Source organism: Flavobacterium faecale (assembly GCF_003076455.1).
Lineage (GTDB): Bacteria > Bacteroidota > Bacteroidia > Flavobacteriales > Flavobacteriaceae > Flavobacterium > Flavobacterium faecale.
Genome location: NZ_CP020918.1, coordinates 3,735,759 through 3,793,429 on the forward strand (window position 1 = coordinate 3,735,759; position 57,671 = coordinate 3,793,429).

Sequence of the window (57,671 nt, forward strand, 5' to 3'; positions counted from 1 at the left end):
TTGATGATTTAACCCGAACCCATCGATGCAATCCTTTAGACCCTTCTGCTATGACGGATATTACAGATGCAGCCGAATCAGCCCGTACCATACTTATGGGACTCAACCGAGAATGGATCAAACGTCAGGGTGATTTCTTTGTGGAATCTCCTATCAATTTTCTAACCGCTATTATCTGGTATCTAAAAAAATATAAGGAGGGACAATTTTGTACGCTTCCACATGTAATTGAACTTATGCAAGCGGACTATGACAGTCTCTTTACCCTATTGCGAACGGAGAAGGAAGTCGAAGTGTTAATAAATCCTTTTGTCAATGCCTACCTCAACGATGTTATGGAACAATTAGAAGGTCAGATTGCTTCCGCCAAAGTAGCAATGGCACGTCTCTCCTCTCCCCAACTGTATTATGTTTTATCTGGAAACGATTTTACGTTAGATATCAATAATCCAGAAGAACCAAAGATTGTCTGCATGGGAAATAATCCACAGAAAATACAAATATACGGCGCTGTTTTATCACTCTATGTAAGTAGGCTGATCAAGCAAGTAAATCAAAAAGGCAAACAGAAAAGCAGTTTAATTTTTGATGAATTCCCAACGATCTATCTCAACAATATGGATAGCCTTATCGCTACTGCACGATCTAATAAAGTAGCTACTTGTTTGGGGATTCAGGACTTCAGTCAGCTCCGTAAAGAGTATGGCCGCGAACAGGCTGATGTGATTATGAATATCACTGGAAATATTGTTAGCGGTCAGGTTACTGGTGATACTGCCAAGCAACTTTCGGAACGATTTGGGAAAATTATGCAGGACAGAGAAAGCCTCTCCGTCAATAGCGGAGATACTTCTATAAGCCGGTCTAAGCAATTAGAGTCTGCTGTGCCACCCTCCAATATTTCTTCTCTAAGTTCTGGTGAGTTTGTAGGAATGGTAGCTGATGATCCTGATTGCAAAATTGAATTGAAGACTTTTCATTGCGAAATTATAAATGACCATCAAGCACTTAAAAAAGAACAGGATAACTATAAAGAAATTCCAATTATTCGAAAGTTAGACAATGCCATGGTGCAGCGTAATTATCTTCAAATTAAGCAGGATGTGCAGGACATTATTCATTCTGAGATGGAACGTTTGCTGAATGATCCTGGACTGGCTTACTTGGTGTTGAAGAAGTAGTCGATTGTATTGACTATTACGTCAAAGAAAGATTTTAGCTCAAATAAAGATCATCAATTTGCAAAAGACATCTATCTATTTAGTTTTTATTGTAGAAGAATGAATTTTATATACTTGCTAAAATTAAACGACTCAAATTTGTATGGTGCTAGACTATCCTATCTAAGAACTAAAACTGGGGTACACTTAAATTTTAAGCTGCGGGATCATTCGCTTAAGATACTAAAAGTTTACAATCAAAAATCGATGAACTCTTATCTGTTTCCTCTTTTACTGACGGAAGAGATAACCTCTAAACAGATTAAATACCGTAGTCATAAATTACTTGAGCAAATAAATCCAGCTCTGAAACAAATGATGGAAGTTTTAAAAATTAGCAAGCATATCACTTTTTACACTGCGTGACATACGTTTGCCACACTTTTAAAATTTGAAAACATTGCTATTGACGCTATTAGTGAAATGCTAGGTCATACGGACATTAGAACTACTCAGGCCTACCTTAATAAACGACCCAACAAAAAACTAGATAAAATCATTGATGATGTATTTGAGAATTCAAAATATTTCTAAAACAGTTATATTTATAGTGTAGTAAACTGTTTTATAACAAGTTTGTTTACATCAACAAAATGCGGTGGTAATTGTTGCTAATCACCGCATATATATATGATTATTATTACCGCCATATCAGTAATTTCACATCTTTCTTATTTTTCATAAGTAGAAACTATCATTTACTACTTAAATTTACTGCAATAACAGTAATATCGACTTATTTTTTATTAAAACATTTAATACAATAAATAAATACCATATTTTTACTGCCTAAACAGTATAAAATGAATGATTTCAATTTAGGAACTTTGATAAAAGACCATCGAAAAGAAGCTGGACTTACCCAACTGGAGTTGGCAAACCTTGCAGGAGTAGGAAAAACTACTGTTTTTGATATTGAAAAGAACAAAGAAACGATACGCTTTAATAATCTGCTTGCAGTACTTAAGGTATTGAATATAAAAGTAGAATTCATCAGCCCTCTAAATAAATAAACATGAGACAAGCAATAGTATTAGTTCACGGCAATAGAGCTGGAATCCTATCCGAGATTACGAATAAAGAATATCATTTTGAATATGATCTTGATTATAATGGTGAGGCAGTTTCTTTAACTATGCCTACAACACATAAAAAATACAGTTACAACTCTTTTCCTCCATTTTTTGAAGGATTACTACCCGAAGGTGTGATGCTAGAAGGATTGTTACGCATTGGCAAAATTGACAAAAAAGATTACTTCTCTCAACTCATTGCTACAGGAAATGATTTAGTAGGATCTGTAACGGTTAAAGCATTGGAAAATGAATAGATGTCCCATTACTTACGAACTGTGCGGAACAGATAAATACAGCGTAAAAGGAATGCGTCTTATTGCTCCCAAATTAACGCACTTAAATGATTTGCCCTATACTGCTGTCGAACTTCGTCAAGAAGCGGCTAATAGAGCCAAAAAACTATCCATTCAAGGGGTTCAACCAAAACTTAGTGCAGCGGTTTCTATAGTAGATCAAGAGTTTAAAATTGTAGATCAGTTTGGAACCTACATTATCAAACCACAAAATGATTTATTCTCACAATTACCCGAAAACGAGGACGTAACCATGCGAATGGCAAAAGCATTTGGTTTAGATGTTCCTTTTCATGGAATGCTCTACGGAAAAGATGGAAGTTTGTCTTATTTCATTAAACGTTTTGATCGCCACGGTAAAGGGAAAAAATGGGCAACCGAAGATTTTGCACAATTAACGGCTAATACAAGAGATACCAAATACCGCTTTACAATGGAAAAACTGATTCCGGTACTGGATGAATTTTGTTCTTTTCCTGCCATTGAGAAAGCAGACTTTTTTAAAAGAATACTTTTTTGTTTTGTAACAGGTAATGAAGACATGCACTTGAAAAACTTTTCGTTAATCACCAAAAATGGTAAAACAACCCTCGCTCCTATTTATGACTTTCTGAATTCTACCATAGCGATTAAAAATCCTGATGAAGAAATGGCACTACCCTTGAAAGGAAAAAAGAGCAACCTAAAAGCTTCTGATTTCATAGAATATTATGCTAAAGAGAGGTTGCAACTCAACGAAAAAACAATAGCTACAATTCTAGATCAAATGAAAAAAGCAACTCCTAAATGGAAGGAGTTGCTTGAGATTTCTTTCCTTTCTGATGAAATGAAAGATAAGTATTTGGAGTTGTTGGAAAGTAGAGTTATAATGTTTCAATAAACTCCACAAAAAAAATGCGGTGAATAAATTGATTATTCTCCGCATTTTATATTTTAACAAATGTCTTTTAGTATATAATGCGTACTTCTACCACCTGAATTGGCTTTGATTAAGATACCTTTATTTACTAAATCAGTGATATCCCTTAATGCGGTGTCTGGAGAAGTTTTGGTCATTTTAGCCCATTTACTTGTGTTTAAATTGCCTTCAAAATTATCCATGAGTTTGTCAAGCATAGATTTCTGGCGGTCATTACTGATTTTACCCGCAAATTTGACCCAAAAATGATGTTTTCTAACTACTTTGTCAACTATGACACTTGAATGAAGTATACTGTTTTTAAGACAGTCTAAAAACCAAATGATCCATTCCGTAATATCTAAGTCGTCCTTTTGAGTTCGTTCAAGAATGCTATAATAACTTTTCTTTTGTTTGTTTATTTCAGTAGACATACTATAGAATCTTTGGTTGACACCATCCGATTTTGAAAGTTGCATATCTGTAATTGCTCTGGCTATTCTACCGTTACCATCATCAAATGGATGTATCGTTATGAACCACAAATGAGCAATAGCTGCTTTAAGTAGCGATTCTAATTCTTGTTCGTTATTATACCAATCTACGAACTGCTTCATTTCGCTAGTTAAAAGTTCTGCTTTTGGAGCTTCATAGTGAACCACCTCTCTACCCATTCCCCCTGAAACAACTTGCATAGCACCTGAACGCCATTTTGCCACTTCGATTTTATGCATACCACTTCTACCTGTTGGAAATAACGCGGCGTGCCAACCAAACAAACGATCCTCAGTAATTACTTTATCGTCATTTTGAGTAGCATCGATCATCACTTCAACAATCCCATCTATATTGCGATCTGAGTTTTCTAGTCCAGAGTATTCTAAACCCAATCTAGTTGCAATTGAGGATCGCACTAATTCAGGATTTAAAATCTCTCCTTCTATTTCAGAAGTTTGCAAGACGTCTTGAATTAAAGTCTCCAAATTGGCTTCCCCTTTTAGCTCAAAGCCTAGTAGCTCTACTTTACCCATAAGTTTGCCCTGCAAGTTTCTCACCTCACTTAATAGCGAAATAAATTCCTGCTCTTCCCATGAAAATATGGGCCACCTTTTAAGTTGGTGTATGTAGATTGCCATAACTGTATTATTTGATGCGGTAAATATAGTACTTATTCTCCGCAAAAAATGCGGTGAATAGATTGATTATTTACCGCATTGTACAGATTATTAATTAATAAGATAATAATTATTTGTTAATCGTTTTTTTCCATTATCCTCCTGATGTCATTACATCTACACACTTCAAACCAATCTTGATCGAATTCACTTAAATCGGCTTTATATTCAAGCCCTAAATCATTAATTTGTATACTTAAATTTTCAAACGCATTTCTTCTATCATAGACTTCGCCTTCATCTGTTGCCCAATCCATAAGATCTTCAATGTCGTTAAATATATGTTCACTGAATAAATCATCAAGATGATTAGTGATATTTGTTGTGTCTAATTTTTTTAAATCAACATCAAAACTTTCAATTAACTGCGCTAATAAATCAACCGCATCATTAAGTTCTCTTGTACCTCTGAAAAGTTCTGAGACAATTTCTTCAATTCTCTTTTGCAATATAGAATTAATGTATTCATTACCTTTAACTGAAAGCATAAAATTTTTGAAATGTAAGTTTAAAGAATAATCTTCATGTAGTGCTTTCCACTCTGTAATTCTATCAATTATTTCACAAATAACTTCCTCTTTATCATCATCTTCAACATATTTATAAATTACTAACGCTAAATAAATTAAATCATAATCAACATTTTCGTTACTTATAAAAGATTGATAATCTGTAAGTAATCTCTTTTCTAAACTTTTGGGAATTTTAACTTTCCCAGTTCTTCCCAAAGAAAATAAACGTACTGTTAACTGTGAAAGATATTGAACTGATTCTGCAATTCGATTAACTTCGTCTTGGTTTTCTGCTAAAAAATTCATAAGAAAATCAATTAGTGAAGGATTTATAAAATTTACATCGTCATCATTTTTCAATAGAATGAATCCGCCTTCCAAACGTTTAAAAGACTTACTAAAAGCAAACATTTCAATGTGCTTGTTATTGTTTTTGACTTCATATCGAACCCGAGTATTATAAGCATTTTCTAATTCAGTAATATTTGCAGAATCTCCAAAACTGATAAGCGTATTTAAAAGCAACCTATCGTCTTCTGTTATTTGTTCAATGTAAGCATGTCTCCAAATTTGATCTGGATAATTAAAACTTGAAAAAATAAATTCTTTAAATTCAGTAGTATTAAAATGATTTACTAACTCTACTGAAGTAATAAATTCTACTGAACGTGGCGTATAATTTGTATGTTTTACAATGAATTCTTGAAGTTTTTCATCATATAATAGCTCTTTTAATTCTTCTTTTAATTCAGAATCTTCAATGTGATTATTGAGTAATTGTCTTTTTAAAACTTCGTCATATTCTTTTAATTCAAATAAACTTGATTTAGCTTTAACGTTAAACCTTTTCAAATTTTCACTTTCTTCAATAGCCGTATTTAATAGAAAAGATCTTGTTGTAAATACAACTAATTTATTTTCCATCCCTGGAATTCTGTTTAATATTTTTCTTAGAGTCGTTTCACTTCCTTTAGCTTTATTAATTTCAACTTTATTACTCCCTAAAAAATCATCAAAATAAATTATTTGTTTAGAATCCCCTGGAATTAAAACTTTTTCTGCTTCTTTAATATCATCTAAAATGTAAGATAAATTATAACCCTCTGCAATGTATTTATAAATTAACATTTCGGCTAAAGTTGTTTTTCCAACTCCAGGTTCACCAGTAAGTATAATAAATCTATTCTTTTCTAATGCTTTCTGTACATCTTCAAAAAGTGGTGTTTTTACATAAATTCTTAATCGTCTTTTTAATTCATGTTCTTCAAAAGCCGATGATCTAAATTCTAAATCTGATCCTAATAATTTTCTTAATATTGAAAAATCAGACAACCAAAGCTTGTAATGAGTATTTAATATTTCTTCGTGATTTTCTATTAATCGATTTAAATCTTTTTTACCATAAACATCATTTAAGTTTTTTATGTGAGGTTCAAATAATGTCATAATCTCCTCTGCATTCGCTACACTTAAATCAACTGAAGTAGCAAAGATGTACCTGTTTGGATTTAGTTTTTTAACTTTATCTACTTCTGTAGCTCTTAGGGGATATAACATTTTGTTATACCCTGTTCTATAAAAGTGTTTTACTTGACCAACCTGCTCAAACATATTATTATCAGTTGAATACAACAAATCAATTCCTTTATCTTTTCCTTCTTTAAACGTTTTATATTTAATTACTGAATCATCAGGTTGGTCTAGATTTAATAAATCACAAACTAGCTCTTCTAAATCGGAGCTGTTTAAAGTTGAGAAGTCATAGTCTGACATATTTATTTCTTTTTAGTAATAAAAGCTATAGTAATCATTGAAGCCAATGATACAATCATAACGCCAACTGCTTTTAAAGTATCATTTACACCTTTTTGGTATCCTGATTTACTTCCTCCATATTCTTTTTTATAATTTCCCTGTGCCATAATTTTCCATTTCAATATCTACCTAAAACACTCCTTTTCAATATTTTTATATAACATCATAACTCTATTGAATTAGTAAGAACAAAGGTATAATTTAATTCCTCTGAGCTACTATAAAATCTCTCATTGCTACAACAGACTCTTCAAGTTGTTCAAATGTATATCTTGTATTTGAAGTGTTTTCAGGATGATGGATCTGATGCCTAATATATTCAGTTAAAACAATTTGTTGTATTGTAGCACTTCCTCTAAATATCTTATTATAATTAATGGTAGGCCTACCGTTTTTGTAATCATTCCAAAAACCTTCAGCTTCAATAAATCCATGTAATTCATTATGATACTCTTCAGTTAAATCACGAAATGCAATAAAATTTATTTCATTTAATGATGGGTAAGGCAACTGATTTGGGATTATTTTTCCAATCGACTTTACTCCATCTTCATTTTTTGCAATTAATCTCAGATGATTAAACTTTAATCCTTTTACAACAGTTGAACTGTGGGTAGTTAATAATACCTGAGTATTGTTAGCTGCTGATAATTCAATAAATGATTTAATTAGCAATTTTTGATGATCTGAATGTTGTGAGGTTTCAGGTTCTTCTATTGCGTATATTATCGATTGAGAGTTTCCTGATTGCAATCTTCTTTCAGCCTCTGCTCTAAAAAAATTTAATAAAATCAATCTCTTAACTCCGCTACCTCTCTTGTTAATTGGAATATTTTCATCACCACAAATTGAAACACTTTTAAAAACATCACTCCACTTCAAAGTATTAGAAGCAGGAATAATAGGGTTTAAAGTATTTGCTATTTCAGGGTTCATCTCTCTTAATTTTTCTAAAGTTAAATCTGAAACTTCAGTTAATCTTACAGCAACTCTTTGGGCTATATTCTCAAACATTTCAACTATTTCTTGATCTGCCAATATTTGCTGTACAGCCTTTTTAAGCGGATCCTGAACTTCGCTATCGTTATCGCTATTTTTACGATCAGATTGAAATAGGGAATATTGGGGCAAATAAGTTTGGATTTTTTCCCAAATATTCTTTGCGTCTTCTTTAGATGTGTCAATATCTATTTCATTTAACTGTAGATCATTACTGAAATGAGTCCATATAGAATTACGCATGATTGCATTTACACTCTGATTTTCACAAGCAATATCATTATCTTTAATTATTTTTCGATAATCGGTAATTTTCTTTAATAAAAGATCTGAACATAAAGGATTAGTTGGATGGTTGGCTTTTATTAAAACTTTAGCCGTACCAGCATTAGGATACTTCTTTGTTACTTCTAAATGGTTATTTACATTAAGTAAGTATTCTGATTCGAAAGTAGTCTGGTTAGTTGCATCAATAATAATCTGCGCAGGTAAATTTGCAAAAATTGCAGTTATGTAAATATTGTTATCGCCATCAGCTATAGCTCCTTTATTTATATCATCTTTATCCAATTTAACTGCTCCTTTTCCTTCATTGAAAAAAATATCCAAGGCTTCTAAAACAGTGGATTTACCTATATCATTTTTACCTACAAAAACTGTCAAGTCATCTAAATCAATGATAGTTTCTTCTTTATAACTTCTAAAATTTTTAAGCTTGATTGCTATTAGTTTCATACTATGTCGTTTTTTATAATTTAAAAAGCTTCGTTACTAAGCCACCATCCCCTTCTCAAACAATTCCACAAACTCCTTCATTTTTGCAATAATCCTATCCCCAATGACTCTTGCTTGCAAAATACTTGGTCTGTTGTCTAGGCATTGAAAAACCTCGTCTTTGATGGGTTCTCGGCCGCTGTAGATGTAGGCATCGATTAAGCCTTTGAATTGTGCTTTGTCTAGATGTTCCTCTTCACAGAGTTTTCCTAAGGCTAGTACTTTTTGTTCTTGCCAGAATTTCTCAAATTCCTCTTCGATGTTGTCGCCGTCTTTGATTTGCGGCATGTTCTCGTCTATGAATTTCTGAATCAGCTCTCGCTTGCTTCGCAACTGAATGTCTCCACCCAATAAATCCAATATGGCTTTGCGCTGCGCTTTGGCTTCAGAAGTGTTCGTGCCTTTTAGCTGTGATATCAATTTCAATATATACGCCACATTGATTTGATCTCGGTGAATCAACTCTAACTCAAAATCGATATCGTCCAAGATTGATGTTTTCTCTTTCTTAGTGTCTCGCTTTACCTTCTCGTATAAGTCAAGGTATTTGCTTTTATAATCCTCAAATTCTTGTTCGTCTATGGCAATGTCTTCCCAATCAAAATCGGTGTAGGATTGCAGAACGTTCATGGCACGCAACAATTTCCTAAACGCTTGCACAAACAAAGCTTCGGCATCTTCGGATTCTAGGTCGTCAACGCTTTGATAAGTTGGCGTGATTTCTCGCATTATTTTTAGAGCTTCTTCAAACTTTTCAGCGATTTTATCATAGTCCGGCATGGTCACCACCTCGATGGCTTCTTTATTAGAAAACAAAGTAATGGCCTCGTCTGTGGCTTTTTTTAGATTTCGAAAAGAAAGAATATTTCCTTGCGATTTCTGTTCGCCCAAAATTCTGTTAGTCCTTGAATACGCCTGAATTAAGCCGTGCTGCTTCAAGTTTTTATCTACGTACAAGGTATTTACCTTTTTAGCGTCAAAACCCGTAAGCATCATGTTTACGACAATCACAATATCCAAACGATCTTTGGCATCATTGAAGTTTTTCTTCTCGCGATCTTTCAATCGTTTGCTGATGTCTTTGAAATACGATTCAAACAACGCTGAATCCTTGGTTGTAAAACTTCCATTGTACATTTGGTTGTAATGCCCAATGTAGGTTTCAAGTTTGTCGCGACTGTGGCTAGACGCATAAGCCGTTGGCCCTTCTGCAGCCATATCAAATCCAGACTCTTCATCATCTGGTAAATAATCCTGTGCTTGATCTGAATCTTCATTGGCTCCAAAAGTAAAAATTGTAGCAATGCGTAAATCGTGTTTGCCTGCTTCTTTCTTTTTTTGGAATAAATCATAATACTGCACGGCATTCGGAATGCTACTCACAGTCAATAAAGCCGAATACTGTTTATTGAACGTTTTTTGATCGTGGTGTGCTATAATGTAATCTACAATTTTCTCGATACGCATAGGCGAATCCAATACTTCTTGTTTGTCGATGTCTTCGACTTCTATATCAATAAACGATTTGCTTTTGTTCTTGTATTTCCCCACGTATTCTATTCCAAAACGAAGTACGTTTTCGTCATGAATGGCATCGGTGATGACGTATTTGTGCAGGCAGTCACCAAATAAATCTTTGGTGGTTCGCTTTCCCTTATCATTTTTAGAAGCGTTCTCGGCAAAAATGGGTGTTCCTGTAAAACCAATCAGCTGTGATTGATCAAAAAACTTGGTGATTCTTTCATGGGTTTCTCCAAATTGCGAACGGTGGCATTCGTCAAAAATGAAAACTATTTTTTTATGACGTAGCGGTTCTATTTGGTGTTTAAAACGATCTGAAACGGCATTGTTTAATTTTTGTATAGTGGTTAAAACCAACTTAGTATTATCGGTCAGTTGTTTTACTAAAGATTGTGTATTGTCAGTTACGTCAACGCTGTCTTTTTTGAAAGCGTTAAATTCGTTCATGGTCTGGAAATCCAAATCCTTTCTATCTACTACAAAAACCACTTTGTAGACATCAGGCAAATCCATCAAAATTTGACTGGCTTTGAACGAGGTTAACGTCTTACCCGATCCCGTAGTGTGCCATATGTAAGCGTTGTCACTCGTGTGCTTGACTTGCTTGATTATTGCCTCAGTCGCATAATATTGGTACGGACGCAACACCATCATGATTTTGTGGGTTTCGTTGATCACAATATAATGTGCGATCATTTTACCTAGTTGCGTAGGGTTTAAAAACGCTTTGGCGAAAGGCATTAATTCGGTGATATTTTTATTATTGGCATCTGCCCAAAAGAAGGTTTGCTTAACCGATTGAAGTTCGTTATTAGCCAAATATTTGGTGTTTACACCATTACTTATCACAAACAATTGCACGTACTGAAACAGCCCGCTATTGCTCCAAAAGGAATGCAATTGGTAGCGATTGATTTGGTTAAAAGCTTCTTTGATCTCTGTACCCGAACGTTTCAATTCTATTTGTACCAAAGGCAAACCATTGACCAAAAGCGTGACATCATAACGGTTTTTATAGCTTCCTTCTAATGAAATTTGATTGGTAACTTGGTATAAATTAGCTCCCGTATTTTCGCTATTAAAAAAACGAACATAAAACGAAGTACCATCTTCCTTAGTCAATTGAAAACGGTCACGCAAGGTTTTTGCCTTTTCGAAAACACTGCCTTTGGCAAGATGATTCAAAACGGCATCAAACTCCTTGGCTGTAAAAGTAGTTCGGTTGAAAAGCTCCAACTGACTTTTAAGATTAGAAACTAAAGCGTCTCCGTCTTGAATTTTTACAGACACATAGCCTAAACCCTGCAATTGCTGGATTAGATTGTTTTCTAATTGTAACTCGGATTGGTGTGCCATAGTTATTCTTCTATAAATATTTCATAATAAGTACGTTCTATATCCTTTACTTCTGCTTCTTCCAAAGCCGAAAACTCTTTACTCAGGGCACGATTTGATAATTTACCTTCTCCTTGTTCTAGAAAACGAACCAACAACCCCACCACATCATCTGGCATTTCGTATCTGTCATCAATAAACCGCTTAAACGCATCGTATTTTCGCAAATAATCAACCTCAGCAGGAATTATATTTACTACGGTGTCATGTACACAATCATATAGAAATTCGGCTTGATCTGTAGCATCAAAATATCGGTAATAGTCTATGGTATTACTATGTATTGCTACATTTTTGTCAGGCGAAGTTTTCCAATCTATTTGCTCTAAAACAGGATGCGAATAGGATTCTAATGTTTTGCTGTAATCATTGATATGTGATAAGATTGACGCCGAAACAGGAAAAATCATTCCTTGCTCAGTATAGTGCATCTTTGCCAATATGTGGTGAATAATATAGCGGTGCAAACGACCATTTCCGTCGATAAAGGGATGCATAAAAACAAATCCAAAGGCAATTTTGGTAGCAACAAGAACAGGGTCTAGTTCCGAATGGATAAGAATTTCTTTGGTGGCAAATAATCCGCTTAATAGTTCTTCTAGATCTTCTTGTTTTGCCGAAATATGGTCTGGAATAGGTTCGCCCGTTTCGCGATCACGATCACCTACAAATCCTTGTTGTGTTCGAATACCCATTATTGTAAAACGCTTACTCTCTATCACCAATTGTTGCAATCGGGTTAGTTCCTCTATCGTTAAGGTATTTACCCCCGCTTGCCCTATAGCATTTCCCCAGCGTGCAGCCCGATTGTTTCTAGGCGTTTCTCCTTCTATGGTAAAAGAGGCTTTGGAATCTTTTAGTAATAAATAAGCCGATGCTCGTTGGAGCACGTCTTTGTGCATTCGTTCTAAGTAGGCATTTTTTTGTTTTCCAATGTTCGACTGGATGTAGTGTTCTAACTTTTCTGTTTTTCGAATGATAGGACAAAATAGAACCGAACCAGGCAAATTATTGATAATTCGGTGGCGTGGCGAACTGATGCCTGCAATGGCGTATTGTAATTTTTCGTCGATTAACGGAATCGCTTTTTTAATGGTCAAATCAGGAATGTCTAATTTTTCGCCCTGCAACCATTCGTACAGAAACCATATTTTGCGACTGTAAATTCCTGTTGGCTCTATTTTTAAGAGTGCTAAGAGCTCTTCTGTTGTTATTTTTTCGAATAATTTCTTGAAGAACAACAAATTAATCCCTTCGTATTTTAAGGCAAAAACTAGATGCTTATATAAAGTATCTTCAAAGGCATTTCGAGAGGAAAAGACCTTCCAGTTTTTGGTACTATAATTTCTTCTTTTAAAACTAATAAGTGCTAGTTGTTCTGGAAAAGGGACTGCCAGATCTACACCATTAAGAATTGCCCCATAACCCACAAGCAAACCTTCTTCGGGTGTTGTTTTACCTTGAAAAACGCTTATCTTATGTGAATACTGCTGGTGTAACATGAGGTACTTTTTAGATTATATAGGAAAAATAGGTATTTATATGGAAAAACAGGTATTTATTTGCGTTTATTTGTAAAAACAGGTATTTTAAATGTTAGTTTTAAAAGCCTAAACCCTGCAATTGCTGGATTAGGTTGTTTTCTAATTGTAACTCGGATTGATGTGCCATAGTTATCTCCTTTGAAATAATGATAATTCTAATTCTGCTAGACTGTGATTAGCAAATAATTCTTTTTTACTTATTAATTCACGTGCACTATTCATTACCTTCAAATAATGATTTTCATCTGTAAATTGTGTCCAAGCTTTTAATTCCAGTCCTTTAATCCCTAAAGCTTTCAGTTCTTTATTCAACAGTTCTTGAATGATTCGATCTACTGGAAAATGCGGTGGAGATTGGATATGTCCCAATGACCACATGTACTTTAGATAGAGATTTAGCATTTTTTGCGCTATGCCAAAATTGATTTTCTCATTATTAAACAGTTCCGAAAAATTAGAACTATAATCACTTACTCTTTTAATATTTTCAATATGCTCAGTATCACTGACCATTATTGTTTTATAACTATCTAAGATCGTGTCTTCTATAAAAGATCTAATACTTTTTTTGAAAACTCCTTTTTTTTGTTCTTCCTGATCCTTCGATCTATAAATATTTGATCTTTGAAAAGCGCCGCCAAAAGTTAAGATCCAAATTTCATTTTGAATAAAATCGTATTGTAGTTTCTGTAATACTGTCATAATACTTTTTTTAAACAAACATTTGTTGCAACAACCCTTTTTTCCAAATCGTGCTTTGGTCTATTTGTTCTTGGCAATGATTGATTTTTTCATCGATGGCAGATAGAAAATTTGCGATTTTCGTTTGTTCGGGTAATGAAGGGAAAGGAATTTCAAATAATTTATATTCTTCTGCATTAATTCCAGGTTGTCCAGACCTCATTGACATTACTTTGATCCATTTATCATAATTGTACGTTTGCATATACAAATAAATAAAAGAAGGAATTGCATGTTTCACATGGAAACGAATAAGGAAACCTGCAAAATATAAAATCCCATCTTCTTCACGGTACAAATAACTTTTACCAACACTAGCTCCAGTTCGTGCGAATAATAAATCTCCTATTTTAACTCTAAATTTATCTTCTAATTTTCCATTAGGAGACGTGGCCTTATCCATATTCAACCCATTTGAGGATTCTTCGATATCAGTTATTCGTAAATATTTATTTTTACCATCATAAGTAGTAGCTGCTGCATTCATTCCATATGAAATATTTATACAAACCTCCCCCAACTTTTTCTCTTCCCAATCCGCAAAGTCATTGCCATTATCATCTTTAAACCTTAATTCTTGAGCGAAAATTTGCTGCATCACGCCTTTTTTGTATTGCTCCAAAAGGGTTTTCTTTTGGTTTAGGGCGGTCAATTTTTCGTCGACTGCGGTGAGGAAATTGGCGATTTTGGTTTGCTCGGGAAGGGATGGTAAAAGAAAAATAGTTTCCCTTAACGTTTTTAATGATAAATTTTTTATCGTTGAACCCGTTAACTCAGTAATGAAGAAATTTTGAATTTTATCTGTGTGAAAAGTATGAAAATAAAAATCTGTAGATTCTTTAAAATTAAAATAACCAACACTTTTACCAAGCATCACTTTTTCATTGTTATATTTTGAAATACTCCCAATTGTGCCATTCAAAGAAATTAATATGCTATTCTCGTTAAGACTTTTATTATTTTTAGCAAAAATTTTATAATCTACTTTTTTGGTTTTTTCTGTAACTTCAATTTTACCGTTTGTTAGATTATTACCATTTATAAAATATATATCTGAATCTTCAGAATAGACAGGTGTCCCATGTAAACCATCACCAATTTTTGCGGTTAATTCCCCTAATTTTATTTCTTCCCATTCCCCCGCAAACTCAGGAAAACGTACTTGTGGTATCAAATTTTTCATGGTTAGTTTTTGGGTTTGATGATTTTGTTCACTTTTTCTAAATTTTCAATAAAATGTTTTTCAACCTGACTCAAGCCGTCTCTGGTTTGTAATTTGTATTTTTCATATTCACCATTGGCTTTTTCAATAGCTTGTTTATGACTTATTGTACCTGAATGCAGTAGTATTTGATTGCCAGTAAGTTGTATAAACTCATCTAGTTTTTCAATCCAATTGGTCATATACATTGGTTTTTGATTTAGTGCTTGCAGTTCTGCTATATCTAAATAAGCAGTGACAATTCTATTCAAAATATTTAGTTCCTCTTCATTCAGATAGTTTTTAGCAATTTCTGTTTCTTGTTTGTTAGGTTTATTACCTTTAAAGCTAGTTAAACCCAAATTGGTTTTGGAAGCATCAATACGTTTGTAAATTATTTCGGCTGCAGTGCGTCCGTGTGCCGCCCAATGCATTTTATTTTGTATCGTTTGAAAAAACAAAATAGAACTTTCGGCTTTTGGATCATAATCTATGCTGCTTGCATAAATATCCAACACTTTGCGCCAAAACACTTTTTCTGACGAACGGATGTCTCTAATTCGAGCTAATAACTCCTCAAAATAGTTGCCACCTCCAGTTTGCTTTAGCATATCATCGTTCATAGTAAAACCCTTTACTATATACTCACGAAGTCTAGCCGTAGCCCATTGACGGAATTTAGTACCCTGTAAACTTTTTACGCGATAGCCTACAGAAATAATAACATCAAGATTGTAAAATTTTACAGGTTTGTCAGAATTTGCAATGTGCAAATTTTGCACATTGCTTTTTTCGTCCAATTCATTTTCCGAAAAAATATTGCTTATGTGCTTTGTAATTACAGTCCTGTCTTTTCCAAAAAGTTCTGCCATTTGTGCTTGTGTAAGCCAAACCGTTTCATTTTCGAGGCGAGTTTGAATTTTAGTCTCACCATCCTCCGTTTGGTATAATAGTATTTGACTTTCCATATTAAAAAGGAGTTACAATATTCAATTCGGCACAAAAATCGGCTATGGTTTTGTCGGTCGTGGCTATTTGTTGGTCTAGGGTTTTAATTTCGAGAGCGATGGCGTTGATATCGATGCGGGCTTCGGCCTCGAAGGTGTCTACGTAGCGCGGGATATTCAAATTATAATCGTTTTCGGCAATCATGGTCAAATTGGCGATATGCGAATATTTATCCTCGGGCGTACGGTTTTTATAAGTTGTGATTATTTTAGCAATATGTTCCTCTAGGAGTACATTTTGGGTTTTTACCTTGTCAAAATGTTGGCTGGCGTCTATAAATAAAACATCATCGGGGTTTTGGCGTGTTTTTTTGAGCACCAAAATACAAGTTGGAATCGAGGTTCCGTAAAAAATATTGGCGGGAAGGCCAATCACGGCATCGAGGTAATTTTTGTCTTCGATTAGGTATTTACGAATGTGACCTTCGGCACCGCCACGAAACAAAACGCCGTGGGGCAAAACGATAGCCATGGTTCCGTTGTCGTCCAATTGATGGACCATGTGTTGCACAAAGGCAAAATCGGCTTTGCTTGATGGCGCTAGTTTTCCGTAGGCCGAGAAACGTTCGTCAGTCATAAAAAGTGGGCTCGCACTCCAGTTGGCCGAGAAAGGCGGATTGGCAACAATGGCTTCAAAACGCTGATCGATGTGTTGCGGACGCTCCAAGGTATCTTCGTTCTTGATGTCGAAGCGTTTGTAGTGTACGTCGTGCATGATCATGTTCATACGACAAAGGTTGTAGGTCGTAGGATTCATTTCTTGGCCGTAAAATTCGCTTACGTCTTTGACTTCTTTGGCCACACGCAACAATAAGGAACCCGAGCCACAAGTAGGATCGTAAACGCTTTTTAGTTTGTCTTTGCCCACGGTTACCAGTTGCGCCAATACGCTAGAGACTTGTTGTGGGGTGTAGAACTCGCCTGCTTTTTTTCCTGCCCCACTGGCAAATTGCCCAATGAGGTATTCGTACGCATCACCCAAAACATCGGAGTCGGTGTTTTCTAGGTCGAAATCTATTTCGTCCAGATGTGTAAGGACTTTTACGATGAGTTCGTTTTTGTCGTTTTCAGACTTTCCAAGTTTGTGCGAGGTTAAGTCCAAATCAGAAAACAAGTTTCCGAAATCTTCTTCGCTCTCATACCCCATGGTACTTTGCTCAATGTGGGTAAGCACTTTGGCAAGGTCACCTAGGATAAAATTGTTTTTTCCGCCTGCGTTACCACGACGTGCGAGTTCAGAAAACAACTCTGACGGCTCTAGGAAGAAACCAAGTTTATCAATAGCCAATTGCTTTAGTTCTTCGAGCAAAAGAGCTTCGTCTGGATGGCCTTCAACTTGTGAAAAGGTCAATCCGTCGGGTTGTAAGATGGTGTTGGCATACAAATCCATCTTGGTGCTCAGGTATTTGTAAAAAATGAATCCTAATATATAATCACGGAAATCATCGGCGTCCATTTTGCCACGTAGGGTGTTTGCGATGTTCCAGAGTTGTTGTTCTAATTTTTGTTTTTGTTCGGCTGCCATTAATTGTAATTAATCAAATTTGTTTAAGAGTTCTAAGGTAGTATAATTGAAAAGGTAACGCTTGTAAAAAGGCTAAATTTAAAATGCTCTACCACGTCTTATTTTTATTTCTTAGTTGACTTGTAAATAAACGCATTTTTGTAGCGTTAGGCAATACCCAGTTTTAGTGATATTTTTAAAGTTTGTACCAATAACCCATCAGGTTTATTAAAGATATTTTATAAAAAATGCGGAGACTGACTACTTCTTTTCAGATTCTTGGGATTAGTGCAAACGAATCATTAACACACCTCTAAATAAACAGCTTTTAATCAGGTCGTTACAAACATTATAAGTCCATTAAACATCTTAGATTCCTTTGTCACCCTAAAATGGAATTTACAATAAAAGGCCCCTGAGTTGAAAGGTACAGTTCTAAGAGACTAACCTTCGAGAAATACTACAACAAAGTTAGGTAATAGGCTTCGGTTCGCTAGCAAAAAATTCCCCCATAAATACTCGGGTTCCCCTCCCTTTATTGCGTTGCTTTTTGCACTCGCTCGCCCATGACCTTTCGAGTTCTATTATTAATCTTTAATTTTAGAAATCATGGAAAATCATGCTAAAAATCCAAATTGGGGTACCGTTTCAGAAATCCAATTGCATTACAAATCAAGAGTAAAAGCAGCAGAACGTCCTCTAATCACATCCTCTAAATCTGCTTATCAAATTGCTTTACAGATTTGGAATCCCAATACAATTGAATTCTTTGAGGAATTTAAAATCTTACTATTAAACAATAGCAACAAAGTACTAGGTGCTTATGAAATATCATCAGGTGGTATCACTGGAACCGTAGTAGATATAAGATTGATATTTGCTGCAGCTCTAAAAGCCAATGCTACTGGGATCATTATGATTCACAACCATCCCTCAGGTAAACTAATCGCCTCAGAAGCTGACAAACAAATTACTGCCAAGGTTAAAGCAGCCAGTAAAATTCTTGATATCCAATTATTAGATCATTTAATTATTACTCCAGAGAACTATTATTCATTTACAGATGAAGGGGCTTTATAGCCCCTTTTTACACTAAAGACAAGATAGCTGCTTACAGTAGATATGGGAATAGAAATAGGTCATTTGATTATATCTTCGACTCTTAAAGATTTATGTAATTAGTACCATTTATGATCGGTAATTTAACGAGAATAAAAATGGAATAGTAAATTAACCACGGAATTCTTTTTTGTCCTAATCCAATATACATTCAACAGCAAATTACACTATTATTTTCGCGATAAAAGTTTTTTTTAGTAACTTTTAAAGAATAATTGTTTGAAATCATGGCTCTGTCGCATCTGCCATATAAATCCAAGAGTAATCAGCTACCCGAAAATTATGCAGTCAATTTCCAAAATGATTTGAACATACTTGTACCTAGCTTAAGCATCTGATTCTTTCTCAACATGTGTACCTCTTCAATTCCCCCTAAGGTTCTTTTGGAGGACTCAAAACTTTTAAAATCAAAACCGTTTTGTATCCGCCATAGTATAAAACGATGATCCTGCTCAACAATAGTATTGAGATATTTAAATTGCCTAATGTTTATATTCGAAAATGATCGTTTGTTGTAACCCCTATTACGCTGATGTTAGAGCCGCTTTTGTCTATATTTATTACCTTTGGACGGCAGTTATTATTTATTGCTTTAATTAGGTGTCACTGCGCACTCATTCTTTGTCTTCTTTGACTCAGAAGAAAATATACCTTATTACCCAACTTATCAAAAGCCCGATATAAGTAATACCAGACAAATTTTTCCTTTATATAAGTTTCATCAATTCGCCAGCTGGCGCCTACTCTATTCTTTCTCTTTTTGATTTGTGATTCAATCAAAAGTGCAAATTTAACAACCCAACGCTGAACCGTAGCATGATCAACTGCTATTCCACGCATTTTCACTATTTCTTCAACTTCCTTATAACTTGATGTAAATCTCAATTTGAAACAAACGGCCTCAAGAATAATAGCTTAGGAATAACAATGATCTTTGGTATTCATTTAATATCTTTTGAAGCTCTAAAGATAATAGTTATTAAACAGACGCGACAGAATCCTTACAAACTACTTCAGAAATGGTAATAGCTATACTACCTAAAAGCTTTTTCGCAATTATAATAGTTTTCTCATTACAAAACTCACAAAGAGCTATTCCTTTGGTTTTATTTGATCGAGTTATTCAAATATGTCGGATGAATATTCAAAATTTTAGCTAAATCTTATATTTTAAAATAAGTGTCCGTTTTAGCAGAAGTAATATCTTCTAAATGCATCTCAAGTTCATCTAAAAATATTTTCGTTATCTCGTCTGTTCTTTTATTCATATCTGGTTATATTGCCATTTAATTATTTTTATTCTAGAAGTGAGACAATCTAATCATTATAAAAAAAATTGAGTTTTAGGAAATTAATTTTATAATTTTTTTATTTTAAAATAATTATAAAAGTTCTTCGCAGTAAAAACCTATTGCTGTTATCTTTTCGATAATTAAATGAGTACTATTTTTCTTAGTATCAATTCTTAGAATATTATCGCAGTCTTCTAAATCAAAATTCCAGTTAGTTTTATGGAAAATGCTGTTCAACATAGGTTCAACAATATCTATCTTATGAATAGTGTCTATATTTGTTTTAAATACTAAAATCATTTAGATTATTTTAATTTGTTTTCTAAAGTTCTCTATAAATTCTGAAACCAAAATGGCTCCTTTATCACCTTCTCCATGTACTCGAATCGAAACTTTATTTTCTTGGCTTTCTTTTTCACCCGCGATAAGCATAAAGGGAATTTTCTGAGTTTCGGCATCTCTTATTTTTCGACCAATTTTTTCCTCCCGTTCATCGACTTCAATTTGTAAGTCGAATTCCTCGTTAATTTGAGTAGCAATTTTTTTACAGTACGATATGTATTTTGATGCAATAGGCAACAAAATTATTTTGGTTGGTGCGAGCCAAACGGGGAAATTTCCACCAGTATGTTCAATTAAAAGAGCAATAAAGCGTTCCATAGAGCCAAACAATGCACGATGAATCATTACGGGTCTGTGCTGCACATTGTCTATTCCCGTATAAGTCAAATCAAAATTTTCGGGCATCATATAATCCACCTGTATTGTGCCAATTTGCCATTTTCTTCCTATAGCATCTCGTATCATAAAATCTAATTTTGGACCATAAAATGCTGCTTCGCCTGCCTTGGTGGTGGTTTTCATTCCTCGCTCTTGGGTAGCTTCAATAATAGCATTCTCCGCTAGACTCCACATTTCGTCTGTGCCTAAATATTTTTCTTTATCAGTACTGTCTCGTAAAGAAATTTGGGTTTGAAAATCAGTAAATCCCAATTTTCCATAAACTAAATTCACCAAATCAATAACCTTCAAAAACTCTTCTTTGAGTTGATCTGGTCTACAGTAAATATGTGCATCATCTTGGGTAAAACCACGAACCCGAGTCAATCCGTGCAATTCACCACTTTTTTCATAGCGATATACCGTACCAAACTCTGCATATTTTATAGGCATTTCCTTGTAGCTTCTTTGTTTGGTAGTATATATTTTGCAATGATGTGGGCAATTCATTGGTTTCAGAAAAAACTCCTCGTTCTCAGCTGGTGTTTTTATAGGCTGAAATGCATCATGACCATATTTATCATAATGTCCAGAAGTAACATATAGCTCTTTTTTACCTATATGTGGGCTTGCCACATGCTGGTAGCCTGCCCTCATTTGTATTTTTTTAAGAAAGCCAATTAGATTTTGTCGTAAAGCTTCGCCTTTTGGAGCCCATAATGGCAACCCCATTCCTACTTGTTCGTCAAAATAGAATAGTTCTAATTCTTTACCTAATTTGCGGTGGTCTCGTTGTTTTGCTTTTTCTAAAGATTCTAGATACAAATCAAGTTCCGCTTTTTTAGGAAACGAAATCCCATAGACACGCGTTAGCATTTTATTTTTTTCGTTGGCACGCCAATACGCTCCAGAAATAGCAGTAAGCTTTACTGCTTTAATAAAGGAAGTGTTTGGTATATGAGGACCTGCACACAAATCTGTAAAGTTCCCTGTTTCGTAAAATGTAATTGACCCGGTAGATAAACCTTCAATTAATTCTAATTTATAAGGGTTGTAATGTTGCTTAAAAAAATCAATAGCCAATGTTTTTGCGACTTCTCTTCTATTGTTTAATGATTTTTTCTGGGCTAATTCCAGCATTTTGTTTTCGACTTTATTAAAATCAGCCTTGGTAAATTTGCATTCGCCAAAATCAACATCATAATAAAATCCGTTATCTATTGCTGGACCCGTCCCGAGTTGAACGCCTGGATATAATTCTTGCAAAGCTGCTCCCAACAAATGCGCAGAAGTGTGCCAAAAAGCATTTTTGCCTTCGTCATCTTTCCAAGTCAGTAAGTTAACTTTAGCTTCATTTGGAATAGCATAATTTAAGTCAATAATTTGGCCGTTTACATTTGCCACAAGTACTTCTTTGGCTAAAGAAGTACTTATAGACTCTGCTACATCTTGGATAGAAACCGACTCTTGATGAAATGTTTTTTGAATATTTGAGGCTAATTTCAATGTAATCATAGTTGTTTTTTTGGTTTAAAAATTTGAACTTTCTGGATTGCAAAGCTTAAATGGGTCTTCGACTATATCGATGCAATACGTTATGTTTCTAAAAATTGCTTTCAGACAGTGTTTTTTTGAACTGATTCTACCTTAGGAGATACGATTAAGGTGTTTTTTCGAATTCCTGCTGTTTGTATTGATATGATAGCTATGTGAACATAATCAGAAGTTTTATTTTGTGTTTTTTATTCATTACAAACTGGTTTGAACTCACATGATATTGGACAAAATATAGTTCAATTTGCTAAACTTGATTCAGTCGTTGTCCAATAGGATACAGCAGCGTAATTTACACTGTCCCACATTAATCTATTTTTCAAATAATCCCTCAATTTATTAACAGTTTCATATTCAGCAGCTATGTAGATGTAAGTTTCATTTTCTTTTTTATCTCTCAGCAGAGTTTTTGAAATACTCGCTAGATAACTTCCTTTTTCAGGATGCGGGTTATGCAACCATCTAATTTGAGTTTCTGTTTTAGAAAGTAGTGGGATTTCATCTTTTGCACCGTAGACTTCTAGGAGGACCTCCGCTTTCACACCATCGGGTAGTTGTTCTAAAATGCAGCTAATGACCGGAAGTGCTGTATAATCACCTATAAGTATGTATCGGTCATATTTTGGGACAAGTGGTTTTATACCTTGTTTCATCGCAACTTTTAATTTGTCACCTGGTTTCGCTTTTGAAGCCCAGCTTGACGCAGGTCCATAATCTTCATGCAAGACAAAATCAATCTTTAGCTCGCGGTTGAATAAATCTATCTTTCGGTTGGTATAAGTTCTTACCTGCTCAATTGATTCTTCAACGCTACTACTTTTTTCTTCATTGGGAAGATGAATGTTATGCGTCCCTTGTGATGGTATGAACAGCTTATTATTAGAACCTTCTTTTACACTTTTAAGTTGTTCAACTAAACTTTCGGGAATATGAAAAGTAATTCTAAGGTAATGTGGTGTTATTAATTCCTGTTTTTTTACTGTATAAATATCTATTATCTTATTATTAATCTCCATTACTATATATTGTTAAGTTATTGAATAAGGTTATAATTTCAGTAAAATTAAAACTGGACGATTTTTACTAAATAGTGGATATTAATGTCTCAAATATGGCAAAATAGTTCGGCTACAGTATCTTCGTGATTTCTATTTCTAGTTTATAAATTTATTCTGTTTGAGTCTTTAAATACCTTATGGCAAAGTGTTTTCGTCAATTAACGTATCTTGAAAAGAACAGACATTATCATTAAATATTTTTAATTCAATTTCCCCCCGCATTAGTCAAGTTCCTGAAGTAAATCACCAAGGTCGAGTTCTTTAACTAACATGTTAATGGATCCGTCGGAGTCGTACGACCAAAGTTCCTTTGGTCTATCCCAATAAAGTTCTACACCATTACCGTCCGGATCATTCAGGTAAAGGGCTTGAGAAACTCCGTGGTCACTCGCACCAGTCATAGGATAATTTGCTATTCGAATTCGATGATAGATTTTGTCGATTTCTTTCCTTGTAGGATAAAGAATAGCGGTGTGGTAAAGCCCGACGCCCTTCACGGGTGCGGGTGGCAATCCTGCACTATGCCAAGTATTGAGACCTATATGATGATGATAACCACCCGCTGATAGAAAAGCCGCCTGTTTCCCGTAGGTAGAAGTCAGTTCAAAACCTAATAAATCTTTATAAAAACTTAGTGAACGATCAAGGTCGGCTACCTTTAGATGCACGTGTCCTATCCTTGTATTTTTGGGAATTGTATATTTTTCTTTCATAGCGCAATGTGATTTCTTTAGTTTATTCAATCTATAAATAGCTATTTTTCTATGTGCTACTTAGCTTCGTTAAGCTTTAGGCTAAATCATTCTACTAGCACTTAAATGGAATGTAGGCTTTTAACTGTAAACCTTCGTTATAAATTGACGTACAGAAGTTGGTTTCCTATTTAAGAAATTAGACAAGGTATCGTCTTCTTTATCCATTGTTTGTTCCGCTAGAGCTGTACCCCACATAGTGAACATGCCAATATACATTTCTGGTACGCCAGCTTTTTCCATAATAGCTTTGAACTCATTAATATCTGGAGATGTGTACTTGACTTTTTTATTCAATACTTCAGAAATATCTTGAGCTATTGTATTAAAGCCAATGGATTCGGTATTGGTTAATGAATAGGTTTTATTTTTATGATCCTGTGTTGTTAAAACGTGGGCAGCAGCTTCGGCCAACTCTTCACGAAGTACCCAGCTTGCTTTTCCTTCTTCTGCAGGAAACAAAATGCTTTCGTTCTCGGCCACTTTATCGCCCACAAAAGCGAGTATCATTTCAGCATAAATACCATTTTGAAGAATGGTATAATCAATACCACTTTCTTTTAAACAGTTTTCAGTCTCGACGTGGGAATTTTGGAAATCTGCTATGGTTGAATTCTCAAAACCTGCTTTCCTAACAAAGGAAGTATATACAATGTGATTGACTTTTGCTTCCTTGGCCGCTTTTATTACATTTTTGTGATGTAATGTACGGTTTTCAATAGCTTCTCTATTGTTGCTGGATACCAACAATAATTTATCTACTCCTATAAAAGCCTCCACCATTGAACCGTGGTCGGTATAATCGCCTTCCTTAATAAGTATTCCTTTTTCTTTTAAACTAATTGCTTTGGTAGCATCTCTCACTAAAACTGAAATTCCTTTAGGATTTACTCCTTTTTTTAATAAATGTTCAACTGCTTTTACACCAAATTGACCGGTAGCTCCTGTTACTAATATCATATTTCTTTTTATTTAAATGTGTGTAAAAAATTAGTTCAAACTATAATTTTTATTTGTTCTGAAGTTTTTTGTGGCTTACATATGAAGTAATTAAAATTGCAAGAAAAACAATTCCTGCAATAACCTTATCCGCAGGGTCGCCTACTGCATAATGTGCTATAGAAGCCGATCCGAACATAATTGCGAAACCGATGTATGCAGTCTCTTTTAACAATCTAATGGGCAGCCAAAGTAAAACCGCACCGATAAGTTTTGTAATTCCCAATTCAATCCGGAAATAATCTGGAAACCCTAAATGCGCCATTGATACTTTTACTTCAGGTTTGGTTAGGGTCTCAAACGCAATATATACCATCATTGCGGAAATAATTCCTGTTGTAATGTAATAGGTGATTTTTGTTGCTTTCATTTTTTTTATTTTAAAAATTTAGTTTTACAAAATTATGTATATTTACTAACTAAACTACAGTAGTTACCAAAATGTAAGTAGTAACTTTTTGGTTAGTAGATTTAAAAACAAGAATAATGAATAAGAATAAATTAGAGTATTCACCAGTACAATGTACAAATCGTCTATCAGCAACAGAAGATGCCATATACGTTCTTGGAGGTAGGTGGACTATACGAGTTATGATTGCGATTTTAGGCGGTCATAGAAGATTCAATGATTTACAACGTGCCGTAAAAGGTATCTCCGCAAAAATGTTATCAAGTGAATTGAAGAAATTAGAAGTGAATTTATTGGTCGAAAGAACAGTATTTGCAGATCAAATCCCTGTAATTGTAGAATATATTCCTACTGAATATAGTCAATCATTAAAAGACATAATTTCAGCTTTGGCTGAATGGGGAGAAAAGCACAAAACGAAAATCACGACTGATAATTAAATTAGGCTAATATTTGGTGATGACTACCATGGTCCTTGTTTCTGATATGCTTAGAAGTACTACTACTGGTCTTACGCAATACTATTATAATAGTTAATTCCCAAAGTACAGAAGCTATGAAAAGTCAATTAATCCAGTCTATACAAAATCTGGAGAAAGTTATAAAGGAAGCAGGATATGAAAGTAAAAGTATTGTGAGTTTAAACATTTATACAACTTCATCAGCGGAATTTTTTAATTGCTTTAATATTTTCCAGAATTGGATAACTAAACATCAGATAAAACAAGCAAGTACAGTATTGGAAATAACAAGTCTTTTTGAAACATTAAAAATAGAATTAGAAACAACTGTAGTAAAATAGTATTTAAATAAGGCAAACAAGTTTTGAATTAAAAAAACGAATGTAATTTTAAATATAAATTGTTTTTATAATGAATTGAAACTCTTAACTGAAACAATGGTTGATAAAGGATTTCTAAAAGTATTAATCAAGAAATATTACTGATTAGTGATGATATAGATGAATTGATAAATATGAGGGAAAATTACAAAGCACCAACTGTTGGAAAATGGATAAATCATATGGCAATAAGTGATTAAAACAAAGTTAGTGTTGTAAATAAACTAATAGATAAATCGAGAATGAAATGTTTTTAAATGCCCAGATCCTCATACAGAAGCCGTTAGAGGTAATGCAAAAAAAACACTGATAAACTTAAAACATAAATTCGTTTTCATTTTTTTTGTATCAAACATTACAATAATAAATGAGAGGAATACCAAATACTTTTAATGACAAAGAAATAATTTTGAAAGCCCAAGAAATATTTTGGAGAAAAGGATACAATGCTACGTCCTTATCCGACCTAAGTAAAGCAACAGGAGCAGGAGCAAGTAGTTTGTATAACACATTTAAGGGAGGTAAAAAGGAACTTTTTAAAAAATCTCTTTAACAACGAAAAGAAGATCTTAATAATTTCAAGATTAAATTAGCAAACAGTGATAATCCAATTAAATTAATTAAAGATTTTTTTTTAAGTGTAGCAATTGCTTCTGAAGAATCGCACTTTAAAGGCTGTATTGTTGCAAACACAATTGTTGAGATGAGTTTTATAGATAAAGAACTAGAAAACGATGCAATTGAAATTTTAAAAGAAATGGAAAAGCTATACACATCTACTATCCTCTTAGAACAACAAAAAGGAAATATCAAATCTACAATTCCAGCAGATAATTTAGGCAAATTTCTAATTACCCTATGGTGTGGAATTAACTCGTTGCGAAGAATTTATCCAGATAAGGTGATTCTTAAACAACAAATTGAATTACAACTACAAATAATCAATTAAAAAAAATTAATTATTTTTTTAACAATCATTACAGATATAAAGAATGGATTTACAACTAAAAGGAAAAAGAGCATTCATTAGTGGCTCAACACAAGGTATTGGTTTTGCAATTGCGCAATAACTATTAAATGAAGGGGTTTCCGTAATAATTAACGGACGACACAAATTAAAAACAGAGCGGGCAAAAGAAAAACTACAACAACAATTTCCATGTTCAAATATTTCGGCAATATCGGCAGATTTTTCAAAGAAAAATGAAGTTGAAAATTTACTGTTAGAATTGACCGATATAGATATTTTAGTTAATAATGTTGGGGTTTTTGAAGTTGAAGAGTTTAAAAATATAACAGATAAGGACTGGTATAAGTATTTTGAGGTAAACGTAATGAGCAGTGTTCGATTATCTAGAAAACTATTTCCCCTAATGCAAAATAAGAATTGGGGAAGGATTATTTTTATCAGTAGCGAATCGGGTGTGAATGTACCTCAAAATATGATTCATTACGGAATGACAAAAGCTGCAATGTCTGCTATTGCCAATGGACTTTCCAAACTTACAAAAGGAACAGAAATTACGCTTAATACGATTTTGGGAGGACCGACTTATTCTGATGGGGTTGCAGAAGTCATTGAACAAATTGCAATAACTCAAAATCTTGAACTTGAACAAATGAAAAATATAATTTTACAACAATCAAATTCACACATATTATTACAACGCTTTATTAAGCCTACAGAAATAGCAAATTTAGCGACTTATTTATCTAGTCCTTTGTCAATTGCAACATATGGAGCATCAATAAGAGCTGATTCAGGTGTATTGAAAATAATATAAACACGTACGCACACTGGATCACTATTCTAAAACACGTTGTAATTCTCCTCTTTTTCTATCTAAAGGTAATTAATACAAACTAAAGAAACATATTGGTAACCATTACCAACCCAAGGTTAAATCCAAGTCAATATTCTGGCTTTTCAAACAACCAAAACACAAATAAAATGAATGAAGGTACCAAAATAAAACCTGACACAAAAAAAATGTTTTTATTTTAAAATCTATTATTAAAGGGTCTCCCACAACTTTTAATTTTCCTCATAGAACAATAAGTAATGGTTTTTACAAATGATAGAAATATACAAGACCAACGTTCTAAAAAAGAAACAAGCGAAAGAAATAGCAAAAAAAATCAAAGCATTGTTTTCAAATTACAAAGTTAATTTTGACCTTGAGGACTGTGATTGTATTTTAAGGGTAGATACTAGTGGTGGAATATTAGACAATAACACCATCATAGAAATATTCCGTGAAAATAATTTTTATATTGAAATTTTACCAGATGAAGTTCCAATTTTAAAAATCTAAAATTCAATCAAACTTCAATGTTATGGCATACACAGATAATATGTCAAGACTTTCTCGGTTAACAGCAATTCATTTTAAATGACGGTCCAATTTATAAGTTACTTTTGAAGCAAAGTGCACAACAACATATTCAACAAAAATTAATTGATTGTGTTAAAGAATTACTTTCTAATACAGAACTCAATGTTTCACAAATAGCCTATAATTTAGGTTTTTAACATCCACAATCACTTCACAAGGTATTTAAAAATAAAACGAAATTATCACCGTTAGAGTTTAAAAATAATTTTAAAAAATAATAGAAACTACCGCCTAGAACTTAGCGTCCTCTTTCGCTAATAGTTGATTAGTGCATTGCTGTTGAGAATACGCTGTTTTTTTGTTGCCATCTTTCTGGTTTTACTCATTAACTAACCTAAAAGTTACTACTAACCTTATGGTAACTACTATAAAATAATTAGCTAATATACTTAAATTTGTAAAACTAAATTTTTAAACATAAAAAAATGAAACAAATATTGCATATAATTTCAAGTCCAAAAAATGAGGCTTCTATGAGTAGAGTTCTAGGGAAAAAAGTTATCCAAAGTTTAATGGAGAAACACCCACAAGCAAATATTACGGAGTATGATCTTTCAAAAATTCATATGCCTCATTTAACAGAATCACACATTAATGCATTTTTTACACCTGCAGAAGATAGAACTCAAGCTGAAAATGCGGAAATATCTACTTCTGACAAAGCACTGTCTGACTTAATGATAGCTGATATCCTCGTTGTAGAAGTACCAATGTACAACTGGAACATTCCATCAACTTTAAAGGCATATTTTGACCAGATAGCAAGGGTTGGGTTTACTTTCAAATATGAATATAAAGGAGACAGCTTATTACCTACCGGATTATTAAAAAACAAAAAAGCATATATCGTAACTTCTTCTGGTGGTGTTTATTCCGAAGGAAAATTGAAAGAATATGATTTTACCACGAGCTATGTTAAGTTTTTTCTTGAATTAATAGGAATTGAAGTTATTAATATTTTCAGAGCAGAAGGACAAGCGATCTATGGACGTGATGAATCTTTACGAAAAGGGATAGAAAGCATTGTTATAGAATAACGTCTGTCCAACCTCGTAAAGAATATGACCTGCATGATAGAATTGGACTAGCAACTGCAAAATCATTCATCAATGCAGGTGCAATCGTTTGGATTACAATTATGATAAATTTCAGAAGACATTTAAAAGAGATAAATAATCCGAATTTGAAAACGATGGTTTCAGGCACTTCATCCATAGAAGGTATTGCAGTTTTAGAAAAAGCATTTGCAGAAAGTAGTAATAACCTTGATGTTTTATTTTTGAATGTAGGTATCGCTACATTTGTACCAAATGCACTTGCAACGGAAGCAGATTTTGATGCCCAATTCAATACCAACGTTAAAGGCGCTTATTTTATATTACAACAATTAAAACCTCATTTATCTAAAGGGACATCAGCATTATTCACTAACTAACGACAAATAAACAGACGAATACTAAACTGAAATAAATTAAAAAATAAACAATTTTAAAATAATACTTATGTTAACTCATTTTGAAAATTTAATCAAAAAGGCATATCCAGCTTTTAATTCAAGAGACATTGATACAGCCCTTTTAACATTTCACGCAAACGTTCAATGGCCAAAGGCTTTCGAAGGTGGTTATGTCACAGGACACGATGAAATAAGAACCTACTGGACAAGACAATGGACAGAAATAAATCCAACAGTTGAACCAATAGGATTTAACCAAAGATCAAACGGAACATTTGAAGTAACGGTCCACCAAATTGTAAATGACTTGGAAGGAAATCTAATCTTTGATAGTAATGTAAAACACATCTACACGTTAGAAGACGATTTGCTAAGAAGAATGGATATTGAAAATGATGAAACAAACTAACTCATAACTAAATAAGTGACAAATTAAACGCCGAAATTTTAAACGTTAAGTGTTTATTAATCCTTGACAAAAGCCCAAACCGTTAACAGACGTAGCTGTTGCGCAACTCTTTTAAATATGTCTAGTCCTAAATAAACGATACAGATTATTAGGCTAAAAATAATTAATTAAACACTTGCAAGAGCGTTTTTGCAAGTGTTTTTTGTTTTATATGTTCTCATTTTAATTTGATTCTGCAAATGCATTTGATTTGGTGTTAGCATAGTAGGTTAGTTTTAAATTCTCTAGGTGCATCCACTAAGATAGAATTGCAGTTTGAACAATATTCCCTAATTCACTATCCGTTTTAGAAATAGACGAGAAAAAAGCGCCTCGTAATCACGGATTGATTAAGTATGCTTTAAAACTTGTTACTCTTTTAATCGTTTAGCATTAATGTCCACAATGTTTAGTACTTTTATAAAATAGGCGAATTCTAAATACTATATTTTTTTAATGGAATACAGTATTATTTTAAATAATTCTTACCTGCACTAGTTTTTCCATATAATATCATAATCGCCTGTTGGAGCAATCTCGACCCATTTACCCTCTATTTTTTTTTCTCCTCCTGTTCTTTTATTTGTCAAATATAAAATATAAGAGACGGTGCGTTTACGGAATTGGATTTCGGTGTAAAACTCGGATTCCCCCGAAGAGATCTTTACTATGTCCTTTTGATCAAGTTCATAGTTAGATATGGTTGTCAGGTCTGTATAAACTTCCTCATTGTCGGTATGTATATATTTATTATCAATTGAGGACGGAACTTCAACCTTAATTGAGTTGTTTTTAAGCCAAACGAATGCATCCTTTTCATCACTTGTAAAGTAGGTTTTCCTGTTGATTTCTACCCCCGTGAAAGGTGAAAATGAAAACTCTTGAGGGGAAGAGACACTAAATTTATAACCTTCGCCATTTCTTATAAAAAGTGAGTCTCCATCATTTTGCTTTAGGATATATTCAATACTCTTAAAATTATACCCCTGTGACTTCATTTGTTTGACAGTGATCTTTTTTGATTCATTCGCTGACTGGAGGTCTACTGTAAAATTGAAGTCCTCACCGGAACTGTTTTCATTCAATTTAACATTGAGCGAAGTGGGGGTATTTCTGCTAATGACAAAACCCTTACTTCCGCCAAAAGCCTCAATTCTTCCGAGTCCTTCCAGCGATAACATATAATTTTCAATAACAAGCTTATTATCAATAGAGTAACTATTTCCACTTATTTTAACATCTCCATCTGAATTATTTACCCCAGTAATATTCCAATCTCCATTTGTAAAAGATACCTCCACGCTTCCCCCTTCCCCTTCCATTAAGATTAAACTAATAGAAGGCTGCACCTGCGTTATACTATCTTCGACATCGCTGTTACACGAGATAAAGCAAATGGGCACCAAAAACACCATAAATAAACGTTTTAATATCATTTTTTTAGTTTTAAAACAATTAACACTCTTATAATTTAACAACAATATTTATAACAAAAATAGGACGAAATGCTAATTGGATAATCAATTACAAAAATTAAAACAATAAGTCTTAAGTACAGGATAAAAAAATTAGGATGTTACTTTAATTTATTTGAGATTGCAAAACTACAAACGAAAAAAATAATCATCGTATTTCTAATTCTATAAAGTATGTTTTGAAATAACATTTCTTGTTTGCACAAACTTTCTATTTTGTACTACCAAAAATTTATACTTTAAGGAATATTATCATTGATAGGCTCCACACTTATAAAGTTTTTTCCATCTAACAAGTATTTATCTTTTTGTTCAATTTTAACTAAAATGGAATCTTTAAAAGTTAATGCAGTTGTCAATATATAGGTATAACCAGATACGCCAACAGCCTCTTTATAGTAAATTTTAGTCCAATGGAAATTATTTTCATTGTAAACATCGCTTTTAAAGGGATTCCCATATTTCTTGATCACTAAATGAATATCATCACCTAATTTTACTGAATCCAATGTGAATTTTGTCTTTCTGTAACTAGCACATGAGAAAAATAAAATCAATAATAATATAATGCTAACATTTTTTTTCATTTCATTTCAATTATTCTCTTCGAATTCAACATTTCTTGTGAAATTTCCATTTTTTGTACTGAGCCGCCATTAAGTGGTGTAAGTGTAAGATTTGCATTTGTTTCCTCAACATCAACACCATTCCAAACTCCTTTTATTTGTATTATTTTTCCGGAAGTTAGCCCTCTACAAGTGGCTACATAATCTACGTTCATATTATATTTAAAGAAAGTTAAGGTAAGATCTGCTCTATTATTCGAAGGTACTTTAACTGGATAACTACGGTTGACCGCAATAGTTGCAGATTCACTCTCACCATAGGTAAAACTTTGTCCAAACTCTGCCGAAGTTTTTATTTCTCCTTCTGAGAAAAAAGGAACACCAGCTTTAACAGTGCTTGATAGTGTTAATTTATATGATGTGGATCTATTATAATTTGAAGATTTAGTATACGATGTGTTAATGGCAAATGTATATGTTTGCTCTATCGATCCACTATTAGTATATCCCTCCTTGTAAACCTGCAATGGTGCATTTGACAATATTACCCCAGCATCAACATCAAATTCAATTTTTTCAACAACAAACGTTTCGACTGGAATAATCTCGAACTCTTGACGAGGGTTATTATTATATTTTGAAAACGAAATTTTACTATCATTGACAGTGATTGCATTGTAATAAATGTCCCAGAAAGACCCTCCACCCGATTCTGGATAATCTTGATTCTTAATCACAAAGGAGTTAGAAGTGTACACCCCTCTATCGAAATCCCATGAAGAACCAAACAATGAGCCGCTAGAATCATTTCTAGAGTAAAGCACTTTTACATTTGGATTGCTCTGATATGATCCGACGCTTACAGGAGTATTGGTATTTTTTGAATATATTAGATAACGAATCCCCGTCGATGGGGGTAAAACTTTGATAAAATATTGTTGCGATAAATTTCCATTGTATGCACTCATATTTAATTCAGCCCCTTTAGTCGAAGCGGTTATAAACTGTTTATCAGAAGAATTCCCCATTACTTTTAAGAATACTGGTATTTCATTCAACTGATCGATTTCATAACTATCAGAAGCAGATAACCGGTTTAATACTCCTGGTCTTTTTAAGGTATCCCTACTTCCTACCAAAGGAAAAATAATATCACTAATATTAACCGTGTCATTTTTAGCGATTGATTCAAGATTTGCATTTGCTTCCGAACTGTTTTTCTTATCCGAAAACGCTTCATCAGACGAGCAGGAAGAAATAATAATTAATAGAGCTGTAGCCCAAAGATAAGAGAAGAGATTTTTCATAATTTACAGTTCTGAGTTAATAATAGTGGCCATTTGGTAAGTCACTTAGCTAAGTCCATATGCAAATCTAATTAAATTTCCCAATATTGGGAAATTTAAATGTTAAATTTTATTTTCAATTGTAATGATTGTAAACAACTGTTAATTATTACTTTACATGGTTTTTATTAATTCATAATTTTTGCTATAAAAATTATCCCATATAGGGGAAATTTAATACATTTAAATTTTTAAATCCCAACCTATGGAATTAGTACGTAATCACAATATAGATTTTAGTAAAGCAAGTTTTAAAGATTTTGAAAACATTTCAGATATGAACTCTTTTCAAAGAGCGGGGCTGTTTAAGGATTTTACCGACTATATGGAAGTTGAAGGGCGTATGAATTATGGTTTTGTAACCTATGACGGTTGTGGGCCAGAAATATTTTTAAGTACACCTTTCCAACAAGTACCTAAAAAATGTATCAGCCTTGTTTCCAATGATTACTTAAACTTCACGCAACATCCTAAAGTTAAAGCTGCGGCTATTGAAGGTTTACAAAAATATGGAACAGGAGCGGGTGCATCGCCTTTGATTGGTGGTCAGCATGAATACCATATCATGTTAGAAAATAAGCTGTCCGCTTTTTTTAATAGATCTAAAGGATCTTCAATGGTTTACACAACAGGCTATACTGCAAATAGTGCCACTTTGCTGTCTATGTTGAAAAATAACGATTGTGCTATTGTGGACATGGCTGTACACGCAAGTGTTTACGAAGGATTGTTGGAAACGAACGTTAGAAGATTCCCTCATAACAACCTTGATTATTTGGAGAGGGCATTATCCAATGTTCAATCAAAATATCAGACAAAAATAGTAATTATTGATGGGGTGTATTCCCAGGATGGGGATCTTGCCAAAATGGATGAAATTTATAAGCTCACAAAACATTACGGTGCTTTTCTTATGGTTGATGATGCACACGGTATTGGTGTTTTAGGCAGAAGTGGTAGAGGCGCGATTGAAATATTTGACCTATTAAATAAAGTTGATATCATATCTGGAACTTTAAGCAAAGCTTTTGGACACATTGGTGGATTTATTATCTCTAAACCAGAAGTAATTAATTACCTTAAATTTCAATCTCGCCAATATGTTTTTTCTTCTAATTGTACGCCAGCAATTACTGGTTTATTAGTGGCAATTGATTTAATTGATGAAGAGCCCGAATGGCGAGCTAAGCTTTTAGAGAATGTAGCATACTTTAAAAAGGGACTTTTGGATTTGAAGTTGGACGTGGGAATTACTGAGTCTCCTATTATTCCAATTAAAATAGGTGATGCACATAAAACAGGTGATGCGGCAAAATTACTACTTAAGGCAGGAGTTTATACCAATGCTATAGTATATCCTGGTGTTTCACGTAAAGATGCTCGAATTCGGACCAGTTTGATGGCAACACATACAAAAGAACACCTAGACAAGGCTTTAAACGGATTCGAATATGTCAATCAAAAGTTGGGTCTTTCGAAAATTTAACAAATTCCCATTGAAAACTAGATTACTAAAAAAAGTATATCTATTAGTTAATCACATTGTTTTTACACTTAAAAAACATATTTTTAATTTTTAAATTCATAACAATTGCTATTATGCCCAGAAAGAAATACCAAGGAGAGATAAATGATAAGGAACGGTCTAAACAACAACTTTTGGATGCAGTTGGAAAAGTCCTTGAAGATAAGGGGTATATTGGCTTGACAGCTACTAACATCGCAAAAGCTGCTGGCTTAAGTCGTCGCCTTATCACTATATATTTTGATTCGGTTGATCACTTGGTAGAAACTTATGTGAGAAACAAGGACTATTGGATAGTTTCATCTGGAAATACACAGCAAGTGATTGCAGAAAACAGTCATAATACAAAAAAAATTATTGAATGTTTGTTACTAAATCAGCTGGATTATTTTTACAACAATTTAGAAATGCAAAAACTCATTTTATGGGAAATAAGTAAAAAGACGAAGATAATGTATGAGGTTTGTGAGGAAAGAGAACGTCTTGCGTCCACTATTTTTAAACTTACTGATAAAGAATTAGAAGGTAAAAATATTGATATAAGAGCAGTATCAGCATTATTAGTTGCTGGTGTATATTACATGGTATTACATGCAAAATCGACAGATACACTTTTTTCTGAAATAGATATAAATACACCAGAAGGCATGGAGAGGATTAAAAACGCCATCATTTTAATATTGAAAAATACATATAAGGAATAGTAAGACAAAAATTATCTCTTTTAATTACTACTATGTATTAATTATTACTACTTCTTCTTTGATTTAGTTTGCTGAAACTTTTAGTTACGTATTGTCACATTTTTCATTTTAGTATTACATGATTTCTTTCAAAAGTTATTTCTTAATTTATAATTGTATTACATTGTAATTTTTCTAATGTGTCATAGTCTATAATTGAATAATTCAATCTTATCATCATTCTATTTATGGCAGGCTCTTCCTCATCTTCGGTAGCTTGAGAAGATTTCTCAAGCGTATTACATTTAGACTGAGATTTTGAATCCTAGGGCTCAATAGTATTGCCTTTAATATTAGTCTCTTTTTCGCCTTCTTTTACTTTGTCATTACTGTTCATATTTTGATTTTTTTCAGTTTTTGGTGTCTCTAGACGCTGACATTTTGCTGCTTGCAGAAGTGGCGAACTTCGTGACCGACACCTTTTGGTTAAGATAAAATATCTTGCGAAAAATAAACGTGAATTTACCACATATCTCGCCATTTTTGCAAACCGCTGTTGAACTAAACCTTCGGTAGTGTATTGCATGAAAATGTTAGTCCTTTGTAAAAGTAAATAAAAACTTTTATGATGACTAAAAAAAACCACTAGAAGAAGTAAGGTACAATAAAATCATCAATCAGGCCATACGAGAGGTACCTGATTTTGAAGCATTGTTATATCGATTTGAGAGAACAATCTCAGTTTTAGGACGTAGTCAAAGCACTTTTTCTAATTACTCCCGCCATGTTGCTTCTATGGCATTACATTTTGGCAAGATTCCAACTGAATTGGATCCGGAGCAAGTACAAGAGTACATGTTTATGTTACAAAAACGATCAAAAACACCTTCGCAAACTTACTTCAAGCATTGTGTTTATGGTCTAAGATTTCTACTCAAGTCCGAAGGATTGCCTTATGAGTATTTGCATTTACCTTCGATTAAGCACGAGAAAAAACTCCCTACTGTTCTTAGTAAAGAAGAAGTTTGGCAGATGCTCAAAAGTTGTCAATTACTCAAACACAAAGTCCTTATCGGACTTTTGTACGGCTGTGGACTTCGTTGCATGGAAGTGCGATCGGTACGCCTACAAGACCTTGATTATGATCGTCAGCAACTTAAAGTTGTTCAGGGAAAAGGTAAAAAAGACCGCTATGTTCCGCTATCGGAGCATCTTATCCGGGTGCTAAAAGTGTACATCCAAGCCGAAAAGCCCAAAACCTACCTCTTCAACGGGCAACCTGTAGAGCGTGCGGGTAGAGATTTTGACTCTCGTTATTCGCAACGAGGTGTGCAATGGGCAGTAAAACAAGCCAGTAAAGCCGCCGGAATCACCAAAGATGTTTGTGTACACACGCTCCGACACACTTTTGCAACGCACTTACTCGAGGATGGACTTGATATTGTGAGCTTAAAAAACCTTTTGGGACACGAACAAATTCAGACCACCATGGAGTATTTGCACATCGCCCAACTCGACACCCAAAAAGCCTTTAGTCCACTCGATACTTTGTTTGAAAAGTGCGGCACGAAGTAGCCTGCACTGAGCGTAGTCGAAGTGAAGTAGCCCATGTACTAGAAAAACTCGGGACAAAGATTGAAAATTTAGGGCTTAATACTTGGCAATTGCGCACCTTATCGGCAGTTCGTAGGTGTCGTACGGCAGCTTTGGGCGGGCACATTGATGCGTGTGATGGTTGTGGAAATATCAGCATTAGCTATAATTCCTGCCGCAATCGGCATTGTCCTAAATGTCAAGGTAAAAATCGGGAAGATTGGATACAAGCACGGCAAAGCGAACTATTACCCGTGCCGTATTTTCATGTAGTTTTCACCTTGCCAGAAGGCATTAATCCGCTGGCGATAAAAGATCCAAGATTGGTGTATAATTTATTGTTCGAATCGGCTTGGGCGACGCTAAAAACATTTGGAGTAAGAAAAGAAATCCAGAGCGGAATGATTGCTGTTTTGCATACTTGGGGACAAAACCTGTCCTTGCATCCGCACCTGCATTGCATTGTGCCTGGTGGTGGTGATAAAGGCGGTAATTGGAAAAATATCAGAGGAGATGGAAAATATCTCTACAATGTAAAAGCATTGTCGAAGATGTATCGAGGCAAATTTTGTGATACTTTAAAGTTACGCAATCCAGATCAGTACACCCGAGTAAGGAAACAACTTTGGGAAAAACCTTGGGTGGTATTTGCTAAAAAACCTTTTGGGAATCCGAGCTCGGTGGTGGAATATCTAGGGAGATATACTCATAAAATAGCCATCAGCAACAACCGAATAAAAAGCATTGACGATACAAACGTAGTATTTAATTACAAAGATTACCGTCAAAACGGGCACCGCAAAAGCATGACCCTCACGCACGAGGAATTTATCCGACGTTTTGCGCTGCATATTTTACCCAAAGGTTTTGTAAAAATACGGCATTATGGTTTTTTGAGTAGTAATTGGAAGCGCGAGAAACTAAAGATTTTACAAGAAAAGCTAAAAGTAAAGCCCCAAATAAAAGTAGCCACAGCATCGAAAATTAGAAAGTGCCAATGCTGTAAAACGGGCACTTTACACACAATTCTACTGTTCGACCAGCGAGGTCCGCCTGCTTGGTATCTTGGCAGTAGCCAAAAATCACCTGCCTGTAAAAACTAGTTTTGTGGGTAGGGCACGTATGCAATGATGTGAAGAAAAACACAATAAAACCAGCCTATTTAAGGCTTAAAAAAAAAAGAGAGCGCTTTGTCCTCTTAAATTACCTAAACTTGTTTATCGATATCCCCATAGTGGCGGAAGTAGAGCGGTTCCGTTCAACCGCGGTTTCATTGTTGGCTTTTCAAGCCCAACGAAACCTTAGCTGTTGGCTGTTTTGACCCCTATAAAACAAGAGTATTATTCTAAATTTCGATTATTAATTATGCGGTTAATTTTTCCAATAAAATTAGATCTTTATCTTGGTTCCATTTTTCCATTGGTGTAATACGTCCTAATAGCCCATGCAGCCTATTATTGTTATAGAAAATCACATACCTTTTTAATATCTGTTCAATTTCTCCAAAAGTTCTATAATCAACCCTTTGGAACACTTCTTTTTTTAGGATTCCATGATAAGCTTCAATATGTGCATTTTCTTCAGGTGTGGCTACATGTGTAAATTCCTGCTGAACACCTATTATACCTAGGTATTCACGAACACTTTTGGCAATAAATTGACTACCATTATCACTTCTAATAACAACGTTTTCAGGGTATTGGTATTCTAAAAATAAATCAGAAAGGAATGTTATTACTTTGTTCTGTTTTATTGAAAAAGAGAAGTAATCTTTTAAAATTCTACGGGTATGAACGTCTATGATTGATAGTAAGTAGGCATTTTTACCTACACTAGGAATCCAAACCATCTTAATATCCATTTCTATACACTGAAACGGCCTAACAGTAATAACCTTTCTATATTTTACAAACTTACGCCCAGAACCACTCCTGTTTATCCTATTTTCGAGTTTTAACAAGCCTTCTTCTTTCATAATTCGGTAAAGCTTTTTGTGATTAATCTTATATCCATCTCGATGTAAGTAAGAAGTCATTAAGCGGTATCCGCAGTCTATAAACTCATGGCTTAAAATCTCTTTAACCGATGCTATAACAGTTTCTTGACTCACCATTCCCTTGAACTTATTATAAGTAAAGACACTAGGCTTATTACCTTTTTTGCCAAGACTTGGCCTTCGGTAATAGCTGCTTTGATTCATACCTAACATACAAATGACTTTGCTTTTACTGATTTTATGTTTGCTACAGATACTATCAACTAAATCTTTCTTGGATCGGACGTCCCAAACTTTTTTTTTAAAAGTTCACGTCCAATTTCTAGTTCAATTTCTTTATTAGCTAATAATTTACGTAGAATTCTGTTCTCTTCCTCAGCTTGCTTTAACTCTTTGCTACGATCGTCATAAGTAACTTTTAAGCCTGCCTCTCCTTGTTTTTCATGCTTCTTCTTCCAACTATACAAACTTCCTGTACTAACACTGTATTTACGACAGGTTTCTACAACGCCTAAATCTTCGCAAGAAGATAAAATTTCCAACTTCTCTTCTAAACTCCATTTCTTGTATTTCATATCTCAAATGTACTATTTGAAATTTAGAATATCACTCTGAACTTATAAGGGGCTAAAATATTGGCAGACGGTTTTTTATTTAGCGTACGCTCTTATTGCTTCAACTATACTTTCCGTATTCCATCTTACATCAATTTTAGAATATTTTGTAACTGTTGCTGAAATTCTTTCTTGACCTCTTGGTATTACTCCAATAACTGGAATATCATTTAAATATGCAGTTTCGACTTCCCAAGCAATCCAATCTGAATACGATGCATACATTCCTGCAATTGCTAAAACAACATCAGAATCTGTTATTTTGGCTTTAAGAACTTTTTTAATATATGATGCATTTTCTGAATTTATTGGAACATCATTACCCGCTTCTTGAAAGACAACATTAAAATAACCTCTTTCCTCTAATAAACCTCTTAATTTTATTAGATCATCAGGGTAACTCCAAGAGTGACTAATGAAAATTTTATAATTTTTTGCCATTTTTTATTTTATTATTTCGATTAATTGTTTTTTACTATTTTCAAATGTTTCTTTTTCCCAATCCAATGAGTTCTCTAAAAATTTATTTTCAAATTCCAATGCTTTATCATTCATTTCAATTGATAGATAACAATGTGATAAACTTGCATAAATCCATTTCATATCTGTTCTATTTACGAATTCATCGTCATTAACTTCATTTTCTAAATTTTGAATTATTTTCTGTCTGGTCTTTTTTGCTTCAAAATTGCAATAAATTTTCTCATCATTTTCTTCTATTACTTTTGATTTTAAATTTAAGCAAAAAGCATAATTTTCTCCTGTATAATAATTCTCATTTATGTTCCATCCTTTGCCATAATTTTCAATAGCACGATTTAGAAATTCTACATCATTATTCAATAAATACAATCTTTTATATATCGCCCCAATAATCCCAAGAGTTTCAGGGTCAATTGATGGTAATAAATCTTCAATGATATTTAATGCATCTGTCAAAGCAAGACTTTCAGATGGTTCTTTTGATTTGTATCGACAGAGTGATTTTTGTTGGACAAAATAAGTTTCACTTTCGATTATTTTACTTGCTTTATCCCAATATTTATAAGCATTTGAAAAATCATTTTCTTCCATTAAATTTTTTGCTTTTTCTACCATTGCAAAAATATGCTTTTCTTTATCTGCGAGTTCAGTAATAATACTTTTGAACTCTCCTTCTGGTAATTTTGGAGGCTCTATAGAATTAAAAAATTCATAAAGCGGACTATCCGCTTGTTGATTTTTGGTAATTGAATTAATTAAAGCGCTTAAATCTTTTACGCAACGTTCAGCTTCATCACTTCCAATATCTTCGCCTAAATGCGTATATTTAAATGTACGAGTATGGTCTAAATCAAAAGGAACTCTACCTTCTCTTTCTTTTATTACTATTGTTGAAAACGGTTTTACAGCGTGTCTAATTCCTAACTCGTAAATCGCATTTGGATTAAAAGTTGAAATATCTGCAATTACCAAATCAGATTGAATTAGAAGGGCATACATACTTCTATCAATAATGCCACTATCTTGAATTTCATCAGCTCTTACACATTCAAATTCTGAAAGTAATACAGCTGGTTGAATTATATTTTTATAAGTTTTATCTAAATCTAAAGTTTTTCCTGTTGATGGGTCAGTTTTCTTTCCGAATCCCATAATTACAAAACATATTTTTTTCTTCATATTTTCTTTCTATTTTTTCTGTTTCTGCGGTAAACTGTCTGCCAACGTGTCGCGGCTTGCAGAAGTGGCGAACTTCGTGACCGATTATTTTCGGCTAAGATAAAATTTCTTGCGACAGATGAACGTGAATTTACCACATATTTCGCCATTTTTGCAAACCGCTGTTATGCCTTCGGTTTTTTATTTATTTCAATTTTCACTTTTCGGTATAGTATACCTATTATTTCCCTATCGCTATTCATGTTGCAGCAATGTTAGTTGTCAATGAAGTATTTAATTATAAATCCAATTATAAAACTAATTAGCGCTATGTACCATCTAAATCTAATATCCCAATTACCAAGTCTTAAATTGTCGCTTGTTAAGTTGCGAATTTGGTCTTCTTTAATTCTTATTGATTTTTGGTATTCAAAAGCTTCTTTTTGGAGTTTCAGGTTATCTATTTCAAGTTTTTCTTTTGCATCGTTTTTGTGGATAAGTTCTATTTTTTCTTTTTCAGATTTTTTTATATACTTATTCCAACCTCCGTAATTTATAATTTCATAAGCTCGTGACAATAAATATATTCTATCATTTTGGTCTGTATCAATTAATGATTCAGAACGTAGTTTTTTAAATAAAGTTGAGCACATAGAATTACTTAATGTTTTTTTATCAAGCCCTTTTAATTCTAATTCCCGTACATCCTCACCGTTATTGATTCGGTTAATATTAAAGTCTATAAGTTCATTAACATTCATATTTGATTCGGTATTTATATTTTTTAAACTGAGGCATAACGTGTCGCGGCTTGCAGAAGTGGCGAACTTCGTAACCGATTATTTTCGGCTAAGATAAATTTCCTGCGAAAGATTAACGTGATTTTACCACATATTTCGCCATTTATGCAAACCGCTGTGTGTGCCCTGCATGAGCAGGAAGCAGATTGTAAATCGTTTGTTCACGATTCGAAATTAAACATTTTGAATTAGAAAACAAATCCTACAGTCTGATATTTTTCCAGAGGGTGCAAGTCCCTTATGAGCGGATTGAAAACCCGAATCATTAGTACGTCGCAAGGTGGTTTATCGTGAGGTATGCACTGAAGGCAGCGAAACGACAAAATCCGGTACTGACGTACAGGAACGTCATATGAGGCAAGTTAACGAGGATAAGCGTCCACAGCAACGTAACGTCCGAAGATTATCAAAATCGTTGATTTGTAGATGACGCAGGAATCGGAGGAAGGAAGAAGCTCTTACCGGGGGAGGTCTTGACAACTACGAGTTGGTTAGGTCAAGAAGTCAGCAGAAGTCATAGTACTTGTGGCAACGAGTTGCAAATAGAAACTGCATAGGTCTCACAATCAAGGAAGGACAGAACGCATTGAGGTTCTTAATTTTCAACGGAATGACGCAAGTTATAGCCCTGAAAAACAAGAACAGGTTAACCGATTAAAACAACAAAATGATTGCACGAGTAGTACATCCTTACAATCTTCAAAAAGCATTGGAACATGTTATTTCCAATCGAGGCAGTGCAGGCGTTGATGGCGTAAAAGTCAGCCAACTCAAAGAAGGTTTTCCGAAACGAAAACCACAACTGCTAGAAGATATTGCAAACGGAAACTACTGCTCACAACCCATTTTGGGAGTAGAAATTCCTAAGGGGAACGGCAAAGTCCGTCTTTTGGGAGTTCCTACCACTACCGACCGAGTGTTGCAACAAGCCGTATCGCAGGTTATAGCACCATTATTCGAAACCGAGTTTAGTAGCAATAGTTTTGGATTTCGCCCCAACAAGAATGCCCGACAAGCCGTTGGACAATCACGGGACTACATCCATCAAGGGTTGAACCACATTGTGGACATTGACCTCAAGAACTTCTTTGATGAAGTAGACCATTGTTTATTACTGAATTTAGTCTATCGAAAAGTGAAATGTAAAACTACGATGCGACTCATCCGAAAATGGTTGCGTGCGCCAATACAAATCAAAGGAAAACTACAGAAAAGACGCAAGGGCGTTCCGCAAGGAAGTCCACTCAGTCCGTTATTGTCGAATATTCTACTCCATGAATTGGACAAAGAAATGACAAGACGCAAATACAAATTTGTACGTTATGCCGATGATTTTAGTATTTATTGTACGAGCCACAACGGGGCAAAAGCGACAGCACAAGCACTTGTTAAATTCTTGAAAACAAAGCTCAAACTGACCATCAACGAGGAGAAAAGCGGGATAAAACGTCCTGTTCACTTCACGATTTTGGGATTCGGATTTGTGCCAACTTACAAGAAAGGAAGCAAGAACGATTATCAATTGGTAGTGGCAGAAAAAGCATGGAAGAAACTAAAAGAAAAGCTCAAAAGCATTAGCCGTAAAACCGCACCAGTCAAACTAGAAGACCGTATTGCCAAGATAAACGAAATTCAGCGAGGATGGTTAAACTATTTTCGGGGAACAAGTATCATGGGAAAATTACGTGACATAGATGGCTGGTTAAGAAACCGACTTCGGTACTGCATTTGGCACGACTGGAAAAAACCCGAACGGAAAAGGAAAAACCTCATACGACTAGGAATTGACCAAGACCACGCCTATGCATGGAGTCGGACTCGAAAAGGTGGTTGGGCGATTGCTCAGAGTCCAATTTTGGGGTCTACCATCACTTTGAAGCGCTTAAAACAAAAAGGGTATCAATCATTAACCGATGTTTATATCGAACTTAACCCATCTCTTTGCGAACCGCCGAATACGTGACCCGTACGTTCGGTGGTGTGAGAGGCGCAGTCCGTCCTATTCGGGGCGGACCCGTCTACTCGATTAGCAGATGTTTTTATTTTTCAGTGTCAGTTTCAGGAAACGCATAATATATTCTTGAATATCCATTAGCTTTTAAATCACAGTTTATATATTGAACGTATTTATTGTTTGCAATGTCTTGATATTTAAAACATAATATTAAAAGATTTTCTGAACTTTTTGTATCATGTAAAATAAAATTTAACCTTAAAGTACTATTTTTTCTTAAATGAAAATATTCAAAAGCTTTTCGATTAATAATTTCAATATTTTTAGTTTCTGACAACATAGTAATAGAACCATTTAAAGCATTATTGCTAGATTCATTACTAACTATAATGCTGTTTATAGACTTATCTGTATCTTCAGTAATTATTTGTTGTTCTTTTGTAGGCTGGGTAAACTTTAAAATAGGTTTTATACTTTCTAAAAATCGTGTTTTTTCTATTTCAAAAAGTTTAGTTTGTGTATCTTGAACTTCTTTTTGAGATTTAAGTGTTTGATATAAATAATAAGCAGTAATTGATGTTACTATTGCCACAAACCAATCTGAAACGGTTCCCCAAATTTCTGGGTCAAAATATAAAAATAGCATAGTTGAAATTTGGTTTTAAATTTTTATTTTAGATTTATAAGTTTATTGCGAATTTGATTCAATTTAAAAGTTCCATGACCAATACTTTCGTGACGCATATAAACTTCATTTTCATCATATTTAATTCCCATTGACCTTCTTTCAAAATTTTGTAATTCTTCAAATTCAGCGTTAAATTCTTCTATTTTTAGATCAATAAAAATTATGAAGTTATCTATAAACTCATTTCGGTCTTTAAATTTTAAAATTTCTTTCTCGCTTCGAAATAAAATCACATAATTTTCATTTTCCAAAACAACATTCTTTACTTGCAAAAAATTATCGAAAACAATTGGACTAAGTAATAAGAATAAAATAATGTCGTATTTTGTTGTTAATATATGAAAAATTTACTATATTTATCTCATTATGAGATATGTAACACTAAAAGAAGAAGAGGTTTTGGTACTAGAGCACCTTTACCAAAATAGCCCTAATAATACTGTTAGGAAACGTAGTCAATGCCTTGTTTTATCACATCAAAGACACAAGATTAAAGACTTGGCTTCTATTTTTAAAGTCAGTCGCAGAACGATTGAACGTTGGTTTGATAGTTGGGCTAGTATTGGGGTTGATTCTCTTGCTATATCAGAAGGAAGAGGAGCAAAAACTCTTTTAAAAGACTATACGGAAGAAGTTTCCAAGCAATTAGAACTTCACAATAGAAATTTAAAAAATGTATTAATTTACTTTGAGGAGCAACACAATATTGTCATCTGCAAAAAGACTTTGCAGAATTTTTTAAAAGTTACTGGGCTATAAGTGGAAAAGAGCTAGACTCTCTTTGAAAGGCAAACGCAACGAAGAACAATTTAGATTTAAACAAGAGCAGATAGAAACATTAAAGAGTTTGGAAGATAGCGGTTATATTGATTTATATTTTGGAGACCAAAGTCATTTTGGACTCTCTCCTAATGTGCCTTATGCTTGGCAAACAAAGGATAATCCAATTTTGTTACCCGCTGCTAAAGGTAAATATCAGAATGTAGTTGGATTAATGACCCGTAAAAATAAACTCTATTTCGAAACACTTGAAACAACCTTTAATTCAGATAGAATCATCAGTTTTATGAATCGATTTGTGGAACAAACCATTAAAAAAACCATTGTAATTCTTGACAATTCTCCCATACACAAATCAAAGAAGTTTATGGCTAAAATAGAACAATGGAAAGAAAAAGATGTTTTAATTTACTTTTTGCCACCTTATTCTCCAGAGTTAAACCTGATTGAAATTCTATGGCGGAGAATAAAATATCAATGGTTAGATTTTGATGCTTATAAATCATTCGAAAACCTCAAAGAAAAATTAAATTTTGTCCTGACTAATTTTGGAATAAAATACGACATTAAATTTTAACCATTACTTATCTTTTAATTGTACTTTAAATTTTATATTAAACATAGAAGACAATTTTTCATAAATTTCTTCGTGAGTTGGTTTGTCTTTCAACTTCATAGAATTCGTCGTTTTTTTTCAAAATATCTGCTAACGTGTCGCGGCTTGCAGAAGTGGCGAACTTCGTGACCGTTTATTTTCGGCTAAGATAAAATTTCTTGCGAAAGATAAACGTGAATTTACCACATATTTCGCCATTTTTGCAAACCGCTGTTGGCAGTAGTACTAATTACGTTCTCTTGTTTCATTTGTAATTTCGTCAACCGATATGTTATAAAAGCTAAAAATAGATTCGACACTTTTAATATTAGCTATTTCCCAAAAATTCCTGTATTCGTATTCATTATAGTTACTAATATATTTTTTGTAATCATTTATTATCAGTATTACTCTCAACGTTCCTAAATAATTGAATTTGATTCCTAGTTCAGTTATATTTTAGCCCCTTATAAGTTCAGAGTGATATTCTAAATTTCAAATAGTACATTTGAGATATGAAATACAAGAAATGGAGTTTAGAAGAGAAGTTGGAAATTTTATCTTCTTGCGAAGATTTAGGCGTTGTAGAAACCTGTCGTAAATACAGTGTTAGTACAGGAAGTTTGTATAGTTGGAAGAAGAAGCATGAAAAACAAGGAGAGGCAGGCTTAAAAGTTACTTATGACGATCGTAGCAAAGAGTTAAAGCAAGCAGAGGAAGAGAACAGAATTCTACGTAAATTATTAGCTAATAAAGAAATTGAACTAGAAATTGGACGTGAACTTTTAAAAAAAAAGTTTGGGACGTCCGATCCAAGAAAGATTTAGTTGATAGTATCTGTAGCAAACATAAAATCAGTAAAAGCAAAGTCATTTGTATGTTAGGTATGAATCAAAGCAGCTATTACCGAAGGCCAAGTCTTGGCAAAAAAGGTAATAAGCCTAGTGTCTTTACTTATAATAAGTTCAAGGGAATGGTGAGTCAAGAAACTGTTATAGCATCGGTTAAAGAGATTTTAAGCCATGAGTTTATAGACTGCGGATACCGCTTAATGACTTCTTACTTACATCGAGATGGATATAAGATTAATCACAAAAAGCTTTACCGAATTATGAAAGAAGAAGGCTTGTTAAAACTCGAAAATAGGATAAACAGGAGTGGTTCTGGGCGTAAGTTTGTAAAATATAGAAAGGTTATTACTGTTAGGCCGTTTCAGTGTATAGAAATGGATATTAAGATGGTTTGGATTCCTAGTGTAGGTAAAAATGCCTACTTACTATCAATCATAGACGTTCATACCCGTAGAATTTTAAAAGATTACTTCTCTTTTTCAATAAAACAGAACAAAGTAATAACATTCCTTTCTGATTTATTTTTAGAATACCAATACCCTGAAAACGTTGTTATTAGAAGTGATAATGGTAGTCAATTTATTGCCAAAAGTGTTCGTGAATACCTAGGTATAATAGGTGTTCAGCAGGAATTTACACATGTAGCCACACCTGAAGAAAATGCACATATTGAAGCTTATCATGGAATCCTAAAAAAAGAAGTGTTCCAAAGGGTTGATTATAGAACTTTTGGAGAAATTGAACAGATATTAAAAAGGTATGTGATTTTCTATAACAATAATAGGCTGCATGGGCTATTAGGACGTATTACACCAATGGAAAAATGGAACCAAGATAAAGATCTAATTTTATTGGAAAAATTAACCGCATAATTAATAATCGAAATTTAGAATAATACTCTTGTTTTATAGGGGTCAAAACAAGTTACAGCTTCCATATAGTTATCTGGAATAATTTTTTCTAATTCAGAAATGTTTGTAATTCCATATTTTTCTAATTCATATAAAATGTCAATTTCATTAGAATCATAATCTCCAAAACCTTCATATATAAAATCAGGAATTAATTTTGAGAATTTCAGTTTTAAAAATTCTTTCAAATCTGTTATATTTATTTCAGTATTTTTCATTATTTATTTTAAGTTGCGATAGATTCATGACTCTGCGGAAGTATTACTGCCAACTCGTATATAAGCGAACCAAACCTTCTCAAAGACACCCATAATCGGGTGGATAAGCGAAGGTTTGGTTCGCTTTATTTATAATTCAAATATATAAATTTAAACTTACAAATCATCAAATGGACTTTTTATTTGCTGTAAATTTTTAGTGCTTAAATGCGTATAAATTTCTGTGATTTTACTGCTATTGTGGTCTAACCATCCTTGAATGCAGTGCATATTTGCTACCCTCTCTAGTACATGTATAGCAAAGCTGTACCTCAGCCAATGTAAAGTGGTGCGTTTTGTAATTCTACATTTTACAAATATTGTCTTAGTATAAGTTAAAAGCTTCCAGCATTTTAAGGCTGTCCTTTTGTTTGATTTTTCAGTAAATATTTTTCTATTTGAATATAATCAAACAGTCTTGAAGCATATCTAATATTTTTGGACTCAAAGGCACAATTCTATCTTTTTTAGCCGTAGAATTTATGAGTAAAACTAAGTTTCTTTTAGAATCGATATAAACTGGTTTTAATGCTAATAATTCTCCACAGCTAAAAACAGCAACTGTAAATCATATTCAACATCATTTTATGTTTTATTTTGCTATGCGCATTCAAAATCAATTTGATGTCCTCTTTACTTAATACATTAGATAATAGTTTGGCTCTTTTTGGATGATGTATTTTATCTATTTCTATTTTTTAATTATGTATAATTTTGAAAAACAGCTCTATATCGTTCCTTATCAGGTATTGATATAAAGTCTAAAGATTAAACCTCAAAATGTATTCGTTGTCATAAATAATTACATCTTCATTATCAATTTCGGCAGCTGTTTTTTTCTAAAGAAAATTAGAAAAGATTTTAAAGCTTCGCTGTAGTTTTTGACCATGCTCTCAATATAAAGCTTGGAACGCAAATAGTTTTTAAATTTTTAAATTTTTCTACTGCTTCTACTGAAGGAATAGTGCGCCATACAGTAATAATGTTAAATCTAACTATATTTTCTTTGGTATGGGGAAGATGCTAGGCTACTAGCGTTTGGTTCCACCGTGCTCCTCCAAATTATTTGACTCGGAAAGTGAAATCAACATTTTTTTCAAAATAAACGGATACCCGTTTCTCTACTTTGTGTTTTATTGGTTAGGCTGACTATTTAATATTATGTTGATTTTCTGATTTAAAAATGCAGATGTTTTATTTCACAATAAATTGTAATAACTATATTAATATTTCATCTCAAGTTTAGGAAATGAATAGGATAATGTTGTGCCTTTGCTTCTGTGTGAAGGTGGGAAATAGAAATATTTTATATAAAACCCGTAAAGAAAAGGTGCCACTAGACATGCAAATAAAACCTGAAGTACCAGGTAAGCTAAATTTTTACAATTAGTTTGATTCTTAAGTTTTTCAATAGGTACATAATTCAGTTTAGCATTTATCCTTTTCTGTTGTATCAATTTTCAATTTTTCAAAGATTGGAGATGTCAACTTTGATAAGGGACATGCATAATTTGGTGTCCCATAACCTGAGTCCAATGTAAATGCTGCGGCAATGATTTATATATAGGTTACATGACGGGAAATAATCATCTTTATATTAAAATTTGATAGCTTATAAAGAATTCCACATAGCTAACTTCTTCAAATCATGCATAAAATGGTTTGTAAATTGTTCAGTCAAGGTCACAAAAGCTCCAAATGAAAATTTGGAGCTTTTTTTTTGGTTAAATGTGTAACTAATTATTGTTCACTACACAATCAAAATTTCGAATTTGTTACTTTTATATAATTGATTCAAGATAATACCACCTCGACATTAAATGCACAATAATTGTTATTTTCCTTTTAACTCCCACTCTACTCTTCCCTCGTCATATTGATTGATTTCCAAGTACTTGCTTGCAGTTTGGCTACCTGCGATATGATTCCGATAATTAGGTTTTATTGTGCGGTGTTATAAGACTTCAAAACAATTCTAAAACAGAAAATTGGGAAACTGAAGGCTTAATTTTAAGTATAAATACTAATTCAACTAAAAGCTAATAAGGATTACAATTTCAACTTACTAAAATATTTCATACATTTGAATCAAAGGACTACCTTATTATTAGCGTACTCTGTACAATTTAATTTTTAAACAATTGTATGACAAAGAATCCAAACATTGATCAACCGCAAAATCATGTTGTTACTTACCTCAAATTACGATTATCTATTGGGTTAATAGGAATATTGCTTCCATTTGTACTTTGGGCGGGTAATACGCTACTAAATTCGTTCAATGTTCTTAACAATACCTATTGGATTAAGTTTAACGGTGTATACGCACCGCAATCCAATCTAAAATATTCAATCAGTCACTTTTATTATTCTACGGTGGGAGAGCTATTTACAGGCGCTCTCAGCGCAGTGGCGCTATTTCTTTTTTGTTATCGAGGATATCCAAGGCCAACTTATGGCAAGTACCATTTTATACCCGGTGATAATTTCATGGCTAATCTAGCAGGAATACTCGCTATAATTGTCGTGATTTTCCCAACAAGCTCAGAAGAAATCAAAGACAATATGCGGTCGTATATCAGTAGCGAAAATGCTGGATATATTCATTATGCGGCTGCTGCCCTATTTTTTCTACTCTTGTCTCTTTTCTCGTTTGTTAATTTTCGAAGGACAAAACGTCCAGAGGATTTTGGTAAAATGAAATCGCATCCTATTTATAAATATTGTGGTTTAGTGATGTTGGGCAGCATGCTCATTTTGTTAATCCTATTTGTATTAGAAAAAACAAACATTGATGTGAGTTGGTCTCAAACGTATAACATTACCTTTTGGTTAGAAACCATTATGCTGGTTGCCTTTGGGATTTCGTGGGTTGTAAAAGGAAAAATCGACCAATCAGTGATCAATAAAAATATTTTTGGAAATGGAGTTAAGGGATAATTTATCTGTAAAATTAAAATTACTATAGAATATAAAAATACAAATTGACATTTAACATCATATACCTTAAAATCAATTAACTGCAAAAACTGAATTCTAACTAATAATAGTGCTGTTACTTTTTTTTTAACAATGCACAGAACGTTACGTTATCATTACCTAAGTTAAAGAACTAGGTTCCAGGTCTAAAGTGGTAATTCATTCAAAATTTTCTTTTGTACCCTCCATTCTGGCATAAAGCGATCCATGAGTAGCACAAAATTCTTATTGTGTTTACGCTCTAGCAAATGAACCAATTCGTGAACCACTATGTACTCAATGCATTCCAAAGGCTTTTTTGCTAATTCAATATTAAAAAGCAATCGATTTGTCGTGGTGGTACAACTTCCCCACTTCGTTTTCATTTTTTGAATTTTAAAAGCAGGATAAGGCAGTTGCATTTTAGTTGCATGAAGACTAACTAATGCTTCTATTTTTAGCCGTAGTTCTTTACGGTAGAAATCATATAAAGTTTTTTGTTTCTGCGCTACTGTGGCATCTTTTACGGCATATAGAACTATTTTATTATGCTGTAATACGATTTTAGACCTTTTTGCTTCTTCTATTTGTAGCAAGTAACGCTTTCCAAAGAACTGATGGCTTTCTTTAGTAAGGTATAATTTCTCGGCTTCACGATCTTGACTGGCAATTTTCTTTTGCTCTCTTTTTATCCACGCCAATTTGGTAGCCAAATAGATGGCTACTTTCTCTAGATCATAGAAATCAGGTGAAGAAACAGTCACTTTCCCGAAGGGTGGATGCACACTCAAATGCAAGTTTTTTATTGGTTTAAATTGAACCTCAACGCTAACTGAGCCAACATTTACTATAGTGATGCTCATTAATATTCGTCTTTATGTATCTCAATTATGTGATATACTTGATTGGCTAATTCTTCATTTTGAATTATATCATTTATGGCTTTTTTTACCTTGCGCTGCTTCATCATATTTTCCCTAAAGCCATCTTGCTTAGCATATTGTACAGCTTCATCGCAAACCATAGCCAGTTTCTCGTCTTCTAGCAAATGATATAATGCAACTTTCCCTTTAGAATTCAATGCTTCCGGAATATCTTCCTGTTGTCCTTTATTAACCATTTTCGATAGCTCAGCCATTTGAAGCAAGTACTCTTGGTAGGTAATCATTTCCCTCTTTCTAGCTTCAATCAATTCTTGTAACAAAAGTGACATTTTTTCAAAATACTTGGGGTCTAAAAGGTGTTCTTCTACAATCTTGCTACGAACATTGTTTTCCATGACCTCAGAAACAGCTTCTTTATTTCCTCGGATAGATTTAGGTAAAGCATCTATTGCTTTGTCCATATCCGTCTCCATCAAATCTAACAATGAAATATCATCAAAAGGGGTGATTTTCTCTGATTCTTCTGCTCTGATGTATGTATCGATTAAAAAGCGCATATCTGCTTCGTACTGCTTCAAATCAATCACTTCATTACTAGCAATCCTTATTATTTCTCTTAGGCTTAAATAGTGTTCTAACTTGTCTTTGAAGCGTTTGATGCTTTTAGCATCATAACCCGCATTTTCAAAATCAGCTGCCATGTTAGCGTAAGCTCGAATGTATTCCACTATGGATTTATACAACGCCATTCGTTTGTATTCATTGCCTTTTAATTCTTCGGCTATCTCAGTATTACCACAGAAAAAACGAATATAATTCAAATCGTTTTTTGGACTTTCTACATTTTCGCAAATTGCTTCGACCGTTTCCATTGCGACTTCTAATCGATCAGCGGCGACTTTGATACGATCTTTTAATTGAATCGATACTTCCTCGTTGGTAAATCCTTCACTGTCTAATTCTGAAGTATAAACATCAATGGCATCAGTAACTTTACCAAATAATTCCATATAATCGACGATGTATCCATAGTCTTTATCATCTGTATCCAAACGGTTCACGCGACAAATGGCTTGAAACAAGGTATGATCTTGCATTTTTTTATCAATGTAAATATAGGAACAAGGTGGCGAATCAAAACCAGTCAACAATTTAGAAACTACAATAAGTAATTTCATTCTTGCAGGTTCTTTTCTGAATTGTTCTTTTACATCCGATTCGTAGGTTTCCGTTTTGGATTTATTTCCTTTTGGACTAACATTTTTTAGTAAATCAGTATAAACCTTATAAATAAATTCCTTATCCGTATCGGTATCAGCACCTGTATCTTCGAGGCTCACATCACGAGCCAATGGATTATAAGATGTTACCACCGCACACCTATTCTTGAATTCGGTATTTAGAAATAATTGATAATACTTGGCTGCCTCATAAATAGAGGAAGCTACCAAAATAGCATTTCCTGTTTCGTGTTTTAACCTTGGTTTAGTACTAAAATCCAATAGAATATCTGCAACAATTTTCTCCATTCTACTCTTGGAACTCAGTACATTTTGCATCGTACCCCATTTCTTTTTGATTTCATTTTTCTGGAAATCATTTAAGGCAGCTGTTTTTGCCTCAAACCATTGATCGACCTTTATCTGAGACGTCAAATTCTGTTCAATAGATCGTCCTTCATACATTAAATCTTTAACTACTCCATCTATTACCGCTTCGTTGAATTTGTACGTATGAATGTAGCGACCAAAAACATGTTGTGATGTTTTTTTATCTTGTTTTAATAAAGGGGTACCAGTGAAACCAATAAAAACGGCATTGTGTAATGCTGCTTTCATAATTTCGTTCAGTTTCCCGCCTTGGGAACGGTGACATTCATCTACAAAGACAAAAATCTCGCCTTGTGTCTGGATAGGATTATCTTTAAGTTCTTTAAGAAATACATCATAATCCGTTTCCCCTTTATTCCCGAACTTATGAATCAACGAACAAATCAATCTTGGTCGAGACGATTGCAAATACCCCATCAAATCTTTTCCTGATTTGGCTTTGGCAATATCAGTTTCGCCAACATCGTTAAAGACCCGTTCTATTTGATCGTCCAATTCAGATCGATCTGTCATGATTACAATACGTGAATTAGGTATATTTTCTAATATCCATTTTCCTAGCATCACCATCATCAGCGATTTTCCTGATCCTTGTGTGTGCCATATAATTCCGCCTTCTCTTCGTCTGACAAAGTCTTGTGCTTCTTTCAAACAAAAATATTGGTGTGGTCGTGGTAATTTTTTAATTCCAGCATCAAAAATAACCCCATTGTATAAGATATCTAACAGTCGCTCTTTATCACATAACTTTTTCAGGTATTTGTCTAATTTGTATTCATGATTTTCGTTCTCATCTTCCTTCCAAGACAAATAATATTTTTCGGGTGTTTCAATAGTACCGTAACGTAAACCTTGTGTATTATTCCCTGCCAGAACAATTTGAGTGGTGGTGAAAAACCATTCACTAAACTTCCCTTGCTGGTTGGAAATGTTCTGTCGAATACTCTCGGCTATATCTACTGTTCCTCGTTTTAATTCTAATATCCCAACTGCGATTCCATTGATGTACAACACAATATCTGGTCGCCTGCTGTGTTCGGTGTTATTTAAGGTTACTTCTTCAGCAATAGCAAAGTTATTCTTCTCCCAATTGTGCCAATCAATAGGAAAAACAGTATCAAACTGTTCCCCCAACTCTGGACGCGCTTTTACACCATATCGCAACAAATTGTACATTTTCTTGTTACGATCGTACAAATTACCACTGTGACTGTTCGCCAATTGACTAACTTCACTTACGGCTTTGTTTATCAAGGTTTCTGTGTAGCCTTGTTTCAGTAAAAAAGCACGCAAGTACTCTTGTTCTACATTACTATTATTAGGTCGCTCTTCCCAGTTTCCATAGTAAGTGTAATCAAATTGTTCTGTAAACAATTTGATGATGCGGTTTTGGGTGATGCGTTCTATTGGGTTAAGCATGTCTTAATTAAAACTTGTTAAAATTTGTAAATACTTTAAAGTTACATTTTTATAATTTGAAGAATTAAAAGAGAAACCTTTATGAGATTCATTATCGTTCCATACTAATCCTAAATCAAGTAATAAACTTTTCAGCTCATTATCATAATCTTCAATTCTATTATAGCCCTTAAACTTATAGAGTCTAACATAGAAATCATTATTTTCCATATTGTAAAATTGCACAGAATAATTCTTCTTTTTCAACATTATACCATTGGTCGAGACGTATGGAATCTCATAATTACCTTTTACATATTCCAGATAATGGCTAAACTTTTCAAAATTGCTTAAATCCGTTTCATTCCAAAACTTAAAAACATGATAATCAACTCTCAAGTGATTCATTTGAGAAGCGTTTAATAATTGAATATCTTTAAATTTATTTTTAGTAAAGATAAAACCTTGTCTGCATGCTTCTATATAACGTGAATCTTTGATAAAATCATATCTCCATTTATCTACTTGGTTATAACTATGAATTCTGTTTTTCAAAGATTTCTTCACATCAGAGAAATCAAATTCTGAGTCATCAAATAATTGGTAGAATAATTTCCTTTTTTTCGACCAACTACTTCCAGCTAAGTTTTTGAAGTCTAAACTTAGAATTCGTTTCCAACTATAATCCCTTTCATAATTTGCTGCTTTTTTACTAGAACTAAAATTATATTGGTTGTCGCCTTTTTTAATTAAATAGTTCCCATAGGTTAGCATTCCTCTTTCGAATAGGAAATCTTCATTGCTATCTAGAAAATTAAATAAAGCAATAGCTTTTTGACTGTATGACTTTAGATTTTGGAAAAGATTTTCTAAAACACTAGGGTCTACAAGCGAATTTGTTGAGAAGTCACAATTTTCTAATACACCAGAGACCTCCAATAAATAACCTATTTGTCCGGCATGGAATGTACTTTGTTCGATGCTAAATAAATCTTGTAAGTAATCTGGATTTTCTTTTAATATATGAGCTTTAATCTTTTCTTCTGTGATCTGATTTACTTCAAAAAAAGAAATATTTGGATTTTTGATTAAGTATTCAATTATAACATCGGCATGTAAAACCAAATTATCAATACTCTTAAAAGCGGCTACAATCATATCTTGCGAATTAATTATCTTATTCTCAACAAGATTCACCACTACCCTCATCCAATCTTGCAAACCACTTTTTTCAAAATCTTTGTTCAATAAATATTGTAGATAACCATAAAATTTAACTCTATCAGGATTTTGAATTTTACGCTCGAGAATTAATTTAAATAATTTTTCTTCATCAAAATATCTATTTGAACAAAACGTCTTGATTCCATTATTGTCATATTGTAAAGCATCAAGAACTTCAATCAGATAATTTATACTTCCTTTGTTAATTAATTCAAAATCATTAAGCTGGTTAAAAGTTTCTAATTTAGATTTAAAAACTTCATCTAAAATTACAGAATCTGAATTGTTTTTAAAAAAATGGTATAATAATATTTCTTTAATGAAATTAAAAATTTCATCGTCATAATTATTGGGATCACCAACCAAGTGTCTATAATTCCAAAAAAGGTTACTCCATACTGAATCAATTTTAAATGAGAAGTACTCTTTTGTGTTTAATTCTAATTCAACATCATCATATGTGAGAGTCCTGCTTACATCATTATCTTTAAAAATAAGTCCGATCTTTTCTTCAAATCTTGCTTTAAAATTTTCAAATGAAGTCAACATCTTACCTCTAGCATTCATTTTTATATATAATTCATCTCCTTGCTTTAAATTTTC

General features: G+C 33.4%; 58 protein-coding genes (2 of these 58 cut by a window edge). 25 read left to right on the forward strand and 33 right to left on the reverse strand.

Annotated features, from left to right (window positions below):
• The 5 genes from mobC to FFWV33_RS15655 all read left to right on the forward strand — a co-directional run.
• Positions 1-1,181, forward strand: partial view of a conjugal transfer protein MobC gene (gene mobC / locus FFWV33_RS15635; protein WP_108742578.1) — the 3' portion only. 802 nt of this gene lie to the left of the window's left edge; the window shows 1,181 of its 1,983 coding nt (coding positions 803-1,983); its start codon lies beyond the left edge, outside the window; the stop codon is at positions 1,179-1,181.
• A gap of 453 nt (positions 1,182-1,634) precedes the next feature.
• Positions 1,635-1,754: a hypothetical protein gene (locus FFWV33_RS19780; protein ID WP_425433145.1), complete on the forward strand. Its 120-nt coding sequence runs from the start codon at positions 1,635-1,637 to the stop codon at positions 1,752-1,754.
• Positions 1,755-2,023: 269 nt separating this feature from the next.
• Positions 2,024-2,233: a type II toxin-antitoxin system Y4mF family antitoxin gene (locus FFWV33_RS15645; RefSeq protein WP_016989164.1), complete on the forward strand. Its 210-nt coding sequence runs from the start codon at positions 2,024-2,026 to the stop codon at positions 2,231-2,233.
• A 2-nt stretch (positions 2,234-2,235) separates the two neighbouring features.
• Positions 2,236-2,550 (forward strand): HipA N-terminal domain-containing protein, encoded by a 315-nt coding sequence (locus FFWV33_RS15650; protein ID WP_108741770.1) that lies wholly within the window; start codon positions 2,236-2,238, stop codon positions 2,548-2,550.
• Positions 2,543-3,469, forward strand: a complete 927-nt coding sequence (locus FFWV33_RS15655) for a HipA domain-containing protein (RefSeq protein ID WP_108741771.1) — start codon at positions 2,543-2,545, stop codon at positions 3,467-3,469. The genes FFWV33_RS15650 and FFWV33_RS15655 overlap by 8 nt, the downstream gene beginning before the upstream one ends.
• Before the next feature lie 53 nt (positions 3,470-3,522).
• Here FFWV33_RS15655 and FFWV33_RS15660 read toward each other — a convergent pair whose 3' ends face one another.
• The 10 genes from FFWV33_RS15660 to FFWV33_RS15700 form a co-directional block, all read right to left on the reverse strand.
• Positions 3,523-4,623, reverse strand: a complete 1,101-nt coding sequence (locus tag FFWV33_RS15660; RefSeq protein WP_108741772.1) for a Fic family protein — start codon at positions 4,621-4,623, stop codon at positions 3,523-3,525.
• A gap of 116 nt (positions 4,624-4,739) precedes the next feature.
• Positions 4,740-6,947: an nSTAND3 domain-containing NTPase gene (locus FFWV33_RS15665; RefSeq protein WP_108741773.1), complete on the reverse strand. Its 2,208-nt coding sequence runs from the start codon at positions 6,945-6,947 to the stop codon at positions 4,740-4,742.
• A gap of 2 nt (positions 6,948-6,949) precedes the next feature.
• Positions 6,950-7,096, reverse strand: coding sequence for a hypothetical protein (locus FFWV33_RS19340; protein WP_159086052.1), 147 nt, complete (start codon positions 7,094-7,096; stop codon positions 6,950-6,952).
• Positions 7,097-7,190: 94 nt separating this feature from the next.
• A complete protein-coding gene (locus FFWV33_RS15670; protein WP_108741774.1) occupies positions 7,191-8,723 on the reverse strand; it encodes an ATP-binding protein in 1,533 nt (510 codons plus the stop codon).
• 36 nt (positions 8,724-8,759) lie between these two features.
• Positions 8,760-11,639, reverse strand: a complete 2,880-nt coding sequence (locus tag FFWV33_RS15675; protein ID WP_108741775.1) for a type I restriction endonuclease subunit R — start codon at positions 11,637-11,639, stop codon at positions 8,760-8,762.
• 2 nt (positions 11,640-11,641) lie between these two features.
• A complete protein-coding gene (locus FFWV33_RS15680; RefSeq protein ID WP_108741776.1) occupies positions 11,642-13,180 on the reverse strand; it encodes a Fic family protein in 1,539 nt (512 codons plus the stop codon).
• Positions 13,181-13,351: 171 nt separating this feature from the next.
• The gene (locus tag FFWV33_RS15685) at positions 13,352-13,924 is read right to left on the reverse strand and encodes a hypothetical protein (RefSeq protein ID WP_159086053.1); all 573 of its coding nucleotides are present in this window, start codon (positions 13,922-13,924) and stop codon (positions 13,352-13,354) included.
• A gap of 10 nt (positions 13,925-13,934) precedes the next feature.
• The gene (locus FFWV33_RS15690) at positions 13,935-15,146 is read right to left on the reverse strand and encodes a restriction endonuclease subunit S (protein WP_108741778.1); all 1,212 of its coding nucleotides are present in this window, start codon (positions 15,144-15,146) and stop codon (positions 13,935-13,937) included.
• A 2-nt stretch (positions 15,147-15,148) separates the two neighbouring features.
• Positions 15,149-16,132 (reverse strand): virulence RhuM family protein, encoded by a 984-nt coding sequence (gene rhuM / locus FFWV33_RS15695; protein ID WP_108741779.1) that lies wholly within the window; start codon positions 16,130-16,132, stop codon positions 15,149-15,151.
• 1 nt (position 16,133) lies between these two features.
• Complete coding sequence (locus tag FFWV33_RS15700; RefSeq protein WP_108741780.1) at positions 16,134-17,696, reverse strand: type I restriction-modification system subunit M; 1,563 nt, start codon at positions 17,694-17,696, stop codon at positions 16,134-16,136.
• A 588-nt stretch (positions 17,697-18,284) separates the two neighbouring features.
• Between FFWV33_RS15700 and FFWV33_RS15705 the strand changes: the two genes are divergently transcribed.
• The gene (locus tag FFWV33_RS15705; protein ID WP_108741781.1) at positions 18,285-18,755 is read left to right on the forward strand and encodes a JAB domain-containing protein; all 471 of its coding nucleotides are present in this window, start codon (positions 18,285-18,287) and stop codon (positions 18,753-18,755) included.
• A gap of 319 nt (positions 18,756-19,074) precedes the next feature.
• Here FFWV33_RS15705 and FFWV33_RS19785 read toward each other — a convergent pair whose 3' ends face one another.
• The 8 genes from FFWV33_RS19785 to FFWV33_RS15740 all read right to left on the reverse strand — a co-directional run bounded on the left by FFWV33_RS19785 (position 19,075) and on the right by FFWV33_RS15740 (position 25,539).
• A complete protein-coding gene (locus FFWV33_RS19785) occupies positions 19,075-19,287 on the reverse strand; it encodes a DDE-type integrase/transposase/recombinase (protein WP_211316308.1) in 213 nt (70 codons plus the stop codon).
• Between the two features lie 110 nt (positions 19,288-19,397).
• A complete protein-coding gene (locus FFWV33_RS19695; RefSeq protein WP_211316272.1) occupies positions 19,398-19,679 on the reverse strand; it encodes a DDE-type integrase/transposase/recombinase in 282 nt (93 codons plus the stop codon).
• Positions 19,680-20,176: 497 nt separating this feature from the next.
• The gene (locus FFWV33_RS15715) at positions 20,177-20,386 is read right to left on the reverse strand and encodes a hypothetical protein (protein ID WP_108735523.1); all 210 of its coding nucleotides are present in this window, start codon (positions 20,384-20,386) and stop codon (positions 20,177-20,179) included.
• Positions 20,387-22,321, reverse strand: a complete 1,935-nt coding sequence (gene thrS / locus FFWV33_RS15720; RefSeq protein ID WP_108741782.1) for a threonine--tRNA ligase — start codon at positions 22,319-22,321, stop codon at positions 20,387-20,389.
• Between the two features lie 278 nt (positions 22,322-22,599).
• A complete protein-coding gene (locus FFWV33_RS15725) occupies positions 22,600-23,376 on the reverse strand; it encodes a siderophore-interacting protein (protein WP_108741783.1) in 777 nt (258 codons plus the stop codon).
• A gap of 263 nt (positions 23,377-23,639) precedes the next feature.
• Entirely contained in the window at positions 23,640-24,131 is a 492-nt protein-coding gene (locus tag FFWV33_RS15730; protein ID WP_108741784.1) for a VOC family protein, read from the reverse strand.
• 120 nt (positions 24,132-24,251) lie between these two features.
• Entirely contained in the window at positions 24,252-25,130 is an 879-nt protein-coding gene (locus FFWV33_RS15735; protein ID WP_108741785.1) for an SDR family oxidoreductase, read from the reverse strand.
• Between the two features lie 49 nt (positions 25,131-25,179).
• Entirely contained in the window at positions 25,180-25,539 is a 360-nt protein-coding gene (locus tag FFWV33_RS15740; protein WP_108741786.1) for a DoxX family protein, read from the reverse strand.
• 116 nt (positions 25,540-25,655) lie between these two features.
• On the opposite strand from FFWV33_RS15740, the gene FFWV33_RS15745 reads away from it, so the two are divergent.
• The 9 genes from FFWV33_RS15745 to FFWV33_RS15780 all read left to right on the forward strand — a co-directional run bounded on the left by FFWV33_RS15745 (position 25,656) and on the right by FFWV33_RS15780 (position 30,680).
• On the forward strand, positions 25,656-26,018 hold the full coding sequence (locus FFWV33_RS15745) for a winged helix-turn-helix transcriptional regulator (protein WP_108741787.1): 363 nt from the start codon (positions 25,656-25,658) through the stop codon (positions 26,016-26,018).
• Positions 26,019-26,134: 116 nt separating this feature from the next.
• Complete coding sequence (locus FFWV33_RS15750; RefSeq protein WP_108742579.1) at positions 26,135-26,380, forward strand: RidA family protein; 246 nt, start codon at positions 26,135-26,137, stop codon at positions 26,378-26,380.
• Between the two features lie 406 nt (positions 26,381-26,786).
• Positions 26,787-26,972: a TetR/AcrR family transcriptional regulator gene (locus FFWV33_RS19585; protein ID WP_245891543.1), complete on the forward strand. Its 186-nt coding sequence runs from the start codon at positions 26,787-26,789 to the stop codon at positions 26,970-26,972.
• Positions 26,973-27,122: 150 nt separating this feature from the next.
• Positions 27,123-27,368 (forward strand): hypothetical protein, encoded by a 246-nt coding sequence (locus FFWV33_RS19590; RefSeq protein WP_425433138.1) that lies wholly within the window; start codon positions 27,123-27,125, stop codon positions 27,366-27,368.
• Positions 27,369-27,516: 148 nt separating this feature from the next.
• Positions 27,517-28,203 carry an SDR family oxidoreductase gene (locus FFWV33_RS15760; protein ID WP_245891737.1) on the forward strand — a complete coding sequence of 229 codons (687 nt, stop codon included), beginning with the start codon at positions 27,517-27,519 and terminating at the stop codon, positions 28,201-28,203.
• A gap of 291 nt (positions 28,204-28,494) precedes the next feature.
• Positions 28,495-28,734, forward strand: coding sequence for a hypothetical protein (locus FFWV33_RS15765; RefSeq protein ID WP_108741788.1), 240 nt, complete (start codon positions 28,495-28,497; stop codon positions 28,732-28,734).
• Positions 28,735-29,240: 506 nt separating this feature from the next.
• Positions 29,241-29,852: an FMN-dependent NADH-azoreductase gene (locus FFWV33_RS15770; RefSeq protein ID WP_108741789.1), complete on the forward strand. Its 612-nt coding sequence runs from the start codon at positions 29,241-29,243 to the stop codon at positions 29,850-29,852.
• Positions 29,853-29,893: 41 nt separating this feature from the next.
• Positions 29,894-30,250, forward strand: coding sequence for an SDR family NAD(P)-dependent oxidoreductase (locus tag FFWV33_RS15775; protein ID WP_281261796.1), 357 nt, complete (start codon positions 29,894-29,896; stop codon positions 30,248-30,250).
• 67 nt (positions 30,251-30,317) lie between these two features.
• Positions 30,318-30,680, forward strand: coding sequence for a nuclear transport factor 2 family protein (locus FFWV33_RS15780; RefSeq protein ID WP_108741791.1), 363 nt, complete (start codon positions 30,318-30,320; stop codon positions 30,678-30,680).
• A 533-nt stretch (positions 30,681-31,213) separates the two neighbouring features.
• Here FFWV33_RS15780 and FFWV33_RS15785 read toward each other — a convergent pair.
• The 3 genes from FFWV33_RS15785 to FFWV33_RS15795 form a co-directional block, all read right to left on the reverse strand.
• Positions 31,214-32,155 carry a hypothetical protein gene (locus FFWV33_RS15785; protein ID WP_159086054.1) on the reverse strand — a complete coding sequence of 314 codons (942 nt, stop codon included), beginning with the start codon at positions 32,153-32,155 and terminating at the stop codon, positions 31,214-31,216.
• A gap of 278 nt (positions 32,156-32,433) precedes the next feature.
• Positions 32,434-32,781: a hypothetical protein gene (locus FFWV33_RS15790; protein ID WP_108741793.1), complete on the reverse strand. Its 348-nt coding sequence runs from the start codon at positions 32,779-32,781 to the stop codon at positions 32,434-32,436.
• The gene (locus tag FFWV33_RS15795; protein WP_108741794.1) at positions 32,778-34,067 is read right to left on the reverse strand and encodes a BSAP5b family pore-forming toxin; all 1,290 of its coding nucleotides are present in this window, start codon (positions 34,065-34,067) and stop codon (positions 32,778-32,780) included. Before FFWV33_RS15795 ends, FFWV33_RS15790 begins: the two co-directional genes overlap by 4 nt.
• 244 nt (positions 34,068-34,311) lie before the next feature.
• On the opposite strand from FFWV33_RS15795, the gene FFWV33_RS15800 reads away from it, so the two are divergent.
• From FFWV33_RS15800 to FFWV33_RS15820, 4 genes are all read left to right on the forward strand, one after another.
• On the forward strand, positions 34,312-35,592 hold the full coding sequence (locus FFWV33_RS15800) for an aminotransferase class I/II-fold pyridoxal phosphate-dependent enzyme (protein ID WP_108741795.1): 1,281 nt from the start codon (positions 34,312-34,314) through the stop codon (positions 35,590-35,592).
• 113 nt (positions 35,593-35,705) lie between these two features.
• A complete protein-coding gene (locus FFWV33_RS15805; protein ID WP_108741796.1) occupies positions 35,706-36,335 on the forward strand; it encodes a TetR/AcrR family transcriptional regulator in 630 nt (209 codons plus the stop codon).
• A gap of 690 nt (positions 36,336-37,025) precedes the next feature.
• Complete coding sequence (locus FFWV33_RS15815) at positions 37,026-37,889, forward strand: tyrosine-type recombinase/integrase (protein ID WP_342748659.1); 864 nt, start codon at positions 37,026-37,028, stop codon at positions 37,887-37,889.
• Positions 37,874-39,010 carry an IS91 family transposase gene (locus FFWV33_RS15820; protein ID WP_108741798.1) on the forward strand — a complete coding sequence of 379 codons (1,137 nt, stop codon included), beginning with the start codon at positions 37,874-37,876 and terminating at the stop codon, positions 39,008-39,010. Before FFWV33_RS15815 ends, FFWV33_RS15820 begins: the two co-directional genes overlap by 16 nt.
• Before the next feature lie 260 nt (positions 39,011-39,270).
• Here FFWV33_RS15820 and FFWV33_RS15830 read toward each other — a convergent pair whose 3' ends face one another.
• The 5 genes from FFWV33_RS15830 to FFWV33_RS19345 all read right to left on the reverse strand — a co-directional run bounded on the left by FFWV33_RS15830 (position 39,271) and on the right by FFWV33_RS19345 (position 42,919).
• A complete protein-coding gene (locus FFWV33_RS15830; protein ID WP_245891521.1) occupies positions 39,271-40,116 on the reverse strand; it encodes an IS3 family transposase in 846 nt (281 codons plus the stop codon).
• A 50-nt stretch (positions 40,117-40,166) separates the two neighbouring features.
• Positions 40,167-40,478, reverse strand: a complete 312-nt coding sequence (locus FFWV33_RS15835) for a transposase (RefSeq protein ID WP_108739487.1) — start codon at positions 40,476-40,478, stop codon at positions 40,167-40,169.
• Positions 40,479-40,553: 75 nt separating this feature from the next.
• The gene (locus tag FFWV33_RS15840; protein WP_108741800.1) at positions 40,554-40,958 is read right to left on the reverse strand and encodes a TIR domain-containing protein; all 405 of its coding nucleotides are present in this window, start codon (positions 40,956-40,958) and stop codon (positions 40,554-40,556) included.
• Positions 40,959-40,961: 3 nt separating this feature from the next.
• Complete coding sequence (locus FFWV33_RS15845) at positions 40,962-42,179, reverse strand: tetratricopeptide repeat-containing protein (RefSeq protein WP_108741801.1); 1,218 nt, start codon at positions 42,177-42,179, stop codon at positions 40,962-40,964.
• Positions 42,180-42,433: 254 nt separating this feature from the next.
• A complete protein-coding gene (locus FFWV33_RS19345) occupies positions 42,434-42,919 on the reverse strand; it encodes a hypothetical protein (protein ID WP_159086055.1) in 486 nt (161 codons plus the stop codon).
• A gap of 706 nt (positions 42,920-43,625) precedes the next feature.
• Between FFWV33_RS19345 and ltrA the strand changes: the two genes are divergently transcribed.
• A complete protein-coding gene (ltrA, locus tag FFWV33_RS15850) occupies positions 43,626-44,921 on the forward strand; it encodes a group II intron reverse transcriptase/maturase (protein ID WP_108739491.1) in 1,296 nt (431 codons plus the stop codon).
• Positions 44,922-44,997: 76 nt separating this feature from the next.
• On the opposite strand, the gene FFWV33_RS15855 is transcribed toward ltrA, so the two are convergent.
• On the reverse strand, positions 44,998-45,558 hold the full coding sequence (locus FFWV33_RS15855; protein WP_108741802.1) for a hypothetical protein: 561 nt from the start codon (positions 45,556-45,558) through the stop codon (positions 44,998-45,000).
• A 23-nt stretch (positions 45,559-45,581) separates the two neighbouring features.
• On the reverse strand, positions 45,582-45,851 hold the full coding sequence (locus FFWV33_RS15860) for a hypothetical protein (RefSeq protein ID WP_108741803.1): 270 nt from the start codon (positions 45,849-45,851) through the stop codon (positions 45,582-45,584).
• A gap of 115 nt (positions 45,852-45,966) precedes the next feature.
• Between FFWV33_RS15860 and FFWV33_RS15865 the strand changes: the two genes are divergently transcribed.
• The 4 genes from FFWV33_RS15865 (at position 45,967) to FFWV33_RS15880 (ending at position 48,698) form a co-directional block, all read left to right on the forward strand.
• Positions 45,967-46,359, forward strand: coding sequence for a helix-turn-helix domain-containing protein (locus tag FFWV33_RS15865; RefSeq protein ID WP_108739144.1), 393 nt, complete (start codon positions 45,967-45,969; stop codon positions 46,357-46,359).
• Positions 46,360-46,381: 22 nt separating this feature from the next.
• A complete protein-coding gene (locus tag FFWV33_RS15870) occupies positions 46,382-46,957 on the forward strand; it encodes an IS630 family transposase (RefSeq protein WP_159085952.1) in 576 nt (191 codons plus the stop codon).
• A gap of 533 nt (positions 46,958-47,490) precedes the next feature.
• Positions 47,491-47,802: a transposase gene (locus FFWV33_RS15875; protein ID WP_108739487.1), complete on the forward strand. Its 312-nt coding sequence runs from the start codon at positions 47,491-47,493 to the stop codon at positions 47,800-47,802.
• A 50-nt stretch (positions 47,803-47,852) separates the two neighbouring features.
• A complete protein-coding gene (locus FFWV33_RS15880; protein ID WP_245891521.1) occupies positions 47,853-48,698 on the forward strand; it encodes an IS3 family transposase in 846 nt (281 codons plus the stop codon).
• Positions 48,699-48,712: 14 nt separating this feature from the next.
• Here FFWV33_RS15880 and FFWV33_RS15885 read toward each other — a convergent pair whose 3' ends face one another.
• Positions 48,713-48,955, reverse strand: a complete 243-nt coding sequence (locus FFWV33_RS15885; protein WP_108741804.1) for a hypothetical protein — start codon at positions 48,953-48,955, stop codon at positions 48,713-48,715.
• Between the two features lie 156 nt (positions 48,956-49,111).
• Positions 49,112-49,384 (reverse strand): tyrosine-type recombinase/integrase, encoded by a 273-nt coding sequence (locus tag FFWV33_RS19790; protein WP_108741805.1) that lies wholly within the window; start codon positions 49,382-49,384, stop codon positions 49,112-49,114.
• A 1,755-nt stretch (positions 49,385-51,139) separates the two neighbouring features.
• Between FFWV33_RS19790 and FFWV33_RS15895 the strand changes: the two genes are divergently transcribed.
• Complete coding sequence (locus tag FFWV33_RS15895; RefSeq protein ID WP_108741806.1) at positions 51,140-51,934, forward strand: hypothetical protein; 795 nt, start codon at positions 51,140-51,142, stop codon at positions 51,932-51,934.
• Between the two features lie 185 nt (positions 51,935-52,119).
• On the opposite strand, the gene FFWV33_RS15900 is transcribed toward FFWV33_RS15895, so the two are convergent.
• The 3 genes in view from FFWV33_RS15900 to FFWV33_RS15910 are tightly spaced (at most 3 nt apart) and all read right to left on the reverse strand, a layout consistent with a single transcriptional unit that may run on beyond the window.
• Positions 52,120-52,815 (reverse strand): M48 family metallopeptidase, encoded by a 696-nt coding sequence (locus FFWV33_RS15900; protein ID WP_108741807.1) that lies wholly within the window; start codon positions 52,813-52,815, stop codon positions 52,120-52,122.
• Entirely contained in the window at positions 52,815-55,865 is a 3,051-nt protein-coding gene (locus FFWV33_RS15905; RefSeq protein WP_108741808.1) for a type I restriction endonuclease subunit R, read from the reverse strand. The genes FFWV33_RS15900 and FFWV33_RS15905 overlap by 1 nt, the downstream gene beginning before the upstream one ends.
• Before the next feature lie 3 nt (positions 55,866-55,868).
• Positions 55,869-57,671, reverse strand: partial view of a DUF262 domain-containing protein gene (locus tag FFWV33_RS15910; RefSeq protein ID WP_108741809.1) — the 3' portion only. It continues 630 nt past the right edge of the window; 1,803 of the gene's 2,433 nt are visible here — the last part of the coding sequence; its start codon lies beyond the right edge, outside the window; it ends in the stop codon at positions 55,869-55,871.

What these genes read in the sequence shown, in the direction of transcription:
- FFWV33_RS15845 (WP_108741801.1), bottom strand. Translation starts at nt 42,179, where the DNA reads ATGAAGAAAAAAATATGTTTTGTAATTATGGGATTCGGAAAGAAAACT.
- FFWV33_RS15650 (WP_108741770.1), top strand. Translation starts at nt 2,236, where the DNA reads ATGAGACAAGCAATAGTATTAGTTCACGGCAATAGAGCTGGAATCCTA.
- FFWV33_RS15750 (WP_108742579.1), top strand. Translation starts at nt 26,135, where the DNA reads ATGAAAAGTCAATTAATCCAGTCTATACAAAATCTGGAGAAAGTTATA.
- FFWV33_RS19345 (WP_159086055.1), bottom strand. Translation starts at nt 42,919, where the DNA reads ATGAATGTTAATGAACTTATAGACTTTAATATTAACCGAATCAATAAC.
- FFWV33_RS19340 (WP_159086052.1), bottom strand. Translation starts at nt 7,096, where the DNA reads ATGGCACAGGGAAATTATAAAAAAGAATATGGAGGAAGTAAATCAGGA.
- FFWV33_RS15880 (WP_245891521.1), top strand. Translation starts at nt 47,853, where the DNA reads ATGTTAGGTATGAATCAAAGCAGCTATTACCGAAGGCCAAGTCTTGGC.
- FFWV33_RS15665 (WP_108741773.1), bottom strand. Translation starts at nt 6,947, where the DNA reads ATGTCAGACTATGACTTCTCAACTTTAAACAGCTCCGATTTAGAAGAG.
- FFWV33_RS15840 (WP_108741800.1), bottom strand. Translation starts at nt 40,958, where the DNA reads ATGGCAAAAAATTATAAAATTTTCATTAGTCACTCTTGGAGTTACCCT.
- FFWV33_RS15735 (WP_108741785.1), bottom strand. Translation starts at nt 25,130, where the DNA reads ATGATATTAGTAACAGGAGCTACCGGTCAATTTGGTGTAAAAGCAGTT.
- FFWV33_RS15900 (WP_108741807.1), bottom strand. Translation starts at nt 52,815, where the DNA reads ATGAGCATCACTATAGTAAATGTTGGCTCAGTTAGCGTTGAGGTTCAA.
- FFWV33_RS15805 (WP_108741796.1), top strand. Translation starts at nt 35,706, where the DNA reads ATGCCCAGAAAGAAATACCAAGGAGAGATAAATGATAAGGAACGGTCT.
- FFWV33_RS15670 (WP_108741774.1), bottom strand. Translation starts at nt 8,723, where the DNA reads ATGAAACTAATAGCAATCAAGCTTAAAAATTTTAGAAGTTATAAAGAA.
- FFWV33_RS15645 (WP_016989164.1), top strand. Translation starts at nt 2,024, where the DNA reads ATGAATGATTTCAATTTAGGAACTTTGATAAAAGACCATCGAAAAGAA.
- FFWV33_RS15875 (WP_108739487.1), top strand. Translation starts at nt 47,491, where the DNA reads ATGAAATACAAGAAATGGAGTTTAGAAGAGAAGTTGGAAATTTTATCT.
- FFWV33_RS15865 (WP_108739144.1), top strand. Translation starts at nt 45,967, where the DNA reads ATGAGATATGTAACACTAAAAGAAGAAGAGGTTTTGGTACTAGAGCAC.
- rhuM (WP_108741779.1), bottom strand. Translation starts at nt 16,132, where the DNA reads ATGGAAAGTCAAATACTATTATACCAAACGGAGGATGGTGAGACTAAA.
- FFWV33_RS15800 (WP_108741795.1), top strand. Translation starts at nt 34,312, where the DNA reads ATGGAATTAGTACGTAATCACAATATAGATTTTAGTAAAGCAAGTTTT.
- FFWV33_RS15780 (WP_108741791.1), top strand. Translation starts at nt 30,318, where the DNA reads ATGTTAACTCATTTTGAAAATTTAATCAAAAAGGCATATCCAGCTTTT.
- FFWV33_RS15855 (WP_108741802.1), bottom strand. Translation starts at nt 45,558, where the DNA reads ATGCTATTTTTATATTTTGACCCAGAAATTTGGGGAACCGTTTCAGAT.
- FFWV33_RS15895 (WP_108741806.1), top strand. Translation starts at nt 51,140, where the DNA reads ATGACAAAGAATCCAAACATTGATCAACCGCAAAATCATGTTGTTACT.
- FFWV33_RS15655 (WP_108741771.1), top strand. Translation starts at nt 2,543, where the DNA reads ATGAATAGATGTCCCATTACTTACGAACTGTGCGGAACAGATAAATAC.
- FFWV33_RS15730 (WP_108741784.1), bottom strand. Translation starts at nt 24,131, where the DNA reads ATGAAAGAAAAATATACAATTCCCAAAAATACAAGGATAGGACACGTG.
- FFWV33_RS15680 (WP_108741776.1), bottom strand. Translation starts at nt 13,180, where the DNA reads ATGTTACACCAGCAGTATTCACATAAGATAAGCGTTTTTCAAGGTAAA.
- FFWV33_RS15830 (WP_245891521.1), bottom strand. Translation starts at nt 40,116, where the DNA reads ATGTTAGGTATGAATCAAAGCAGCTATTACCGAAGGCCAAGTCTTGGC.
- FFWV33_RS15835 (WP_108739487.1), bottom strand. Translation starts at nt 40,478, where the DNA reads ATGAAATACAAGAAATGGAGTTTAGAAGAGAAGTTGGAAATTTTATCT.
- FFWV33_RS15700 (WP_108741780.1), bottom strand. Translation starts at nt 17,696, where the DNA reads ATGGCAGCCGAACAAAAACAAAAATTAGAACAACAACTCTGGAACATC.
- FFWV33_RS15770 (WP_108741789.1), top strand. Translation starts at nt 29,241, where the DNA reads ATGAAACAAATATTGCATATAATTTCAAGTCCAAAAAATGAGGCTTCT.
- FFWV33_RS15765 (WP_108741788.1), top strand. Translation starts at nt 28,495, where the DNA reads ATGATAGAAATATACAAGACCAACGTTCTAAAAAAGAAACAAGCGAAA.
- FFWV33_RS15705 (WP_108741781.1), top strand. Translation starts at nt 18,285, where the DNA reads ATGGAAAATCATGCTAAAAATCCAAATTGGGGTACCGTTTCAGAAATC.
- FFWV33_RS15905 (WP_108741808.1), bottom strand. Translation starts at nt 55,865, where the DNA reads ATGCTTAACCCAATAGAACGCATCACCCAAAACCGCATCATCAAATTG.
- ltrA (WP_108739491.1), top strand. Translation starts at nt 43,626, where the DNA reads ATGATTGCACGAGTAGTACATCCTTACAATCTTCAAAAAGCATTGGAA.
- FFWV33_RS15715 (WP_108735523.1), bottom strand. Translation starts at nt 20,386, where the DNA reads ATGATTTTAGTATTTAAAACAAATATAGACACTATTCATAAGATAGAT.
- FFWV33_RS15885 (WP_108741804.1), bottom strand. Translation starts at nt 48,955, where the DNA reads ATGAAAAATACTGAAATAAATATAACAGATTTGAAAGAATTTTTAAAA.
- thrS (WP_108741782.1), bottom strand. Translation starts at nt 22,321, where the DNA reads ATGATTACATTGAAATTAGCCTCAAATATTCAAAAAACATTTCATCAA.
- FFWV33_RS15685 (WP_159086053.1), bottom strand. Translation starts at nt 13,924, where the DNA reads ATGACAGTATTACAGAAACTACAATACGATTTTATTCAAAATGAAATT.
- FFWV33_RS15785 (WP_159086054.1), bottom strand. Translation starts at nt 32,155, where the DNA reads ATGATATTAAAACGTTTATTTATGGTGTTTTTGGTGCCCATTTGCTTT.
- FFWV33_RS15790 (WP_108741793.1), bottom strand. Translation starts at nt 32,781, where the DNA reads ATGAAAAAAAATGTTAGCATTATATTATTATTGATTTTATTTTTCTCA.
- FFWV33_RS15690 (WP_108741778.1), bottom strand. Translation starts at nt 15,146, where the DNA reads ATGAAAAATTTGATACCACAAGTACGTTTTCCTGAGTTTGCGGGGGAA.
- FFWV33_RS15725 (WP_108741783.1), bottom strand. Translation starts at nt 23,376, where the DNA reads ATGGAGATTAATAATAAGATAATAGATATTTATACAGTAAAAAAACAG.
- FFWV33_RS15740 (WP_108741786.1), bottom strand. Translation starts at nt 25,539, where the DNA reads ATGAAAGCAACAAAAATCACCTATTACATTACAACAGGAATTATTTCC.
- FFWV33_RS15660 (WP_108741772.1), bottom strand. Translation starts at nt 4,623, where the DNA reads ATGGCAATCTACATACACCAACTTAAAAGGTGGCCCATATTTTCATGG.
- FFWV33_RS19590 (WP_425433138.1), top strand. Translation starts at nt 27,123, where the DNA reads ATGAGTTTTATAGATAAAGAACTAGAAAACGATGCAATTGAAATTTTA.
- FFWV33_RS15795 (WP_108741794.1), bottom strand. Translation starts at nt 34,067, where the DNA reads ATGAAAAATCTCTTCTCTTATCTTTGGGCTACAGCTCTATTAATTATT.
- FFWV33_RS19585 (WP_245891543.1), top strand. Translation starts at nt 26,787, where the DNA reads ATGAGAGGAATACCAAATACTTTTAATGACAAAGAAATAATTTTGAAA.
- FFWV33_RS15745 (WP_108741787.1), top strand. Translation starts at nt 25,656, where the DNA reads ATGAATAAGAATAAATTAGAGTATTCACCAGTACAATGTACAAATCGT.
- FFWV33_RS15675 (WP_108741775.1), bottom strand. Translation starts at nt 11,639, where the DNA reads ATGGCACACCAATCCGAGTTACAATTAGAAAACAATCTAATCCAGCAA.